Here is a 57,671-nt window from a genome sequence, read left to right as displayed (position 1 = left end):
GCGCGTGTCGGACACTTAGATTCTCTGACCGAGTCGCTTTGATGACGAATACCGCATCTCCTTGACGCGGCGCGTTCATTGCGTTTTGAGCCGTTTTCAACTGTCGGATGCGCCGAGAACAAGCGATCTCACGACAATCGAAAGGCTAGCTGTAGACGATCACTTCCATGGCGCCGGCGGTACGTCCAGATCCCAAGTCCCGTAGACCGCGGGCTCGTTAATCTCAATGACCTCGAGATCGTCGGAGCGCCACATCACGTTGTGCGGAACGCCGGTCGGCTGTGACAATCCGTCACCCGCGTTAAGCGTCACGTCGCCCTCGACACCGGCGAAACGGAACGTCACGGATCCGCGCAGCACATACAGGTAGTGCCCGGTCATGTCGTGCCAATGCCAGCCAGTAGGCTCGGTGAACGGCTTCAGCGCGCGAATGTGCTTTGCCCCGATGCGCCCGTTGGTCATCGCGGCGAGTCCGAGGTCGCGGTACTCGGAATCGGCGCGCAAACCTTCCTGGTTCCAGGGCGCTTCGGCCGCGCTGATGCGCGCAAACGCGCTTAGAGATTGCGCGAGCTCACGTGGGCCGTCGTAGCGGGGTATGTCTTCGTTGTGCATTTGCATTTCCTTTGTGCGGCGTCAAGATATTCGCTAATGCCGCGGTTACATGATTCCTGTTCGGCTCAAGCCGAGTGGCACCGACGCACTACTAGCGAGCAGTGGGACCGGCCAAAGCAGTTACGAGTGAGCCTGATTTGCAACGTTTTGTGCATCGGCTGTTCCGATTCGTCCGGCCACAGCCTCGGCGCGCACCCGGTCGTAGTCGGCTTTGGATACGGGTACCGCATCGCGGTCGCCAAGGTCGGCAAGGCGGATCCGATACGTCTCCCGCGTGCTGAAGGCGGCGAACGCGGCGACAAGACAGATGCCGAACGTCAGGAAGCCGATCTTCAGCGGAATGTTAGCGGTGCCGGGGGGCGCGACCGCCACAAAGAGTGATGGCGTCATTGCAGCAAGCGTCGTCCCAACATTTTGTCCGATGGCCATTCCCGTTACGCGCACCCGCGTGCGGAATAGTTCGGGGAAGAGGCTCGGGAATACACCGTTGAAGCCCTGGTAGGCAATGCCCCACATGAGCACCGAAAAAATCAGCGAGAGCCCGAGGTTGTGGATGCTGATGGCGTAGAGGTAGGCAAACGAGAGCAGCCCGGCGCTGAGCACGCCAGCAAGAACGGGCGGCCTGCGGCCAATTTTGTCTGAGAGATTGCCCACGAAGGGAATCAGGATGACCGAGCAGATGTTGCCAAGAACCGGAATCCAAAGAAAGATGCCCACAGGAAAGCCGATACCGTAGGCCGGCTGGACGGCATACGCGGCACCGAAGACCGTAGCGAGAAGCGCGATCACGGCGGTGAGCGCCATGCAGATTACGCGCAAGACATCGTCCCAACTGTGCCGCAGGACCTCGATGACCGGTGAGGCAGGAACCTCGCCATGGGCTTGCTCCTCGGAGAAAGCCGGAGTTTCCTCGACCTGGCGGCGAATGATGTAGCCCATGACGATCACGACAAAACTGAGCAGGAACGGGATTCGCCATCCCCAGGAAGCGAACTGGTCCTTCGGCATGAAATGCGCGATCGGCAGGAAAACCGCTGCCGCCAGAAGCTGCCCGGCTTGGACCCCTTGGAGCGTGAAGCTCGCAAAGTAGCCACGCCGGCCGAACGGCGCATGCTCAAGAATCATGGAACTGGCGCCGGAGACCTCTCCTGCCACCGCGAACCCCTGAATGAGCCGGAGGGTGACGAGCATCACAGGCGCCCAGATGCCGGCTTGCTTATACGTAGGCAAGAGCCCCACGCCCATCGTCGAGACACCCATTAAGAACATGCAGAATATCAGCACCGTCTTGCGGCCGTGCCGGTCGCCGACGTGGCCGAGTACCATCGCGCCTATCGGTCGGGCGACGTAGCCAACACCGAAGGTCGCCAGTGATGCGATGATGGCAACGGTCGGATTGTCCGAGGGGAAGAACAGCTGCGGAAAGAGCAACGACGCTGCGGTCGCATATATGAAGAAGTCGTAGTACTCAAGTGCTGAGCCAATCCAGCCGCTCGCGGCGGCTATTTTCGACTGGCGCTGACGATGGGCCTCAACCTGGGTGCTTCCACTCATGACTTGTCTCCGTCTTCGATTGACTTTTCGATGCCATTCTTTATAATTGTAACATCGTTCCATTAAGAACCATATTACCTACATCATGAGAGTTGTCAAGGGAGCAGTTGACCGATCACTTCAGGCGATCGAGTTGCTCGCACGTGAGGCGCGCTGGATGCGAATGTCCGATATCGCCGCCGAACTCGAGCTGGAGAAAGGGCCCGCCCATCGAGTGCTTGCGCAGCTTTGCGAGCAGGGTTGGGCCGAGCAGGATGAACAGACTTCCCAGTACCGCTTGACCTTGAAGCTTTCTTTGCTCGGTCAGCGGTATCTGCACGGGCTTGGGTTGCCGGGCCTGGTGCAGCCTATTCTCGATGAACTCGCAGCGCAGTGCCATGAGCTCGTGCGGCTGACAGTCGTGAATGAAGGGACACTTGCGTGGTTCGCTGCGTCTCAAGGCGCAGCGCCCGGGCTGATGTATTCGCCGTCCATGCATAGTCCCATCGCCTTGCATGCCACATCGGTCGGAAAGGTGTGGCTGGCGGCAATGTCAAACGACGAAGCAGTCGGGCTGGCACTGCGTGGCAGGCTCGGCCAGCCAAACGGCGCAGGGACATCGAAGGCGATTAAAAGCGTCGACCGATTGATACCGGAGCTCGAACTGACGAGGCAACGTGGCTATGGTCTCGTCGTCGAGGAAGCCGAGCCAGGTGTGGTCGCGATGGCCGTGACCGTGCGTTCGCTGGTTGACAGCGTGGTCGTCGGGACAGTGAGTATCGCTGGGCCGGTCTTGCGCATACCGCCGGAGCGTTACGACTCCTTTCATGCGTTACTGCGCGAAGCCGCAGCGAAACTGGGGGCCGTCTGGCCGCGACAGAGCGTCGATAAAGACGTCAACGAGGCGGCTTGAGATGACGAATTCATCTCATGGGTCTCAGCAAGTGGCCTTGTGGCATGAGGCAGCAAACCTCCTCGTCGCAGCGCGGCGTCAAGGGAAGCAACTGGAGCGCCTCCCCATCGAACGACGACCTTCGACGGGTGACGAAGGCTTCGCAAGCACTACAACACTACAACCTCAAACGCGTCATCCGGATTCTCGGGTTCGCCAAGACAGTGCGTGCAGTGAGGCAAGTGAGGCTGACAGGCGCGTGAATCCGCGCCGACGCTGTTTGCAAGTCAAACCCGATCACGTCCTCTGCCTGCATCTCGGTTAACGGAACTACGCGCCGAGCCGTGCGTCACGGCCGGACGTCCTGCGCGTTCCTACGTGGCGTCGGCCACTTCGAGGCGCTGGCTACGGCGCCGAGTGGTCGTTGGCGGCGGCCGTTCTCTCGTACACAGCGGGCGTTCGCGACGGTCAACGGCAGTCCGAACTCAGGGTTGCGTAGGCGTCGGACTGTTCGTGGTCCATCTGCTGCTTGCATCCGAGCGGCCGTTGTATACGAACGTGATGCCACCCGAGCCGTCAAAGATCACGACGTACTCAACATTGTGCGCGGCAGAGATCTCACCGAGTTGTTGGCTGGGTACTCCGAGAGTGGGGCTTCCGAGTCGCTCATCATTGAAGCGAATCATTGGTCTCGTCCCGACATCGAAGTCGTGGCGACGATTTCACGTTTTCCGTGGGAACCCATGCCGGGTCTGAGCTGTAGAGCTCGGGCAATGAGGGAGAAGCCCGCAGCATGCTTCCGGCGGGTTGCCGGATTGCAGATATCCGGACGGTTAGCTCGCGGTTGCACGGTGGACCACCGGTCGGTGGCCTCACCGTACACCGTCGCAAGTAAGGAAAGGGCCTCTGCCGGTGCTTAGAAGCGATGGACGATGCCTACGCCTGCTGCGAACATACTGCGCGAGGACGACGGAGTCGACTGGAAGCCGTCGCCGATTGATGCTGTTGCATCGATCTGCCGGTTCGTCGCGCCTGCCGCCGTGAACGTCGGCGTGCCGAGCGTTCGGCCGTTCGCGCGCTGGAACGCTTCCAGGGCGTAGAATCCGGTCCGCTTGGACAGCGCGTAGTACTGGGACAAACTGAACTGGTGGTACGACGCTGCGTCGTCGATACCGTTCGCCTTGCTCGCCCACGTGTAGCTGTAGCCCGCAGCGAAGTCCCATGCTGTCGTGGCCTTCCAGTGCAGTACGGTCCCAGCGGTATTGAAAACTTGCTCATCGGTGAACTTGGACAGCACGCCCGGGATGTACTGAACGTTTGTGTACGTCGCCGAGAGATCCCACGCGCTGTTGAATACGTAGCCGAGGCCGACCGCGAAGCGATTCTGCGCCTGCGCGCCTTGATACCCGTTCGTCACCGCTGACACGCCCGACTGGCCTGCCGTGTTCATCGTCGAATCCGCGCCGTAGACGCCGCCGCCGACGGTCGAGTTGTTGATTCGCATGAAGGCAACCGTACCGCCGATCGGGCCTTGCTGATACTGGATCGCAGCCGACCACGTCGAGCCGCGGTATACGCTGTCAGGCACGCCTGCGAGCGAGTACGAGCCGCTGACCGTCACACCGTAGAGCTGCGGCGACGTATAAACGATCGAGTTATTCGCGCGGTAGATCGTGTCCAATGCGTCCAGATCGCCCGGATGCGCGCCGAAGTAGCCGGTTAGCCAGTTCGTCGGGCTGTACGGCGACATCAGCGTGTAGTACGACGTGTACTGGCGACCCAATGTGAACGTTCCGAACGTCTGATTCGTCAGACCGACCCAGGCTTGACGGCCGAACATCGCGTTCGCGTATTGCTGCGCGCCGTTGTTGACGTTGAAGCCGGATTCCAACTGGAAAATGGCCTTGGTGCCGCTGCCCAGATCCTCGCCACCCTTCAGGCCGAAGCGGCTGCCCGCCCAGATGCCTGACGCCGTCTTGATGTTCGAACGGCCGCCGCTTGTAGAACCCAGCGAGGTCTGGCTGCTTTGATAGACGATCGAATCATCGACGATGCCGTACAGCGTGACGCTGCTTTGTGCGAACGCCGGCGCAGCGGCTCCGAATGCCGTTGCCGCGACGACGGTGGCCTTGGTCACGTCAAAAGTCCTCATTGCGTCTCCTATTGTGGATAAAGCGAGTTACGTCTGTTTTAACGACGTCAGCACCGACGCCGTATGTGCGCTCATAATCGTCGCCGGTTACGTCTCAATTACATGGAAACCGCATTCGCCAGCCTGTACGTCCCCGGATATGGACTGCGAATTAACTCGGGCACGCGATACATCAGCAGACCGACTAACCTGCGGCGTTAGGATTCCTACGTCCATGCGATGGACTGGCGTGAATGCGTGCGTGAGCCAAGCTGCGCCGATCGATGACTATCCTTCGGCGCACGACGAGGCGATGAACTCGTGCATATTCGAACCGGCGCCCGGCGCTGAGGTACACGTTTGCACGGACGTCCGACTTGCGTTGTGCCCAAGGAGCGATTACGCCGAGTCGGCTGCCGGCGGCGGCTTAAGACCGCACGTTGTGGACAAACTCCGACTCAGCGGCATTCTTGCTCGTCGCGACCATCGATTCACTGCGCAGGCGTTCATATTCGGCCTTGGGTACAGGAATAGCTTTGCGGTCGCCGAGATCGTCAAGGCGGATACGGTACGTTTCTCGAGTGGTGAACGCGGCAAACGCGGCAACTAGACAAATGCCGAATGTCAGAAAGCCGATCTTCAATGGGATGTTGTTGGTGCCAGGGGGCGCGACTGCGACGAAAAATGCGGGAATCAAGGCTGACAAAGTCGTCCCGACATTCTGCCCGATGGCCATTCCCGTCACGCGCACCCGCGGTCGGAAAAGTTCTGGGAACAGGCTCGGAAACACACCGTTGAAGCCCTGGTAGGCGATGCCCCACATGAGCGCCGAAAAAATCAGCGAGAGCCAGAGGTTGTGAATGCTAATCGCGTAGAGGAAGCCGAAGGAAAGCAGGCCGGCGCTCAAGGCCCCGACAAGTACGGGCGGCCTGCGGCCAATCTTGTCTGAGAGATTGCCGACGAAGGGAATCAGTATGACGGAGCAGATGTTACCGAGAACCGGAATCCAGAGATAGACTCCGGCAGGAAAGCCGATACCGTACGCCGGCTGTACCGCGTACGCAGTGCCGAACACTGTAGCGAGAAACACGACGACGGCGGTGAGCGCCATGCAGACGACGCGCAAAACATCGCCCCAATTCTGCCGCAGGACTTCGGCGACCGGTGAGGCGGGAACCTGACCGTGAGCTCGCTCCTGGGCAAAAGTCGGGGTTTCGCGAACCTGGCGGCGGATGATGTAACCAACAATGATCACCACAACGCTGAACAGGAAAGGAATCCGCCATCCCCAGGAAGCGAACTGGTCCTTCGGCATGAAATGCGCGAGAGGCAGGAAAACCCCAAACGCCAAGAGCTGCCCGGCCTGAGACCCTTGGATGGTGAAGCTTGTGAAGTAGCCGCGCCGACCAAACGGTGCATGCTCAAGAATCATGGAACTGGCACCGGAGAGCTCGCCTGCAACGGCGAACCCTTGAACGAGCCGGAGAATGACGAGCATCACCGGAGCCCAGATGCCAACCTGCTCATACGTGGGCAAAAGTCCCACACACATCGTTGAGATGCCCATCAGGAACATGCAGAAAATCAGTACCGTCTTTCGGCCGTGCCGATCGCCGATGTGGCCCAGCACCATAGCGCCTAGTGGACGGGCGACATAGCCAACACCGAAAGTCGCCAGTGATGCAATTATCGCGACCGTCGGATTGCCAGAGGGGAAGAAAAGCTGCGGAAAGACCAATGACGCTGCGGTCGCGTAAATGAGGAAGTCGTAGTACTCGAGTGCTGATCCGACCCAGCCGCTGGCCGCTGCTATTTTCGACTGGTGCTGGCGATACGGATCAGCTGGGTTGCTTCCATTCATAACTTGTCTCCGTCTCCGATTGACTTTTCTGGGCGCGCTCTCTATTGTAGTAACCATGTTCCATCAAGAACAATGTTACCAATGCTATGAGACTTGTCAAGGGAGCAGTTGACCGTTCGCTGCAAGCGATCGAGTTGCTCGCACGCGAGGCGCGCTGGACGCGAATGTCCGACGTTGCCGCCGAGCTCGAGCTGGAGAAAGGTCCAGCCCATCGAGTGCTTCTGCAGTCGTGCGAGCAGGGCTGGTCTGAGCGGGACGAACACACGTCCCAATACCGTCTGACGCTGAAGCTGTCCTTGCTTGGTCAGCGGTACTTGCATGCGCTTGGCTTACCGGGCCTCGTGCAGCCGATCCTCGATGAGGTGGCCGCGCAATGCCGGGAATTGGTTCGCCTGACCGTCGTAAGCGAAGGGACGCTCGCATGGCTGGCGTCCTCTCAAGGCGCGGCACCGGGTCTCATGTATTCGCCGTCAATGGATAGCCCGATTACCTTGCATGCAACGGCGAACGGCAAGGTGTGGCTGGCGTCGATGCCAAACGACCGCGCGATGGAATGCACATTGGGTGGCGGACTCGGAAAAGCTGCCACCAGCGCATGCGGGCCGAAGGCGATCACCAGCATCGAGCAGTTGATTCCCGAGTTGGAAGTGACCAGACAGCGCGGCTATGGGCTTGTCGTGGAAGAAGCCGAACCCGGCGTTACCGTTTTGGCGGTGTCCGTGCAGTCGCTGATCGACGGTACGGTGGTCGGCACGATGAGCATTGCTGGACCCGTCATGCGCGTTCAGCCCGAGCGTTATGACGACTTCTACGCGTTGTTGAAAGAAGCGGCTTCGAAGCTAGGTGCGGTATGGCCGCGTCGGAGCGTTGGGGCTAACGTAAGTGAGGCGGCTTGAAGATGACAGCCGCAACACAGGCCGCCGAGGCTATCGTCAGCCCGCGTGAACAGGCAGCACGCCTTCTTGTGACAGCGCGCCAAAAAGGCGCGCTCGTCGAGAGACTGCCCGTCGAACTGCTGCCTGCGAATCTGGACGACGGTTTCGCGATCCAGCAAGAGGTCAGCCGACAACTAGGGCGGCAAATCGGCGCATGGAAATGCGCGCTTCCGCAGCCGGGCAAAGTGATCGCCGCTCCGATCTACGACGCTGATATTCATCGAGCCGATGTCTGTCGCATGCGCGGGTCTCCGCGTGTCTCTGTAAAGGCAGAGCCAGAACTGGCCTGCCTACTGAACCGCGATCTGCCGCCACGGCGTGAAGCCTATGGCGAAGACGAAGTGCTCGACGCTCTGGGGAACACGCACCTCGCGCTCGAATTGCTGGGCAGTCGCTATGCGCATCCCGAAGAGCTGACGTTCCCTGAACTACTGGCAGACGGCCTCTTTAACGCCGGCCTAGTCCTCGGACCGCGCGTTAGGCTCCTCGATGGCGCCACGCCGGCTGACCTTCCTGTGGAACTCGACCTCGGTCTGACTCGCGGCGGGGAAGAAGCAGTCACGTTCGCGGGACGCCACCCCGATCGGGGCGTGCTCGCGCCGATCGTATGGCTCGCCAATTTCCTTCGAGTCCGCGGCCTCGGACTGAACGGAGGTCAAGCCGTGATCACCGGGTCTTATGCGGGCGTTCTAGAGTTGCCAGTCGGTCTTGAGTTGCTTATCCGCTTCGGCGAACTCGGCACATTGCCCATCAGTTTTTTGTCTTGACAGGAGTACTACATGCGTCTCGTCCGTTTCGGCCAGCCTGGTCATGAGCATCCCGGTATTATCGATTCCAGCGGCGCGATCCGCGATCTGACTGACATCGTGAACGACATTGATGGAACGACCATCACGCCAGTCGCGCTTGCAAAGCTGCGCGCACTCGATTTAGATCGTTTGCCCGTCGTTGAGGCAGGCACGCGTCTCGGCGCGTGCGTCGGCAATGTCCGTAATCTCGTGTGCATCGGTCTGAACTACTCCGATCATGCTGCTGAAACCGACACGCCGATCCCACGCGAACCTGTGGTGTTCAACAAGCACACGGGCTCCATCAGCGGCCCGAATGACCCGGTCGTCTTGCCCGTAGACGCGCAAAAGCTCGATTGGGAGGTGGAGCTCGGCGTGGTAATCGGCAAACCAGCGTGGCAAATCGACGAAGCGGACGCGCTGGACCATGTGGCGGGTTACTGCCTTGCGAATGATGTTTCCGAACGCGCGTATCAGCTCGAACGCGAAGGCCAGTGGACCAAAGGTAAAAGCGGGTTTTCGTTCGCTCCACTTGGCCCGTGGCTCGTGACACGCGACGAAGTTCCCGATCCGCAGGTGCTCGACCTTTGGCTGGATGTGAACGGTACGCGCCGTCAGACCGGCAACACACGCACCATGATCTTCAACGTCGGGCACATTGTGGCGTATCTCAGCCGCTTCATGCCTTTGATGGCGGGCGACGTGATCGTTACGGGCACGCCTCCCGGCGTGGGTCTCGGTCAAAAGCCGCCTGTCTTCCTAAAAGCAGGCGACGCCATGACGCTCGGTGGCAGCGGGCTCGGCGAGCAGACACAGAAGGTTGTCCAGTACACGGACACGCTCGGCGCAGCCTGGGGCCGCGGCGAATACCCATCGGCAGTTTAAGACGATTCGATTTGTCAAACGGAGGAGATATGAGCCTTGCTGGAACGGGCGTCGTCGCAATCTGGCATGACCTGCTGCCAGAAGCCAAAGATGAATTTTACGAGTGGCACAACCGCGAACACATGCCAGAACGCGCCGGCATCCCCGGGTTCAGGCGCGGTCGACGCTTCATAGCACTGAATGCAGGGCCGGAGTACTTCAATCTGTACGAAGCCGACACCGTCGAGGTGCTTGGCGCGCAAGACTACCTTACTCGGCTAAATACGCCGACGCCGTGGACCAAGCAGGTTGTCGCTTCTTTCCGGAGCGTCGCGCGCTCAATCTGCCACGTCGCCTATTCGGACGGCGTTGGGCAGGGTGCCTATCTCATGAGCGTGCGCTTCGACGTGCCTTCGGATGCACGGGCAGACGTCGTGAAGAGTTTGCGTCAGCGCGTGCTGCCGCCCCTCGTGGATTTGCCGGGGATCACGGGCGTGCACCTGTGCCTCGCTGACGAAGCAATCAGCAAGGTAGAAACGGCGGAAAAGAAGGCGCGTTCAGAGGGCACGCAGATTCCCACATGGATCGTGCTAGTCGAAGGGTGCCGGGCAGACTATGTCACATCGGCGGTGGACCGTTTCGTTTCGGGACTTGCGGCATTGCCTGAGGCTGGCGCGACGGCGCCCGACACGACCCTCTATCGACTCGAGTACACGCGCTGCAAAACACCCTGGAGCGCTGGCTAAGCGGCTAAGCGGCTAAGCGCCGTCTCATCACCGCTTCACGGCCCCGTCGCGCGAGTGCTACATGGCTAAGCGCGAGAGGCCTTCACCCTGAGAAACGTAGGAGCAGTGCCATATCGCGGGGCAGCATGTACACACCCACAACCTTGCTATGGGGTATTCGTTCGATCCGAGCAAAATCTGGCGGTAGCGGCGTAAGAAAACCGCTTGTAGCAAGGCTCCGCGGCCTCACAGGCTTTTGCAACTTGACGGATTTTCAACTCGTTGATCTGAATGTGATTTTTCGTGCAAACCGCCAGAAAATGCACGGAAAGTACGAATACCCCGGGATGGCGTCAACCAGCGCGTGAAGCTGGGTGACATCGTGTCGATTGGCGCCAGTGAGGATTACTGCGAGTGGGATGCCCTGCGCTTCGGTAATGAGGTGGTGCTTTGAACCAGGTCGCGCGCGGTCGGTGGGATTCGGTCCCGTTTTTGACCCGCACCCACCGCGCGGATGGAGGAGGAATCGACAACGACACGGAACCAGTCAATCCGGTCGGCCTCGCGAAGCTTCGCAAGCAGGACTTCGTGCAGCCGGTCCCAGACGCCAGCGGCCTGCCAATCTCGTAGACGGCGCCAGCAGCTCATGCCGCTGCCGCAGCCCATCTCGCGTGGCAGCAGGTCCCAGCGCAGGCCCGTCTGCAGGATGAACAGGATGCCCGTGAACACGGCCCGGTCATCCAGCGGTTTGCGTCCCGGATACCGCGAACGGCGGGGTTTGGGTGGAGGCAACAATGGTTCAATGAGTACCCACAACTCATCATCGAGTATCGGTTTGGCCATATGCTGTTCGTCACCGAGACAATGATGAAGTTAACAGCAATCGTTGGAAGTTAACAGCCTCCAGAACTCATTTTGTTAACGCTTCTTAGTATCAGTTGAGCCGGCAACCTAGCTGTCCAATGACAACGAGTCCAACAAGTCCTGAACTTTGGTATGCGCGCTGCGCAGGGCGTCTTCGTGCGAGGTCAATCCACATAGCGCATTGTGGATCTCGACGCCAAGAATCTCCTCAATACGTGTGTATACAGGCGTGAGAGGCCGCATGGAATTGCAAATCAAGCCGTTCCGAGCGAGATTGTCGACGAAACTGACGATCGGCGAGACGACGTTAAGGTCAGGGTCTGAACTCACGCTGAAACGAGGCGCCACGGGCAATTCATTCTGAACGCTCGACCTCATCGCCTCCGACGAGGTCATCCATCTGATAGCTTGTTGAGCAAGCGCTGCCCGTTCCGGGGGCAAGTTGCTCGGTACCGCAAGAAAGAATCCGCCAAGCGGGACCGAGCGACGAACTCCATGCACATTTGGATGCGGCAGAAATTCGACTTTCCCTTTAACTTTCGACCGGAAATCTAGCTCCAGACGTGCCGCACGCATCGACCACGCGTAACACAGTGCTGCCCGCCCCGACATAAATTCGTTGAAACTGTCTTCCCAGTTGAAGGCAAGAGTGTCGGGTGGTGAAACCGACAGAAGCTGTTGCATGAACGCAAGCGTCGCGTGCGCCGCCTTGCTATCAAGACGGGCGCGAGTTCCTTTCCGGCCAGAAGACTTAGAGCGGATCTGCGCCTCTAACACCTCATCAGCGATAACTGTGCCACCGTGTGCGTTCAGAAAAAACATGAACGCGCTTGCAACCGGCATTCCTCTCGCAGCATTCCATACGAGGCCGTACTGCGCTCGCTTCGGCTTATGCAGTCGGCGAGCTACAGAGAGCAGGTCCTTCAGCGTCGTGGGATAAGGTAACGCGTTGTCTTCGAACACGTCGCGTCGTGCTAGCAGTGACTCGACGGTCACGTACAACGGCATCCCATAGAAACGGTCCTCATAACGCACGCACTCTAACGCCACCGGGTGAAAATCGCCCAGATTCGCAGACGGTGCACTTATGTCGATGTTCAAGGGAGAAATCAGCTCCTTTCGGGCAAATTCCGCCAGCCAAGGGTAGTTGAGCGTGACAATGTCGAACTGCGATTCGCTGCGGGCTCCGTTTGCCAGCGCAGCCTCGTAGAGTTCCTGCAGCTTTGCGAGCTCGAAATCCTCGCTGCGCCCCGCGTTCGCGCGAAAATCGATCCACAGGTTTCGCAGCGCAACAAGGTAGTTGTCGTCGTGGAACAGGAACCTGAGCCGCTTGCCGGTGCCGCCCCGCGACGTCAGCAAATCGGTTGGCGGCAATAACCCATCTATAGATCCCCGTGGCTCGCCGAAGTAGTACTGATCCGAGCTCTGGCTGTCGTCGCGATGCCCGACGAGCGTCGCAACCAGCGACTTGACGTGAATCGCAAGGCTCTCGAAACCCTCTAGCAACGTCTGGCTGGGCAACAACAAATGTGACTTGCCGGTTGGCGAAGCTGGAACGATGTCAATTAGCCCTTGGTCGATCAAACAGTTGACGCGGCGGTGGGCAGTTCCGTAGGTCAGACCCGACGCTTTGATGAGGTCTGAAATCGAGACGTCCTGCTGTTGCAACTTTGCCTTCACCAGGTAGCTTGTAAGTGCCCAGTCGGAATCTGGCGACATGCCTCGAATCCGCAGGGTGAACGGAGCCCTCGTGCTCTCGATGAACTCAATAATCCTCAGAAACTCTTGGTCATTCATCGCTGGAGCGCTGGTGTTTTCCCTGAGTTTGGGCGGTTTTTGCATGAACTGGGCGCATTGCGCACCTCAAATGTCCATTTTGGATGAGCCGCAGATTGGTGTCCAGAGCGACAGCAACTAACCTAACGCCAAGGGTCACGAATTAAAAGCCCAACCAGTCGCGGATCGCGTAACCCACGTGATGTCGCAAGGACTGTACAGGAGACGGAAATGCATTTCATCGTCCACTGTCTCGATCATGAGGATGCGCTGCAGCGCCGCCTCGTAAATTACGAGGCACATCGGGAATATCTCGCCAGCGCGAAAGTGCAATCGGTCATTTCCGGACCGCTGGTGTCTGATGATGGGCAAACGATGATCGGCAGTTGCTTCATATTTGAAGCTGAAAGCAAAGAGGACGTGGTCAATTTCAATCGGAATGATCCGTTCACTGTAGCTGGAGTGTGGCAGCAGGTAAGCATCCACGGTTTTCTGATGCGCATTGACAATCGCGACGAGTGAACTGGATCGGAGATCCGCTACAGAGAAATTGGTAAGGAAATCATGGAAAACGCTATCGCTTTTATCGGCCTAGGCAAGATGGGCCTACCGATGGCCCTGCATCTTGCAAATGCTGGGCACGCAGTCGTCGGTTTTGATCCTTCAGCCGAACGTCGGACTCTTGCAGACCATGCGGCGTTGCCAGTTACGTCCGCGGTCGACGAGTTGATAAAGAGCAGTTCCATAATGATTTCGTCGCTACCCAACGACGAAGCGCTCGAACAGGTGAGCGCTCAACTCTGCCGTTCTGCGAACGCCGGCTCTATCTACATCGACGCCAGTACTGTGTCGCTGGAAGCTTCCGCTAGAGTTGCGCAAGTATTGGCGCATGCGGGCATCACCTATCTGCGCAGCACAGTATCGGGAAACAATGTCATGGCAGAGGCTGCCACGCTGACCATCATGGTGTCGGGTGATCAGGCAGCATTCGAAGCATGTAAGAAGCTCTTCCAATGTTGGGGTGAGAAGAGCTTTTACCTCGGCGACGGCGAACAAGCCAGGTTAATGAAGTTGGCAATCAACCTCATGATCACGCTGACCTCCGGAATGCTGGCGGAAGCGCTGTCTCTCGGCAGAAAGGGTGGATTGGAATGGTCCGATATGTGGCAAGTCATCGACGCAAGTGCCGTTGGCTCACCGATAGTGAAAGCAAAGGCTAGCGCGCTGTCGAAGCGAGACTTCACCGCGACGTTCACAGTCGAGCAGATGCGGAAAGACGTCGGTCTCATCCTGGATGCCGGAAAGATGCTTAACGTGCCGTTGGGACTGACAGCTCTGACCGCTCAACTGTTATCGAGTGCATCGGCGCAAGGTTACGCCGGAGAGGATTATGCAGCAATTATTAAGGTAGTTGAGCAAGCAGCGAACTTGAGTGAAGCAGCTCTGTGAGATCGTAATCAGCGCTCGCAGTCTTCACTCAAAGTAGTAAAAGGGGTCGAAGAACAAGCCGGACCTGATAGTCAAATTAATTATCCGCGCATTTAGGATGACGAAGTGAAAAAACGACCGGTGAAAGTAGCGATGATCGGTCTCGGATGGTGGGGCCGGAAGATGGTGGCTGTCGCGAAAGGTGCGGCCGACGATCTTGAAGTCGTATCCGCAGTGGAGCCATACGGCGATACGGCAGCCGCATTCTGCAAAGAGAACGACATCCGATTTTTCTCGGATTACTCGGCAGCTCTAGCTGATCTCGAAGTCGAGGCGGTTATCCTCGCTACTCCGCACGATTTGCATGAGGAGCAGATCGATCTGGCGGTTAAGGCGGGCAAGCACATCTTCTGCGAGAAACCTCTCGCGTTGACTCGCGAAGGTGCTGTTCGCGCCGTCAAGGCGTGCGAATCGCACGGCCTTGTGTTAGGGATGGGGCATGAGCGGCGGTTTGAGCCGCCGGTTGCCCAGATGCTCGCGGCCGCCGCCGACGGATCACTCGGCAGAGTTTTGCAGATCGAAGCGAATTTTAGTCATGACAAGTTTCTGAGTCTCGATCCCTCCAACTGGCGGCTGAATGCAAGTCATGCGCCGGCAGCTGGCATGACCGCGACGGGTATTCACCTCACTGACCTTGCAATCAAGCTGCTTGGTCCGGCACGCGACGTCCGCGTCGTCTGTGAAAACCTAGCCTCGTCCTTTCCGCAAGGCGACACGCTGAGCGCTCACGTCCGCTTCAAGGACGGTGGGACCGCATATGTGAGCGCCACGCTTGTTACACCGTTTGTGTCGCGATTCGCTGTTTTCGGCACGAAGGGCTGGATCGACATCCGGGATAAGGCGCATGTGGAGTCACCCGACGGATGGGTTGTTACCAAGACCTCGACAGGCATGCCCATTGAGGTTAGCCACGTGCCTCCCGCTGAGCCGGTTCGCGACAACCTCGTCGCGTTCGCCCGCGCAGTACGCGGCGAAACCGAGTATCCGATCAAGGGCTCGGAGATGGTTGAAAACATCGCGCTTCTGGAAGCAATCATCGCATCGGCCCAAAACGGGCAAGTAGTGACCGTTGCTTGACGGCGTCCTCAAAACATCTTGGAGACTGAAATGAAAGCTCTTGTATTCGAAGCTCCCGAAAAACCCGTTGTCAAAGACGTGCCTGTTCCGCAGATGAAAGACACCGAAGTAATGATCCGCACTCGCGCGGTCGGAATCTGCCATTCTGACTATGAGTTGCTTGGCGGTCGATACATCATCCCGATCTCCTATCCGGTCACACCTGGACACGAATGGTGTGGTGAGGTCATTGAGGTGGGCAAGCTTGTGTCGAGACTGGCGGTAGGAGATCGTGTCGTGGGCGAATGTGTCGTTGAAACCCCGGAGCGCCTCCACCACTTCGGCTTCTCGATGGATGGTGCCGATCGTGAATTCTTCGCAGTCTCACCGGAATGGCTCCACAAGCTTCCGCCCAACCTCGATGACACGACCGGCTCCCTTATCGAGCCTTTCACCTGCGGCTACTACGCGGTAATGCGCTCTGGAGGCACCAATGCCAGCGAAACCGTGGTGGTGTCAGGTGGTGGAACGATCGGACTGTGTTCGGCTGCGGCCGCTATAGGCATGGGAGCGCGCGTCATCGTAATCGACCCGGTTGCACGTCGTAGAGAAGCTGCTCTGAAGCTCGGTGCCGAGGCCGTCCTCGACCCCGCGGATGATGTGATTGAGCAGGTCAAGGCGCTCACGGGCGGCAAAGGCGCAGAATTGGTTATCGAAGCCTCGGGACATGACGCGTCGGTTAGCAAAGTGTTCGAGCTTGCGGCCGAAGAGGGACGGGTGTCGATGGTCGGTATCAGTATTGACCGGATGGTGACGTCCAACCTTGGTCAGATCCAGATGCGCAACCTGACGGTTCGCGGTTGTATCGGATCTCCGGGCGTTTGGCCTGCAGCGATTCGATTCCTCGAAAAAACCGGGATCGATCTGTCGCCCATCCAGACCCATCGTTTCGATCTCAAGGACGCGGTGGAAGCCTTGAACATTAAGCCGAGCGAATGCATCAAGGTGACGCTCACGAACGACTGAGCTTGCCCATGGTGATGGTCGGTCGTACGGCCGGACCTCGCACACCGGGCATCGGGACTCACACGGCACGACACCGCCGCAGTAACTGAATGAACGGCACTTTTCTGGGCCTCGCAGGCGCTGACGTTTGTGGAAGCCCTAAAGTCATCCGGCAGCGATTGTGACCCGGTCTTTGAAATACTCATCAAGCGCGGAGACGACCCATGCGCAACATTAACGAGAATACGATTACCCAAGCGGTAGTCGAATCGATGCGTGACTCGGGAAATGCAAGACTCCGCACGGTCATGAACAGTCTTGTCCATCACCTGCATTCGTTTGCTCGCGAAGTCAAACTCACGGAAGACGAATGGTTTCACGCGATTCGCTTTCTGACCGAGGTCGGACATATCACTGACGAAAAGAGGCAGGAATTTATTCTCCTGTCGGATACCTTGGGACTGTCAATGCTCGTGACTGCCCAGAACAACAAGAAGCCTCCGGAATGTACAGAGGCGACCGTCTTCGGTCCTTTCTTCGTTGATGGCGCGCCAGAGTACAAAAACGGAGACGACATCTCCAACGGTGCGTCTGGTGAGCCATGCTTTGTAAGTGGCCGAGTTCTCGGGTTGGACGGGTTGCCGATTTCGGCAGCCAAAATCGACGTGTGGCAGTCGGACGACGAAGGTTTCTACGATGTCCAGAAGCCTCCGGAACCTAATTTCGAGCCTGAACATCAAGCGCGTGGCAGGCTGAGGAGTGCGGCCGACGGTAGTTTCAATTTTCGCTCTATTTTGGCCGTCGCATACCCAATCCCGCACGATGGTCCTGTGGGACGGATGCTGGAAGCATTGGGCCGGCATCCGTGGCGGCCTGCCCACCTCCACTTCATGATTGAGGCGCCCGGCTACGAAACTCTGGTGACGCACGTCTTCCGTGACGGCGACAAATACCTCGATTCGGATGCAGTCTTCGGCGTGCGATCGTCATTGATCGCCGACTGGGTCCGGCACGACGCCGGCGTCGCTCCAGACGGCACCCAAATGCATTGCGCCTTTTACACGCTTCAATACGATTTCGTACTCAACCCCGCAGCAAACTAGGTGCAACAGAAGTGCCGGCTGCTTGCGCATTCGACAGCGCGTCGCCGGCAGAGTTGTAGAGGCGGAAGACGGGGACGAGTCTGTTGAGCGTGCTTTGGCATCCCCGAACCCGACGCTGACGTTCTACGAAAACAGATGAAGCCGGGCGAAATTTTTCTATAGAGATTGGTCATGGAATCGCTTGAGTTCGTATACCAGGCACGCGCATCGAGAGTGGTCTTCGGCGAGGGTTCATTGAATGACCTCGAGAGAGAAGTTCTCGCCTTAAACGCCGAACGGGCACTTGTTATTTGTAGCCCCGAGCAGAAAGATACCGGGGCGCATATAGCACAGCGCCTTGGGCAACGATGTGCCGGCCTGTTTGATCGTGCTGTCATGCATGTTCCCATCGAGCTTGCGCGTGAGGCCCTCGAGGTCGCGCGTCATCTCAATGCGGATTGCGCCGTTGTCGTGGGTGGCGGATCGGCGATAGGGCTTGGAAAAGCAATCGCACTCGAATCCGAATTACCGATTCTCGCCATACCGACGACCTACTCGGGAAGCGAGATGACGCCTATCTTCGGCATTACAGAAGCTTCCTTGAAGCGCACCGGCACCGACATCAAGGTGCTCCCAAGAACGGTCATTTACGATCCCGACATTGACTACGACGTTGCCAGTCGGCCTGTCGGTCACCAGCGGTATCAATGCGATCGCCCATGCTGCCGAAGGGTTGTATGCACGCGATAGCAATCCCGTGACGAGCATGATGGCAGAAGAAGGCATCAGTGCACTGGCGGAAGCGCTACCGGCTATCGTCGCTGCCCCTTCGGACGTCGCAGCCCGGTCGAAGGCGCTCTATGGCTCCTGGTTGTGCGGCACTGTTCTTGGAAGTGTCGGAATGGCTCTCCACCATAAGCTGTGCCATACCGTGGGCGGGAGCTTCAATCTACCGCACGCGCAAACTCATACGATCATCTTGCCGCACGCTTTGGCCTACAACAGGAATGCCTCACCAAAGGCAATGAAAAGGATCGCGCGTGCACTCAAAGCCGTGGACGCGGCAACTGGCATGCACGAGTTTGCGAAGAAGGTTGGCGCGCCGCTGTCACTGAAGGACATCGGAATGCGTCAAGACGACCTAGATCGCGCGGCTGACATAGCGGCATCCAATCCATACTGGAATCCACAGCCTGTTGATAGGGAAAAGATCAGAAGCCTACTGCAGGATGCCTTTGATGGCGTTCAACCGCGCATATGGGATTTATGAAAAGGCGATAACAACAAGTAGCGAGAATTCGGCAACCAAGGGCGAGGCAGATGGCTCAACCATCGCTTTACCAACTTACGTTCCACTGATGGAGGAGATGTATGAAAGCAGTTCGATTTCATGGCAAGCGCGACATTCGTGTCGAAGAAGTGGCCGCGCCCGAAAAACCGCTCGCTGACGACGATGTCCTGGTGCGCCCACTGGTATGCGGAATTTGTGGCACGGACTTACACGAATATATCGGCGGACCGATCGTTACACCGAAAACCCCGCACGTATACAGCGGCGCTACGCTTCCGCAGATTCTCGGACACGAGTTCTCTGCAGAAGTGATGGACGTGGGCCGCGGAATAAAGCACGTCGCGCCAGGCGACAGAATCTCTGTGCAGCCGCTCGTCGCGCCTCGTGATGACTATTTTGGGCGTCGAGGACTGTTTCATCTGAGCCCCTGTCAGGCCTGCATTGGCCTTTCGTGGAAATGGGGTGGGATGGGCCAGCAGGCGGTAGTAAAGGGATACAACGCAATCCCGGTTCCCAAGAAACTTACTGACGCGCAGGCAGCAATGCTGGAGCCGTCCGCGGTTTCCCTGTACGCGCTGGATCGTGGCCGCGTCACGACCGGATCGACGGTGCTCATTTCCGGGCTCGGTCCAATCGGCGCGTTGGCTTTGCTCGGAGCCAAGGCAGCTGGCGCGTCGAAGATTTTTGTCGCGGAAGTTAATCCGAACCGACTGAGGAAGGCCGTTGAGCTCGTGCCCGATTGCATCACGATCGATCCATCAACGACGGATCTGTATGAGGCAATTCGCGACCAGACTGAGGAAGGTGTAGGTGTCGATGCTGCGATTGAATGCGTTGGACTTGAGAAATCCCTTAATACCTGTGTAGACGTGGTTCGTCCGCAAGGCGTCGTGGTTCAAGCTGGGTTGCATTCGAAACCTGCGACCGTCGACGCGATGAAATGGGCGTTGAAGGATATTACGGTTGAAGCCACATGGTGCTTCCCGACGTACAGCTTCCCTAGAGTCGCGGCGATGATCGAGAGCGGCGTCCTGCCGGTGGAGAAAGTTGCGACCGCTCAAATCGACATGGACAACGTTGTCCGCGACGGCTTTGAAGCCCTGCTTGATCCAGCCGGTCATCACCTGAAAATTCTGGTCAACGTTGGCGAATGACGGGCGAAGGCACGTTGAACGGCCTTCAATTCTGACAAATCGGAGAGAGTACAAATGAACTATATTGTTTACTGCCTTGACCATGACGGAATGGTCGAGAAGCGGCTTGCAAACTATGATGCGCACAAGGCTTACCTAGCGACGTCACCAGTAAAGACCCTCGTATCCGGTCCCGTCGTCGCTGAGGATAATCAAACGATGATTGGCAGCTTTTTCCTGTACGAATCCGATTCGATCGAGGAGGTGCGTAGCTTCAATCAAGCCGATCCGTTTAACAAGGCCGGCATCTGGAAGACCGTTGATATTCGGCCGTTTCTGAAGCGGGTCGACAACCGTTGACATCGCGGCCACGGCAGCGAACACATGTAGACCAACTGGCGCAGTGCGCGTAAACCTACGTCGTTGTTTGCTGTCGGTCCATGGACGGACAATTTGAGACCTGGTTCGATAGAAAAATCCCGTGATGGAAAAGATGGGAGGAGACTCATGGATCGATGGACAGAACTCGAGCTGCTCGCAAAAACAGCCGAACTGGGAAGCTTGAGCCGCGCCGCAGAGGCGCTTGGGATGTCGAATCCTGCAGCTACCCGCTATCTGTCGAGTCTGGAAGATCGACTGGGTGTGAGGCTCGTCGAGCGCAGTACGCGCAGACTCTATTTCACGGAAATCGGCCGTGAATATGTTGAACGTACCAAAGCTATTCTTCAGGATGCCAAGGAATCTGACTCGGCGGCGCAGGCAAGTAACGTCAAGCCGACCGGGACATTGCGGATCACGGCATCCCTATCTTTTAGCATCTTGCATATCGCACCGTTGATACCCGAATATACGCGGCTGTACCCTGACGTATCGGTGCATGTCGAGACCGCAAATCGGTATCTTGACATCATCGACAACAGCATCGACCTGGCGATCCGTACGCGTGAATATGAGAATGATTCCTCAATCACAATCCGTCGCCTTGCGGAGACACGCCGGATACTCACGGCATCACCCGAATATCTCCGACTGAACGGCGCGCCGGAATGCCCTGAGCAGCTTCTGGAGCACAAGATCCTCAACTACACGCTGTCCAAAAACTATCGAGAGTTGAAGTTCACGCGCTGCGACGAGACATCGACAGTTGCCGTAGATGGCCTTATGGAGTCGAACGACGGTCAGGTTCTGCGTACTGCTGCGCTTTCCGGCCTAGGGATTCTCGTGCAGCCGAAGTACATCGTATATGACGACGTTAAAGCAGGGAGACTCATTCCTGTCCTGGATCAATGGGATCTGCCACGACTGACGATCAACCTCGCTTATCCAAGCAGAAAGCATCTATCGGCAAAAGTACGGACATTCATTGACTTGCTAACTGGAACATTTCGCGAGAAAGACTATGAACGCCTTTGGACAAATTGAGGCGGACTGCATGCGCCGCTAAAGGCTCACGGAGCTTTTGGGGAACGGGCGGCATCCTGGCAGATGTGTGAGTGTCTCAGACCACGCAACTATATGGCCAATCCGTAGGACGCAGATAGCGCCGCAATCGCTCATCTGCCTCGCTTATTGACCTCGAAAGCGAACGTTCTACGAGGCTCGACCGTGTTGCGACGTCAGCGAATAGCGACGCGCCAACGCCACATATCGCTACGTCGGGCTAGGCATGACAGGCCCTATGACTGTCGCCCGCACATTGGCTCTGGAATTTTCAACGCGATTTATTTATGCGGCACGGATCTCGATGTAGGTTGAGCTATCCTTGCGACCATGAAAAAAGAAAATCGCTCAGAACAAGAGGTTTTCGCCGACTTGACGGCCCTCTGCTCCCGCCCTGGCTACATTCATGCCGTAGCACACCTCTCCTTGCGCGACAACGTGATTCCTTATACGGGAAGCATGAAGGAGGCCGATATTAGCAAGATGTCGTCTCCCTCTAGGCTTTGCCGAACAGAAATAAATACCCTGGTCGGCCTGATGGTAAAGGCCGAAATCGACTGGAATCTGCCCACACCTGCCCTGATGCAGGAGAACGTCGACACAAGCGAGCGGCTTTTGGAAGAGTTGCATCACTGCGTGTCTGGAGAGGTCTTTGCGGGGCTAACAAAGGAAGCGGTAGAAAATGGTACGTTCAATCCGTTTGCAACGGGCAATGTACTGAGAGAGCCGATCTTTTACTGCGGGGACGCTGCTTACAACTTCCAATACCTCGACTTGCCCGCGGAAGTATGCTGCCGATGCGCCTTGGCTTCTGGCGAATCGGGGGTTCACGGTAGACTAGGCATCGCGCATTGCCAAGGTGATCGAGGAGGTTCTTGCCGACCATTTCGACTCAATCCGCGAGTACACGCGACTACTGTGCCCTGACAGTTGGACCATGCTCCCGTTCCTCGTCTTTACAGCAGAAGAGGTCGCGACGAAGGCGAACCTTCCCGCCGAGGAAGTCGCGCGAGTGCTTGGTGCATTTCAACTGGCCCCTACCGAGCGCAATGCGACGTTCAATGCGCTGCATGATTTCAACGCTATCACGGCTGCGCCCTTGCTGCGGACGCCGACCGGCGAGTTTGTGCTGCTGCAGGCCTACTCGCTAGCCGCGGCTATCTACGAAGTCCCGTTCTATTGGATAACCCAAGACAAGGCCTATCTCCCGACACTGACCAAGAACCGCGGTGACTTCACAGAGACCTTCGTGGCAGAGCGTCTCGGATTGGTGTTCGGAACCGAGCAAGTCCATTTGAACGTCGAGATTTTTGAGACCAAGGCTGCAAGGGTCTCCGACATTGATGTGCTAGTCGTTTGGGGTAATCGGATCATCGTGGTACGGGCAAAATCGAAGCGCCTGACGCAGGAAGCACGGAAGGGAAACGACCAAGTTATCCGCGACGACTTCAAAAAGGCGGTTCAGGCAGCGTACGACCAAGGGGCGACCTGCGCCAAGTGTTTGCTCGACAATCGATATAAGATTGCGACACCTGATGGTATGGAAGTCGCGCTGCCGCAGGATATTCAAGAAATCTACCTATTTTGCGTCGTAAGCGATCACTATCCAGCCTTGAGCTTCCAGGTGCGGCAGTTCCTTAAGACAGTAAGCAATGATCGCGTGCAGGCACCACTGGCCATGGACGTATTTGCCATTGATGCCATGACGGAAATGCTGCAATCGCCGTTGCAGTTTCTCAGCTACGTCAATCGACGTGCCAACTATGCCGAGCAGCTCTTAGCCTCCCAAGAGTTGACGATCCTTGGCTATCACCTCAAGAAGAACCTCTGGGTAGATCCTGAAGTCGGTCTTATGCACCTCGCCGACGATTTTTCAGCAGGACTTGACCTTGCCATGGCGGTTCGCCGTAACGGCGTTCAGGGTGCCGCTACGCCGGACGGCGTCTTGACGCGCTTCGCCGACACGACAATTGGTCGCGTGGTTAAGCAGGTCGAGGTGCGGCCGGAATCAGCAACAATCGACCTGGGTTTCAGGCTCCTTGCGATCAGCGAGGAGGCCGTTATCGAGATGAGTAGCGCAATAAACCGACAGGCAGCACGTACTCGAGCAGATGGCCAGATACATGACGCGACGTTCGCTTTCAAGGAAGGCTTTGGCATCACGTTCCACTGCACGGACGAGCCCTTCCATGTGGCTGGACCTCGTCTGAAATCTCACTGCAAACTGCTTAAATACAAGGAGAAAGCAGAAAGGTGGTTTGGCCTGTGTATGAGTCCGACGGGACCGGATGTGCGGTTCGGGGTTTCGCTGACACATCCATGGACTGAAGACCGAGACATGAATAACAGAACTCGAGACATGGCAGCCCCGATACCGATCGAACAGGCACTGAGCGTGTTACTGAGTGCGCGCAGCCGAGAAAAAAAGCCGGCCGAAATGACCCGTGCCCGTGCGGTAGCGGGGGCAAATACAAGAAATGCTGCCTTAGCTAGGCCGGTCATTTGCCGACGAGAATCTTCCGCCATCGTACGAGAGAGTCGGCTGTTAAAGGCGCCAGCGATCCAGATTGCAGGTCGCTGGCGGACAGTCCGGGCATAAGTCTCATGAGAATATGACGCCACCATTGACGTTAAGCGCCTCGCCCGTCACGTATTCACCTTCGGTCGAGGCCAGATAGACAATGGCTGCAGCGATGTCTTCTGGACGACCGAGGCGCCCCAAGGGAATGCTGTCCTTCACATGCTGTACCTGTTCCTCGTAGGTGATGTTCCGGAGTACAGCCTCTTCCCTCATGGCTTTCTTCAGCATCTCGGTCTCCGTGTTACCCGGGCAAACTGTGTTCGCCCTTACACCGAAGGGAGCCATCTCAAGGGCCAAGGCCTCAGTCATGCGCATTACAGCGGCCTTAGTCGCGCAATAGACTGCAAAATTGGCGAACCCCTGCTTTGCATACCACGACCCGATGTTGAGGATGCAACCGCTCTTCTGCTCACGCATGACTCGTGCAGCGGCACGGCTTCCGTTAAATACACCACGGAAGTTGACGTTATAGATACGATCAAATTCGGTGTCGGGGGTGTCAGCCATCGGCATCATCGTTTGTACGACGGCTGCGTTATTGACGATGAGGTCGAGTCGCCCGAGCCTGCTAACCGTGGAGTTTATAAGCGCATCTACCGACTCGCCTTGAACCACGTTCACCGATGCCGCCATTACGTCACACTCAGGGACGGCCTTCTGCACCTCTGCAATCGTTTCGTCGCATGAAGCGAGGTCCGCCGCAACGACTTTTGCGCCTTCCTGCGCAAGCCGAAGCACGATTCCCCGCCCGACCCCACGCGCGGCACCCGTCACGATTGCTACTTGTCCTTCCAATCTCCGCGAACTCACTATCTACCTCCACTTTCATTCAGTTGGTTTAATTTCCGTTCAAGAACCTTCCTGGATGGGGTGAACCGCTGTTACCACTCGTCATCAACGTACACACACTCGCCACGCGTTCGCAGGTAGACAGCACGCCAAAGATACCGTTTGAACCGGATAACAAACTGAGCGCGTGCTGCTCTGAAATAGTCGAGAATTGCCACGATATGTCTCCTCTACCTGGCGCCAATGTTTGTCAGAATTGTGCGCTGCAGGGGCTTCTGCGCGACGTCCAAGACAGTTCGGGAACCGTCTCTTCGAGGGTGGTAGGAGGCGCAGTGGCGAGAGAGCCGCAGGATGGTCGTCAGGCCAAAATCCTCATGGTCGGGGGACGCCAGACCTCTTTCGCTCGCAATTTCTACGGCTAGCTCGAATGCGCGAGATCGCTCATTCAGAAAAAGCGCTAGTGCCTTCGCAATGATGCTCATTTCGTACGCGTCAAATTGCACGGTTTCTTCGATCTTGCTCATGGGACACTCATATCAAGAACGGTTGCCACAACACCCGGCAAGGCAAGACGGATCAACTCGTAGGCAACCCGAGTGAAATCCGTCCGACTCTTATTTGACGATGCCGATCTTTGCTCTATCCGTAGTGAGCATCACAGCGATGAGTGCCATGACACCGAACACGATGTTCTGGGTTGTCGGTGCGACGCCAACCATGACGGTAATCACGCGCAACCACGAGGTAATTACTCCGCCAACCAGAGCTGAACCGAGGCCGCCTACGCCCCCAGAGATCGCGGTCCCGCCCAAGACGACACCAACGATAGAAAGGAGCAGGAGATTGCCGGCGATACCGGGTGAACTGAAGCCGGTAATCGAGCTCAGGAGCACGCCCCCGATCCCTGCGCAAAGTGCCGACAACGCGAAAACGACGCAGCGAACTTTGATCGTGTTCACGCCAGACATAATCGCTGTCCGTTCGCCTGCACCCAGCGCGTACAGATCTCGACCGAATCTTGTGTACCGCAACACGACAGCGAGAATGATGGTGACGGCCACCACAACAATGATTGAGTTTGGTATCGGACCCAAGCTCCCTGAGATCCAACCAACGATCGAGTCGTCGTCTGGAATCGGCAAGGCGGTGGCGTTAGAGAGCAGCAACGCGAGACCGGTCACGATACTGAGCGTCGCCAATGTCGTAATGAACGAGGGAAGCTGCAACTTCGCGTGAACGTACCCCTGCAGTGCTCCGAACAGAGCCGCGCCGCAGAGAACAACCGGCGTCGCCCACACCCCGAAAATCGGATGGAGTTGGACGATCAGCACGCCGACTAACGCAGCGATCCCGGCAACGGAGAGATCGATGCTGCCTGCAAGAATCGGCAAGGTACTACCGACAACAAGAATCAGAAGCGGCGCCGCATCTGTGAAAAAGCTTGAAAGACCACCCGTCGAAAGCATCCCCGGTGCGAAGAGAGAGCTGCCAGCTACGAGCAAGATGAGTACAAGCAGCGGAATTAGTCCGCGCGCCTGGTTGGCGTAGGCTCCAAAATTGGAGCCAAGAGGTTTCGTGGCATTCATTTGCGAGACTCCTACATTGATTCAGATCATTGCCCTGAGGATGTCCTCTTGGCTCGGGATGACACCTTGCTGGAGATCGTAGGACGCGGTTATCTGTCCATCTCTGAGTACGATCACCCTGTCAGCCAATTCGAGGGCTTCTTCGCTCGTATCCGCAACGAAGACAATAGACAGACCCTGTCTCGCTTGCTCCTTGATCGCCTCAAAAAGGTCGTCACGTGCGCCAGGATCAAGTCCGCGGCTCGGATGGTCGAGGAGTAGAAGCTTCAGCTTTTTCGACATCAGCCACTTTCCGAGCACAACCTTTTGCTGGTTGCCACCGCTGAGACGATTAATCCGATCCTTTCCGGACGTTGCTTTCACCTTCAGCCGCGACATCCATTGGGTCGCAGCAGTCTCTTCAGCCTTGTAGTCGACAAGGAAGCGGCTACGGCCGTACTCGAGACCATAGGTGATAACCATGTTCTGGACGAGCGTCCGACCTGCCAACATGCCTTCCAGACGTCGGTTGGAAGGGAGGTAGGCGATCCCATTGCTCACGGCCTGGCGCGGGCCTTGGGAAAGCGCCGGAACGTCATCGAGCAGGATTTCTCCAGTGACCGAGTCTTCTGCGCCGAAGATGGTCCGGCACAGCTCTTCCGCGCCAGATCCCTGTACACCGACGAGTCCGACGATTTCGCCCTTGGCAACGTCAAGATCAAGATTCTTGAACTTGTTGCCATCCGTAAGCTTCCGGATGCTGAGACGCGGATTGGGGCGCGAACTCTGCACAGTCTGAGTATGTTCTCGCTCCTTCGTCTCGCGCTCATGACCAACCATCAACGTGTACAACTCGTCTCTATCGATGGTATCTACTTGTTTGTCGGCCACTTTCACGCCGTTTGTCATAACGAGGACACGATCCGAAATCTCCAGAATCTCATCCAGGCGGTGCGAGATTAAGACAATCGATGCACGGGTCCTCAGACGTTGAATTTCCCGGAAAAGAATCTTGATTTCGTCGGGATTCAGAACTGACGTTGGCTCGTCGAAAAGGATGATTGGCGGGTGGTCCACCAATTCTTCGATAGCAAGAACCTTGGCTAACTCTACCTGCTGACGCTCAGCGAAACTAAGCTCTTCCACCAGAGCCTCTGGACGGATGTCGACACCGATCTTGTCCAATTGAGCGCGTGCCGCCTTGAACAGCGCGCCCCAACGATATAGGCCGCCTCGAGTCGCATCGTTGGGTTTGTCGATAAAGATGTTCTCGGCCACTGTCAGGTTCGGAACCAGCGACTGCTCCTGATGGACCATCCCGATCCCGAGGGAGGTGGCCATTGCTGCTGACCGAATTCGTACCGGCTCGCCGCGTAAGAGGATCTCTCCAGAGTCGGGGCCTTGAAGACCGGCAAGCATCTTCATGAGTGTGGACTTGCCGGAACCGTTTTGACCAACCAGTCCCAGCACTTCCCCGGCTCGCAGTTCCAGATTGAAGTTGTCGAGCGCCACAACTTTGCCGAACCGCTTGTTCACGTTTTTCAACTCAAGGACGGTACTCATTTCACGACCCTCAACTTACGACGCATGTGATAGCTGCTGATGCCAACAGCGATCAGGATGACGGCACCGCTGATGATGTTTCGCGAGTACGGTCCCGCACCAATCTGGATCAGCCCGTTGCTCAACACTTCGAGCATCAGCGCACCCAAAGCCGATTGCAAAGCACCACCACGACCACCACTGAGCAAGGTTCCGCCTACCACTGCGGCGCTGATGGCCGGAAACAATTGACCTGCTCCAATATCAGCGTTGCCGTTACCAAGCTGGGCGGAAAGAAGGACACCGCCGAACGCCGCGATTGCGCCTGAAATCACGAATGCGATGAACTTGTAGCGCTTCACCGGCAGACCCGACGCGACGATGATTGCTTCGTCGCCGCCAATTGCGTAGATCATCCGTCCAACCCTGGTGTACTTGAGTACGACGTATGCAACGGCGATCACTGCACAAGCCAGATAGACGATGAGGCCCAGGCCGGCAACATGAACAGATGACAATCCAAGGACCAGAGGCTCGTGGATTGCAGGGACGCGATCTGGAAACAAAACTGCTGCAACCCCCAATCCAATGAACCAGGTACCGAGGGTGACGATCAGCGACGGTGTCTTCCCGACGACATGCAATACACCATTGAATGCGCCGAATCCCACGCCAACCATGATTGCGATGATGATTCCGCCGAATCCGAAGTTATTGCCATTGATGCCATTGGCAACCAGGAGTGAGAGCGTCATGCTCGTAGCCGCGATCACGCCTTGCATGGAGAGATCGATTGCGCCAAGCAGGATCACGAAGCTGAGCCCCACTGCCAGGATCGATGGAACTGCCGCCGCTTCGAGAATGGATCTGAAATTCCCGATGCTAACGAAGCTTCCAGTGATCACCTGGAATACGACAACCATCAAGACAAGGGCGATAAGCGGACCCATGTTGTAAAGGGTTTTTTTCAAGGATAGGGGTCGACTTCTTCCGAAGTGGATGCCTTCGTGTCTAACGCTATTTGAGTTCGCCATGATCTCTCCGACAACTGTTCTGAAGCTATTTAGCGGCGTTCACGCCGGCCGGGATCTCGCCTTGCGAGTATTTCCAGAAGTCTTTCTTGATGTCGGCATAGGTGTACTTCGGTGCGTTTGCCTTCTGCGCGAGGAACTGATCGACGTTGTCCTTTGTTACCAACTGCTGCTTCAGATAGAAGTCGCGTTGTGCCTTCGTCAGCTTGTCCGGCTGGATGTCTCCCACAGCCGCCGCGCGCGCCAACGCCATGCTGATGGCACCCTGCAGTACGGCGTCATTCATCACCGTCGCCAACATGTCGCCGCTCTTGACCATATCCAGTCCGACCTTTGAGCCATCGGAACCGGTAACGAACACCTTTCCGTTCAGTTGCTTTTCGCGAAGCGCTGCGACGGCGCCTCGCGCCATCGCATCGTTAGACGCGAAGATCCCGTTGAGCGAATCACCGTAGCGCGCAAGCCAGGTGCGTGAGATGGTCTGCGCCTTCGTTTCTTGCCATTCGCCGACCTGTGTATCGACAAGCTTCATCCCGGGGCACTCCGCGAGCGCTTTTTTTAGCCCCTCCATCCGTTGGAAGGCCGGCGGCGTTGACGGTACGCCTTCGATGGCGGCGATCTGCCCTTTGCCTTTCAGTGCCTTGCAAAGTGCCATCCCCTGCAGGTAGCCAGATTCAACGCCGTCAAACGACGTGTGGGCGACCCACTTGTTGTTCCCCGTATCCCACGGGTGCAGATTTTCCGGACGATTCCACACGGTCACTACATAAACGCCAGACCGAGCCGATCGCTCAACGACAGCTTTCACATACGCATTTGAAGTGGAGTTTGTAACCAGCGAACAGCCTGTACAGCCGCCGGCGTAAATTGCGCCGAGTTGGGCAAGCAACTGGTCGCCCTGATAGTTGTCGGCTATAACAGTCGATTTGGTACCGACCGATTGGGCGATGGCCTCAACGCCGCGCAGATATTCAGCCCAATATTCCGATGCGGTTTCATCGATGCCGGCGATGAGCTTCGGCGAGTCGGCGGCGATTGCCGTGGACGGGTTAACCAGAATTCCACCGATGAATGCGGTGGCTGAAAGGATTCCTGCGAGCAGTTTCAGACCTGCCTTAGCGTTAGATGCCATTTCCGTCTCCAAATGATTATGTCTGTGAGTTCGCGGCTCGACTGCGAATGATTTTCGACCGAAGCTTTGGAAGCTTTCGTTGCGCTGCAACGTTCGATTCGCAGTGGCCTTGTACAAACGATAGTTTCGCAGCCTGAAAATGAGAAGGGGCCAGGCATAAATGACATTTCCGGTGCGCGGAAAAATCATGAGGGTTACCCTGGGTTCGCGGCAATGGATCTTCGGCGAGTGTTGCTGACTATGCGTTTCGCGAATTCTTCCGCGAGGAGGAAATTACATTTTTGCTGCGGCAGCTTTCGGGTGTCGGAAACGACACTTATAGTCATCCACACTAGATGCGTGGCGGAGGCAGGTGCACGTAGCTGCCTAAATTCCGCGTGTCATATCGAAATGCAGAATAGATGCAAAAGGCAAAACATGATCAAACATATCGTCATGTGGCAGATTGCGGGTTCCTCGTCAGAGGAAAAAATGAAAGCGATGAATGTCGTTAAGCGCGCCTTCGAGTCGCTTAATGGAAAAATTCCTGGGATGCGAATGCTCGAGGTTGGGATAGATATGAGCCAGGTCGATTACGCCTTTGATGTTGTGCTGTATTCGGAGTTTGATTCGCACGATGCCCTAATAGGCTACGCGGATCATCCTGAGCACTTGCGAGTAAAAGAGCAGATCGGCAGTGTTCGCACCGCGAGGCATCAGGTTGACTATCAAACATCGGCTTGAATTTTACAAACAAATCCAGCTCAAATTCGGGCGACGATTTAGTCGTGGGAATCACGACAACGCTTACCAATCCAGGAGACGCAAATGGACATCGGCAACAAATATGGACACCTTTCGTACTCGACCCTAGTCCATCCGGGTGACACATGGGAGCAGATGCGTGAGAGTCTTCACAAGTATCTGCCCCAGGTGAAGAAGCGTGTCTCTCCGCATGCTCCGTTCGGCGTGTCAATCCGCCTGTCCGCTGCGACAGCTGCGGAACTCGTCGAGAACAGAGAGGAGCGCGACGACATCAAACGCTTCTTTAAAGAGAACGATCTCTACGTGTACACGGCGAACGCCTTCGTGTACGGAAGTTTCAAGAACACTCTTGTGAAGGAGCAGGTGTACGAACCGGACTGGCACTCGGAAGAACGCCTGCAGTACACGAAGAATGTTGCAGACATCCTTGCGGATATATCACCGGCGGGTGTTGCTCCATCGATTCAGACGGCGCCCCTTGCATTTCGACCCAAGGTCAATAGCCCCGAATATCTGGCGACTATGACGCGCAACGTGCTACGTATGATCGCGCACCTTGCGGATCTCGAAAGCCGCACTGGACGTCGTGTGACGCTCGCGATTGAACCAGAGCCTGCATGCTATCTGGAAACGACCGACGATGTCGTGACGTACTTCCGCGATCACCTGCATACAGGTGCCGCTGCGCGGCAGCTGGCCGAGATCGGTGGAATGCCAGTGTCTGAAGCGATCGGTTCTTTGCGTCGATATGTCGGCATCGTCTATGACATTTGTCACCAAGCTGTTGAGTGTGAGGACATTGAAGCGTCGTTGAATCGACTCGTCGACGCCGGCATCCCCATCTTCAAGTTGCAGGAAGCGTCTGCTGTTCGGGTGCCGGAAGTCAAGCAGGCTAACGTCGACTTACTCAAGAAGTTCGCAGACACGATCTATCTGACGCAAACCACGGAGCAAAAGGACGGGAAAATTCGTCAGTATCTGAACCTCGAAGAAGCGTTTGATGCGTGGGAACGTGACCCCGGTCCCCGTGAGTGGCGAATTCATTTTCACGTCCCCGTATTTCTGGATGCGTTGGGTAGCCTCGGGACAACCCGGTTCGCCATCGAAGAGGCACTTCGTGTTCACAAGGCTCTGCCGCTTTCGACCCATCTGGAAATCGAGACTTACACGTGGGATGTTCTGCCAGATCATTTGAAGACTGGCGACATTGTGGACTATGTGTCGCGCGAACTCGACTGGGTCCGCGGACAGCTGATCGACTAATGCCATCACAGTCGCGAGAACGGCTGTGTAGGAGCCAGGCAAATGAATTCCCTATGCATCGTAAATACGTCGATCCCTTATTTTCGGGATGGTGATTCCGATAGTAAGCAAAGCAGTACGGCCGAATTTGTAGAGATTCTGAAGGCGTCGATCGAACACGGTGCGAGCGTTTTGGACATTGGGGCGGTCGCGCAGGCTCTGCAGAACAGCGGAGGCGTTGAGGAACTGAGGTTAGTTATCAATGAAATCAGGGCCAGCTTTCCCGAAGTGATTTTTCAGGTCGCTAGCCGCAACCTGTTTGAGTTGAATCGACTACTTACACATTTTGACGCACTCGATCCCGACATCGTTTCGGTTCCGGTCGCCATCTTTTGCAACAGCGAGGCGATTGGTCTGCTTCGGTCATGCGAGGACCACCTTCGAAAGCTCAGAGGGAAACTCTCATTAGACATTGAAGATCTCTCGATGGTCTTCCGAGCTGTGAAGTTGCAGCACGACGGTCTTCTCGATGGTCGCCTTCGCGTGAATTTCTGCTTGGGCCGCGAGTTCGGCGTGCCATCCGATCGTGATGCCTTTCTGTTTTTTGTGGAAACACTCAGGAGGCTCGCTCCGGAAGCAACATGGACCGGTGTCGGCCGAGGAAAGAGCGAACTGGAACTCGCTCGCTGGTCGATCGAAATGGGCGGCCACGGCAAGGCCACGGTCACACAAGCACAGGGCTCGATTAGCACAAGCGGAAAGCGTGACAACGCAACGCTCTACAAGGTCATTCATCTGTGCAAGGAAAACGGTCGAAGGCCCGCGTCGTTTGCCGAGGCAAGACACATATTGTCGCTGAGAACGGCATTCCAAAGATCCTTTGCCTGACGGCCGCGTAAGTTCCGCTCAGGATGCCAGAAGCAAATATCAGCTATCAGATCACTCTCAGGAAGGAGACCTCGTATGAAGAGGCTTGAACAGAAGGTTGCCATTATCACTGGCGCCGGGACGGGTATCGGGGAAGCAACAGCTCGGCGTTTCGCTGAAGAAAACGCAAAGGTCGCTGTGTTCGACGTCGTGAAAGCAGCCGGCGAAGCGACAGCGGCCCGCATCAGGGAGGCGGGTGGCAATGCGATCTTCGTATCTGTCGATGTGACGGATGAGGCTCAGATTCGCGCGGGCGTCGAGGAGGTAGTCGGCCGACTTGGTTCGCCTGACATTCTGGTGAACAACGCCGCCATCACGGGAGTCAACAAGCTCGCTCACGACGTAAGCATCGATGAGTGGGATAAGGTTTTCGCGGTGAATGTGCGCGGCTCGTTTTTGTGCACCAAACATGTCGTTCCGCACATGATGCAAAAGCGCGCAGGTGCCATCGTCAACTTCTCTTCGATCTACGCGCTCATCGGAAACAACGATATTCCTCCGTACCACGCAACGAAAGGCGCGATCCTGGCGATGACCAAAACTGACGCGCTGTGTTACGCAGAATACGGCATTCGCGTCAACGCAGTGCATCCTGGCTCGACGAAAACACCGCTTTTCATGAAAGCAGGTGAAACATATCCGGGAGGGCTGGAAGTGTATCTCGACATGATGAAGAGGCTGCATCCGTTGCGCCTTGGCGAACCGATTGACGTCGCTAACTGCGTTCTGTTCCTGGCGTCAGATGAAGCGGGCTTTGTGACCGGCACGAGCCTCGTCTGTGACGGCGGCTACACGGCGCAATGAGTTTAATTCTACGGGTCGCTTGACAACGCGGATTCACATCTACATCAGGTGGAGAACTGGAGGCAGAAATGAGGCTCAAGGATAAGGTTGTGCTGATCACAGGCGGCGCCCAAGGGATTGGATTCGGCATCGCGTCGAGACTTGCACGTGAGGGTGCGCGTTTGAGCATCGTCGACATTCATCTGGAACAGGCGCAAATGGCCGCCGACGAACTCACTAAGAGCGGTGCGCAAGCGATTGCCATTCGGGCTGACGTAGCGGAGCGCAGCCAGATTCAGGCTGCTATCAAGCAGACGGTCGAGACGTTCGGCCGGTTGGACGTGATGTTCAATAACGCGGGTTTCAATAAGCCGATGCCGTTCCTTGAGATCACGGAAGACAACTGGAACGCGATCATGCGCGTCAACGGGCTCGGCGTGCTTATCGGTACGCAAGAGGCGGCTAAACAGATGATCAAGCAGGGGAACGGCGGCAAGATTATCAATACTGCATCGATCGCTGCCCGGCAGGGGTATCCCGATTTCACCCCTTACTGCGCAAGTAAGTTCGCAGTGGTCGCGATCATCCAGGCTGCCGCTAGAGCATTCGCGCAGTACAAGATTACCGTCAACGGATTCTCCCCGGGGGTCGTCGCGACGCCTCTCTGGAAGACGTTGGACAAGGATCTTATGGAGATGGGGGCCAGCTCGAAGCCTGGCGAAGCGATTGACGAGTTTTCCAAGGGAATCCTACTGGGGCGGACCGCGACACCCGATGATCTTGGTGGTACCGGCGCATTTCTTGCGTCGTCAGATTCTGATTACATGACCGGCCAGATAGTTGCGATTGATGGCGGAATGATACTTGTCTAATTGGGGCAACAGAAATGAGAGCTCTCTTGACGGACCAGGAAATCCAGACAGGCGCCAACGGTAATTCAAACGCCTACGAGATACCGGCCTCGACCTACCGCCTCAGTACACCGTATCAGCTGTTGAAGGCCGGTCCTGCTCTTTCACTGGCAGGCGAATCCTCCGAAAGACCCGAGATCCGTTCTGTAGCTATCCTTGGCTATAACTAGGGTAGCTGGAAATTCGCTTTTCTTTCCAGGGTTGAGTGGATTGCTGTAGCACCCTGGCGGCCACTCTTTTTTAACCCGTGTCTCCGGATGGTGGACGCGATTGGGCTTGTAACTCCGCGTCGCCAGGCATGCCAGTTGGGAAGTAATGAACAACAAAGAGATTTTTGCAAGCGAAGACAGGTACGAATTTACGCATCGCGGTTTCGGACAGTCATCGAGACTTCCTCTCCGGTGTCCTTCAGCGAACGTGAAGCGCATTTAGACGGGCCAAGGTATTGGCGATTCTTGTAGTTTGTCCGGGTGCGCGAAACACGACCGCATTCATCCAATTTTGAGGAATTTCGAAATGTCCGATTTAAAGATTGCTATGTTGGGGACTGGCGCGCAGGGGGCTTCCATCGGTGCAGATCTGGCACTCGCTGGACTTGACGTCACGTTCATCGAGCAGTGGCCTGATCATGTTGAAGCGATACGAAGGGATGGCATCACGGTGAACCTCCCTACCCGAACCATCAATGCAAATGTGAAGGCATTGCATCTCTGTCAGTTGGCCGAGCTTCGCGAGAAATTCGACGTTGTGTTCATTGTGACTAAAGCGTACGACACCAAGTGGTCTTGCCAATTGATTGAGCCGTACGTCAAACCGGACGGACTCGTGGTGGGTCTGCAAAATGGGATGTCAATTGATGACATCGCGAGCGTCGTTGGCCCAAATCGAACGATCGGTGCCGTCATCGAGATTGCATCGAACATGTTCATTCCCGGCATCACGAACCGGCAGAACGATCACGACACGTCATGGTTTGCAGTTGGAGGATTCGACGAGTCGACACAGGGACGTGCCGAATCGATCGCGAACATTCTGCGACACACAGGCACCGTGGAAGTCACGTCCGACATCCGTTCCTCAAAATGGATGAAACTGGTCGTCAATGCGGCTGAACTTGTTCCATCCGCGATCTTGAATTTGCCGTTATCTGCAGCAGCACGCGTACCGGGCATGCTCGACTTCATGCGTCACGCAGGATATGAAGCGATCCACGCTGCCGTCGCCAGTGGAAGCCGTATTGTGCCGATCTTTGGCATGTCTGCTGTAGATCCTTCTCGTCCGGAAAAGGTTGTCGATGACCTTTTCGCGGAGGTGCTGAAGACCTTCTCCATGGAGGATACGCTGACAACCACGTTGCAAGACTGGCGGAAGGGTCGTCGCGGGGAGACGGACGATGTGAACGGCTATGTGGTGCACTGGTTGAAAAAAGTCGGCAAGTCTTCGCCTGTCAACCAACGGGTGGTTGAGGTCGCACACGAGATAGAACTAGGCAAGCTCGAAGCCGCCCCTTCGAATATCGACCGACTTCTCGACATCATGAAGTGACGATCTGTCTTGGACGCGTTTCAGGTAAATGCCGGAGCGCTCGCGCCGAAACTCACCCACCGGAGCCGAAATGACCAACCCCCGTATCGCCGTGCTTGGCACCGGCGCCAACGGCGCGACGATCGCTGCTGACCTTACGCGAGCTGGTCACGACGTTGTATTGATTGATCAGTGGCCCGCCCACGTCGAAGCGATGCGCGCCAAAGGTGTCACGCAGGTGATGCGCGAGGAGACGCTGGTCACAAAGGTTCGAGCCTTCCACCTTTGTGACGTATGCACCTTCACCGAGCAGTTCGATGTCGTCCTGCTTTCGTGCAAAGCCTATGACACGCGCTGGCACAGCCAACTAATCGAGCCCTATCTTAAGCCTGAGGGGCTGATGGCGGGTGTGCAAAACGGCATGACCATTGACGCAATAAGCGACGTCGTAGGCGTACATCGAAGCATTGGCACCGTGATCGAAATTTCTTCGACGATGTACGACCCGGGCGTGGTGCGTCGAGACTCTCCGCCGGATCGTTCTTGGTTTGCTGTTGGCGCAACCGGGGTTGACACGCAAGGCCGTGAACGGGAAATTGCATCACTATTGAGCGACGTGGGTCGGGCGGAGGTCGTGAATGATATTCGCTCAACAAAGTGGATGAAGGTCGTCAGCAATGCGACCACCTTGGTGACGACTGCGATTCTGGGGCTTCCGATGCTGGAAGCGATGCATTTTCCGGGCATGCGTGACCTCATGCTTCGATCGGGCCAGGAAGCCTTGCAAGCTGGTCTATCACAAGGATACAAGATCCTACCTATCTTCGGGTTGAAGCCGGAAGATGTGTCGGACCGCGAACACGCGGTTGAGAAGCTGCTCGATACCTTGATGTCAGGATTTGTTCTGCCCGAGACTACGACCACGGTGCTTCAGGATTGGACGAGGGGCCGGCGCAGCGAGGTCGATGATTTGAACGGGCTGGTTGTGAATCAGTTCAACCTTGCGGGGAAGGATGCTGCTGTCAATCGGGCCATCGTTCAAGTCGCGCATCAAATTGAGCGACGCCAGATTGCTCCCAGTGTTCAGAATATGCAGCGGCTCCTAGACCAAGCAAGCCGTTAAACACTTTCGCCCATTCATGACCAATGCCCCCAATGAGGGGTATTCGTACTTTCCGTGCATTTTCTGGCGGTTTGCACGAAAAATCACATTCAGATCAACGAGTTGAAAATCCGTCAAGTTGCAAAAGCCTGTGAGGCCGCGGAGCCTTGCTACAAGCGGTTTTCTTACGCCGCTACCGCCAGATTTTGCTCGGATCGAACGAATACCCCAGATCGCGTGACGAGGTTGCGCTCATTTTGCTGGAGCCGCAGGGTTGAGCGCCGCCAACCCCGCGTCCTCGTTATTCAATCGTGGGCGTCGCTGCCGAACGTCTCACGTGAACTTTGTTTCGGATCCATCATCCAGGAATGATTCGCTGCGCCTTCAATCGGTCGAACAATGCAAAGAAGGCATCTGACGTGCTCTGATAGTCGAGAAAGCCTGCCTTGCGGCTTTTTGTCATGTCCGTGAGTACTTCCATTGGGCGTCCGAGATCGGCATCGGTATGCCACCACGACACAAGCTTGCCGACGTCGGTTTCGATCAGACCAAACCTTGCCGCGATCTCGGACCATTGCGGTTGAGCGTCTTGCATTCGATTCTCCAACGGACGCATCTCGCCATCGAATGGAATCGCTTTAATGCCGAAGTAATCCGCAATGCGTGACCACATCCATTTCCAGCGGAACACGTCGCCGTTGACCACGTTGAAATCCTCGTTGCGAGCATGCGCGGACGTCGCGGCCCATTCGAGATGTCGCGCGAGCAGCCGGGCATCGGTCATGTCGGTCAGACTGTCCCATTGCGCGGCGGAACCGGGAAACAGAAACGGCTGGCCTGTCTGCTTGCAAAGCGTCGCATAGACGGCGAGCGTGACTCCCATGTTCATCGCGTTGCCGACAACAAAGCCGATGATGGTATGCGGACGATGCACGCTCCAGCTAAGGCCGTATCGTTGCGCCGCTTCGAACAGGCGGTCCTCCTGCTCGTAGTAGAAGTTGTCGACCGGCTGACGGCCCTGTTCTTCCCGGAACGGCGTGATTGGCACCGCGCCTGTCGCGTACGCTTCGAAAGGTCCCAGGTAATGCTTCAGGCCGGTGACGAGGGCGGCGTGTGACACCCCGCCTGTCGGTCCAAGTGCGTCCAGCACATGACGCACCATGCCGCCGTTCACGCGGATGTTGTCCTTCTCCGTGGCCTGGCGAGCCCATGCGGTGAAGAACACGTGACTGAAGGATCTGCCGGACAGGGCGTCACTGACCGATTCAGGTGAGGTCAGATCGGCGGTGATCGGTTCGATTGCAGGCGACACCGCAGTGCGGCCGCGCGAGAGTCCCGAAACGTTCCAGCCCGTGGAAAGCAACTGGTCGGCCAGATTGCTGCCGACGATGCCGCTTGCGCCGATGATAAGTGCCCGATTTTCCATGAGTGAGAAATTCAAAAGTAAATGAAATGTATGTCGACACAGGGAGGGTTCTTCGACCCATCATTTCCCTGTGAATTGAACGCGTCTCCAACCAAATTCGTTAGATGCCGTCGAATGAGTGCAGATTTGGCGCGGTGCCGTCGAAAGCCATTTGCAGCAACCGGCGAATCGCGCCGGAGGACAGCGGCCTCGGATTGAAGTACGGTGAGCGCATCGCGACTTCGGCCGCGTGATCGAGATCGCTCTCGGCAAGACCCAGTGCACGCAGCGACGAGGGGGCTCCAAGCCGCCGCCCAAGGTCGTATAGAGCCGCCGCCGGATCAGGGACATCTAATGCACGGCGAAGCCGCTCGGCAGCCTCTGTCGCTGCCGGCAGGTTAAACGCCATCGCATACGGCAGAACGACCGCGTGTGTTTCCGCATGCGGAAGATTGAATGTACCGCCTAGCGTGTGACAAAGCTTGTGATGCAATGCCATGCCGACATTGCCCAGCACCGTTGCGCACAGCCACGCTCCGTACTGCGCCGTTTCGCGCGCCGCTACGTCGTCGGGACGCGCGCACACTGACGGCAACGCGAGTGCCAGACTGCGAATGCCTTCCTCGGCGAACAACGACATCACGGGGTTGGCGTCCTGCGCGTACAGGCCCTCGGCGGCATGCGCAATCGCGTTTAGCCCACTGGTGGCCGAGAGGCCGACGGGCAGCGTCAATGTGAGGCTCGCGTCGTAGATCACGGTGCGCGGCAGCACGCGGTAGCTCTTGCCGGTTTTCTTTTCGTTGCCCGAGGTCATGCCATAGATCGGGGTCACTTCGGACCCCGCGTAGGTAGTCGGAATGGCGACGACTGGCAGCGACGTTTCGAGCGCAATCGCCTTGGCGAGTCCGAGCGTCGAGCCTCCCCCCGCAGCGATTAGTCCATCCGCTTCGATTGCGCGCGCTGCGTCGAGGCCTGACTGCGCGACTTCGACTGGAACGTGCATAACGGCACCGTCGAACACGTCCACACAACGCCCGCCGGCCAACTTGCGAACGCGATCGGCAAGGAAGCGCTGTTCCGGAGTCGACAGTACGAGCGCGCGCCGGATGCCCAGTTCGTCGAGTTCCTCGCCGAGCCTTTCGAGCGAGCCCGCGCCGAAGACAATGCGGGCAGGCCGGCTGGTGTAAGTGAAGGGTGTCATGTCGAGCGGCTCAGGACGAAATCGAATTCAAGCGTGCTGAACGGAATGTCCATCCGCGTGCCGTCCGGCGCCACGCCTTCCGCATGTCGTCTCCATTGGGCGACAAGCGACGACCGCACGCCGAATACGGCATCCGAATCGAGATACCTGTCACCCTCGCGAAAGACATGCGTGACGAGACGCTCGTAGCCAGGCGCCGCAATCATGAAATGCAGATGCGCCGGCCTCCACGGATGACGCCCAAGCGCCTTCAGCATCATCCCGACAGGGCCGTCGTGTGGAATTGGGTACGGCTCGGCCACGATTGAGCGAAAGTGATAACGCCCGTCGGCGAGACTATGCAGTACGCCTCTCGCCCGATGCGCATCTTCACCCGCCAGCTGTACATCATAGAAGCCGTCTGAGTCCGCTTGCCACACTTCGATCCGTGCGCCGCCCACGGGTTCTCCGTCAGGTCCCTTGACCGAACCGGATACGAAGCACGGCTCGCCCGTTGCGCCGTTCCCTACATCGTCACCGTTCTGATAGACCGGCGCATTCTCGACGAAAAACGGCCCGAATACCGTTGCTTCAGTGCAGCTCGCCGGTTTGCGGTTTGCCATCGCCGTGACGAGCATCGACAACCCGAGGGTGTCCGACAGCAGAATGAATTCCTGGCGTTTGTCGTCGGTGATGTGGCCGACTTCGGTCAAAAAACGGATGCCTTGCTGCCACTCGCTTTCCGTCAGGCTCACTTCGCGTGCGAACGCATGCAGATGCTGGACGAGGCTCGTAATGAGGGTTTTCAACCGCTCGTCGGTCGCGTGTTCATGGCGCGCCAGCACCGCTTCGGTGATGGTATTTTCGTCGAGATTTCGCATGGCCGTTATGTTCCTCTCCAGTTGGTCTAGCGATTGTCGACCCGCTTGAGGAAAGGACGAATATCGACGGCGCGCCAGATGCCGGCCTCGTTGAAGGGGTCGTGGCTGTTGAAACGCATCACGTCGGCGATATTGTCCGCTTCGTACAGGAAGAAGCTGCCGATCATGGTTTCCTGGTCGCTGGCCAGCAACGGACCGGACATCACCATCCTGATCGGCGACGTTGCCAGATAGGCCTTGTGTGCATCGTAGTGAGCGAGACGGCGTTCGACCATGTCGTCATGATCCAGGCAGTAGACAGTGAAATGCATTGCAGCTCCTGAGAGTAAGTAAATGATCGGCGTAGACGTTCAACCAGCAATACCTGCTGCCGATTCGACCGCCCGCACGATCGAAAAGAAATCGAGTTCCGCGCCATCGCCGTTCACGTATTGCGCGAACTGCTCACGTACGAGCGACGCGGCGACCATCGGCACACCGGCCGCATCACCAGCGTCGACCACGAGCGTCATGTCTTTCAGCATTTGCGTGGAGGAAAAGGCGGGTGAGAAGTCACGCTGCTTTAATGGATCGAGCTTGTATTTGATCAATGGCGACGCAGCGACGCTGTCACCGATCACGGTCAGCATCTCCGACCAGTCGAGACCGCCTTTTTTGCCGAGCGTCAACGCTTCCGCAAGCAGCACAGCCGTCGACCCAACCAGATGATTGATCGCGAGCTTCAGATAGCGCGCCTGCTGGTCCGCGCCGACGTAGTACTGGCGTGCCGAAAGCGCCTGGAAAACTGGCAGCGCGTGCTCAAATGCGGGCTTCGGACCCGATGCAAAAACCGTCAGTTGCGCCTTCTCAGCGAGTACGGTGCTGCCCGAAACGGGCGCAGCGATGAAATCGATCGCGCGTGCGCGCGCCGCATCCCGCACGGTCTCCGAAACGGTTGGCGACACGGTGCTCATGTCGATGTACACCGCGTCATCTCGTGCATGTGCAATCACCCCTTGCGGGCCGAGCGCGACCTTTTGCAAAACTGAGTCGTCGGGAATGATCGAGAAGATCAGTTGCGCTGATGCCGCGACGCCAGCGATGTCTTTCGAGAGCCGCGCGCCCCGTTGCGCGAGCTCTTCCGCACGGCGCGAGTCGACGTCGTACACCACGACGTCGAAGCCCGCCTTGAGCAGATTGCCGACAATGGGCGAGCCCATCTTGCCAAGGCCGATCCAGCCAATCGTGGTTCTGTTCTGCGTGCCTGTTCCAGTCATGCCATTCTCCAGCTGCGTTATCACATCGGCGCCTTAGCGCGATTGCGGATTGATAAGGATCTTCATCTTGTCGCTGCCTTTGTCGCTCAGTACGTCAAAGCCCTTTGCAACCACATCGTCCGCGTCAATCAGATCGTGAATCAGCTTTTCGACCGGGAACTTGCCGTTCGCGATCATGCCGATGATGCGCGGCCAGATCGTGACCGGATAACACCATGTTCCTTCGATGCGAATATCCTTGAGCGACCACTTCATCGGATCGACGCTCGCCGTACCCACGTGCAGTCCCGCCTGTACGACGGCGCCGGCCGAACGCACGGCGTCGACACAGGCATTGAGCGCATGCTGGTTGCCCGCGCATTCGATCGCGACGTCCACGCCGACGCCTTCAGTCAGGTCGCGGATCTTTTGTGGCAGCTCACCGTCGGAGGGATCGAAGATATCGGTCGCGACGCCGAAGCCAGCCATCTTTGCAGCGCGTGCCGGATTAGGATCGCTGACGAAGATTTTCGAAGCGCCGGCTGCATGGCACGCCAACGCGGCGAGTACGCCGATAGGCCCCGCGCCGGTAATGAGAACAGTCGACCCCACCGTCACGCCGCCGCGATCGACGGCATAAAGTGCGACCGCAGCCGGCTCGATCAGCGCGCCTTGCTTGTCGCTGACCGTGTCGGGCAGTTTGTTCGCGTGGTAGTCGTTCAGCACCGTGTATTCGGCCATACCGCCGCCGTCCCAGCTCAGGCCTACGCAACCCATCTTCGTGCACAGGTGACGCAAGCCACGTGCGCAGTAGTAGCACTGGCCACACGACGCCAGCGGCATCACGGAGATGCGGTCGCCAGGCTGCACGTTCTTGACGTCTTTGCCGACTTCGATCACTTCAGCGCTGAATTCATGTCCGAGCACCTGCGGCGCCTTTGCTCCCGTGAGTGCATGCGGTTCGGTGGGCACGACGATCGGACCGGCCTGATACTCGTGCAGGTCGGTACCGCATATGCCGCACCACATGGGCTTGACGATCATCTGGTTCGCGCCCATCCCGCTCGGGTCGGGCACATTCTCGACCCGGATGTCGTGTGCGCAGTGAAAACGGACTGCTCTCATGTGTCTGCTCCTGTTTGCGTTGACGTCCCTACACGGGCGTCGTTCTCCGATGTTCCTGGTTGCGTCGAAAGCGCTGCATGCGGGGTGATATGAAGCCACTGCGCTAACGCCGCCGCCGGACGACATAACACGCCGACGCACCGATGATGATTACGCCCTTGACGATGATCTGTGCCTGCACGGGCATGCCAACCAGCAGGACGATGTTGAAGACGATGACGAGGATCGCCGCGCCGGCCAGGCCACCGGGCAAGGAGCCGCGTCCACCCGAGAGCGCGAGGCCGCCCATCACGGCTGCCACGATCGAATCGAGTTCGAAGCCGCGTCCGACCCAGTTGTCGACGATGCCGACGTAACCTGACAGTGCAAGTCCGGCAAGCCCTGCGAGCAATGCGCTGATGACGTAGCAAACGATGCGCACAGCGTCCGGACTGACACCCACGAGCCGCGCCGCTTCCGGATTGCCGCCGACCATATAGACGCGTCTTCCGAACGTCGACAGATGCAAGAGCACGCCGAACACAACGGCACACGCAACCAGCATCAATACGCTGACGGGCATGCCGCCTATCGCACCTGTGCCCATTGCATGAAAGAGCGGCGGCACATTGCCCGACGGCGCGCCCTGCGTATAGGCGAAGCGCATGCCCTGCAACACGATCGCCGTCGCAAAGGTAGCGAGAAAGGGCGACACCTGCCGCTTCGTGACGAGCAGGCCGTTCAACAGTCCGGCGCATACGCACATGACAAACGTCGCGCCGAATATCGCGGGTGCCGATGCATCCGTTCCGTCGAATGCGGTCGCGATCACGGCGGCAGTGGCCATGACGGAAGCAACCGACAGATCGAGTCCACCCACCAGAATCACGAACACCTGGCCGGTCACGACAATGCCGAGTGGCGCGAACTGCACCAGCATGTTGACGACGTTGTCACTGCGCAGGAAAGTCGGCGACAGTGCACCTGAAACAACAACAAGCAGGATGAAGAACAGGAAAATGCCGTAGCGTCGCGCAATATCCATCGACAGGAAGCGGGCGAAAGGCGGGCGACGTCGGGAAGCGATCGAATTCATGCCGCCCCCCGCTTGCGTTGCAGATTCAGCGATACCGCGACAATGATTGCCGCGCCTTGAACAATCAGCTGATAGTGAGAGGGGATGCCCGCAAAGTTGATCAGGTTGTTCAGGACGCTGAGCAGATAGACGCCGATCAGCGTGCCGATCACGCCGCCGCGCCCGCCGCTGAGAACCGTCCCGCCCACCACCACCGGCGTGATCGATGCGAGCGTATAGTTCGCACCGAGGTAAGGCTGGCCCGAGCCGAATTGCGCGGCGAGATAGATACCCGTCAAGCCTGCGCAGAGCGCGGAGAACACGTAGACGAACAGGATCACGCGCGCTCGCGGAAGACCTGACAGCGTTGCCGCGTATTCGTCATCGCCGACCATGTACACGTAGCGTCCCAACCTGAAGTTGCGCATGAAGTACGAGACGGCCAGGTACAGCAGCACGACGAGCGTCGCGGCAACGGGTACGCCAGCATAGCGGCCATATGCGATCGAATCGAAACCGTCGGGCACGTTACCCGCGGGGCCGCTCGAATAATAGAGAATTGCGCCCTGCAGCACGGCGCCCATGCCGAGTGTGACGATCAGCGGATGCACGCGCAGCCAGAGAACGAGGAATCCGTTCGCCAGCCCAACGACGAGCGACAAGGCGAGAACCAGCACAATCGCGCTGGTCCAGCCGCCGTATGGGTTGTCGGAGAGCCCGGACGTGAGCGTCGCCGTTACGCTGATCAGCGAGCCCACCGACAGGTCGATGCCGCCCGTGAGAATAGCGAGGGTTTGACCGAGCGCCACGAGTGCCAGTCCGGTCGCCTGTTGGTGGACGTTCAGCAGGTTCGGCACCGTCGCGAACCGGTCGCTCACATAGGCCCCAGCCAGCAGAAGAACCAGCAGCAGGCCGGTTACGACATACGCGGCGCCGTTCGCCACCACATGATGTTTCAGCAGGCTTGCGCCGCCGTTAGTTGATGAAAGCATGTCCGCCTCCATTCGCTTGCACCTCTGAAGCGGTCGCAAGCCGCATGATGTCGTGCTCGGTCATCCGTTCGCCAGCCACTTCGCCGTTGATTCGCCCTTCGCGCATCACGAGCACGCGGTCGGACATGCCGATCACCTCCTGCAGTTCCGAACTGATCATCAGGATGCCGAGACCTCGCTCTGTCAGTTGCCGCATCACGCGATAGATCTCGGCTTTCGCGCCCACATCGACTCCGCGCGTCGGCTCGTCGAGAATCAGAACGCTCTTGCACACACGAACCCAGCGGCTAATCAGCACTTTCTGCTGGTTGCCGCCCGAGAGCGTCGCCACGCTGCCCGCAGGACGCGCACCTGCGATGCCGTATTCGCTGATGGAAGCCGCGCCGGCGTCGCGCTCGGCGCGTGAGCGCAACAGACCGAAGCGGGAGATTCTGCCGAGCGTGGCGGCCGTGACGTTCTGCGCAACGTTCAGGTACATCAGCAAACCCTGCGATTTACGATCCTCGGTGACGAAACTGAGACCCAGGCGAATCGCCGTATTCGGCGTCATGCGTGTCCGCCGGGTGCCGCGCACGTCGACCGTGCCGCGCACAATACGCATGGCGCCAAAAATTCCTGACGCCAGTTCGGTGCGTCCCGAGCCAACCATGCCGGCAAGGCCGACAATCTCGCCTGCGCGTACGGTGAGCGACGCATCGAACACGCGGTTTTCGACTTGCAAGCTATCGACTGCGAGCAATACCGCCGCGTTAGACGCGAGTGCCGGTTTGGGCGGATAGATCTCTTTCATCTCGCGGCCAACCATCATCCTGACGAGGCCGTCGCGCGTCGTCGCGCTGACATCCTGCGTCGCGATCTTGCGTCCATCTTTCATCACCGTCACGCGATCACAGAGCGCGAAGATTTCTTCCAGACGATGCGAGATATAAATGATCGCAACGCCTCTCGCGCGCAGTACGCGCAGGCGCTCGAACAGCAACTGCACTTCCTTGCCCGCGATCACGGCAGTCGGTTCGTCGAGCACGAGCACGCGCGTTTCGCCCGCCATCGCTTTCGCGATTTCAACCATTTGCTGATCCGCCACCGACAGATTGCGCAACCGGTCGCGTGGGTCCAGACGCACCCCGAGTTCGTTCAACAAGGTTTGCGCCTGACGGTTCATGCGTCGATGGTCGATCGTGCCAAGCGACGTGCGCGGCTCGGCCCCGGCATAGATGTTTTCGGCCACCGTCGATTGCGGAAACAGCACGAGTTCCTGATAGATGACGTGAATGCCGCGCGCCTTGGCATCCGCAGCGGATTTCCACTGCACCGGCTTGCCTTCGAAACGGATCTCTCCTTCGTCCGGCGTATACGCGCCCGCCATCACTTTCATCAGCGTCGACTTACCGGCGCCGTTTTCTCCTACCAGTGCGTGAATTTCTCCACTTCGCACACCAAACGACACGGCGTCCAGACTCTTCACGCCGGGGAACTGTTTGGTCACGCCGACGACTTCGATCCTGTCATGAGAAAGCTGAGCCAGGTCGACGGCGACCTTCATTGCTGGATGGCTCATTTCTCACCCGGCAGCTTGATCTTGAAGGTCGACGGGTTGTAGCCCGGCCCCATGCCGCCGTCGATGATTTCGTCCGGTGGTCCCTTCGCATCGACGATCTGGTCAACGTACTGATCCGGATGGGGGACCGAGGCCGTTTCATCGCCACGCGTCAGCGCGATTTGCGGACTGATCTCGTAGATTTTCGGCAGAGGCTGGCCATCCAGCACCTTCAGCGCAACGTCGAGCGCTGTACGGCCCATCGCAGGCGGATAGCCGATTTCAAGCATGGGAATCTTGTACTTGAGCGCGAGTTGCAGCGGGCCGTTCAGGTCCGCCGTGGTGTGCGGCGGAATCTCGCCCGCCTTGAAGCCGGCCGCGACGAACGCATCGATCGAACCGGCAACCGGCAAACCGTGCGCGCACCACACTGCGTTGATGGTGTGTCCGTACTTCGCGATCATCGCCTGCATCTGTTGCTTGGCTTTCACCGGGCTCCAGTCCGAATAGACGGTATCCAGCACCTTGATGCCCGGGTATTGCGAGAAGACCTGATGCGCGGCAGCCTCGCGGTCTGCGCTGACGCTGGAACCCGCCTGGCCCGCCAGCATGATCACGTTGCCTTTGCCGTGCAGCTTCTCGACGATCCATTGCGCCCACACACGGCCCATCATGGCATCGGAGCCTGTCACGAACGACACGAAGTTGTCCGATGAGATGCGGCGATCGACCATCACGACAGGGATGCCCTGCTTCATGGCGCGCGTGACAACAGGGTCGAGTGCTTTCTGTGTATTCGCACTCACGATCAGCAGATCGACGCCTCGCGAAATCAGGTCCTGGATGTCCGCGGCCTGCTTCGCGTCGTCCATGTTGCCGTTCGTGATGATCAGCTGCTTGATGACGTCCGCATGCTCCGATGCGGCTTTCATCAACGAATGCTGCATCACGACACGCCAACTGTCGCCCAGCCCCGCGTTTGAGAAGCCGATGACATACGGCGCCTTCTTCTTGAACTTCGCGGTGTCGGAGAAGGGAATCTGCACAGCCGGGTTGAACAGGAAGGTTCTGGGCGCACCGGTGTAGTCCGCATGTGCACTGTTCACGGGAAGAAGAAGTGCTGCTGCGAGTGTGAAAACACCGGCACGTAAGAACGGAATCAAGCGACGCATGTATGTCTCCATGAATATTTTGGTTGTCGTCGGACTGTCACCTTCCTTCGGAGCGCGATCTATAATCAGGCGCTGCCGCTGCGGATCAACGAACGTCCTGCCGACGGCTGAAATGTGGCACGGATGCATCGGGGCATCTAGCAATTGCCATTACTAGTAATGGCAGTAACAGGGAAGTGACAGGAGGCACGGAATGGAAAAGCAGCAGCGGTTGGATGAACTGGCTGATTTTTTACGCACGCGGCGAGCCCGCCTTCGCCCGGAAGACATCGATTTCCCGGCCGGCAACCGCAGAAAGACGCCGGGGCTGCGGCGCGAAGAGGTCGCTGAACGGGCGGGGATCAGCGTGACCTGGTACGCGTGGCTCGAGCAGGGCCGCGAGGTCAACGTTTCTTTCAAAACTATCGAAAGCCTTGCGAATGCGTTGAAGCTTTCTCCGCATGAACGCACGCATCTTTTTGAACTTGCCAACCACTACACGCCGCCGGGTCCTTATCCGATTGCGCAGAATGTGACCGACACGGTCCGTCGGATGCTCGATCAGTTGGGCAACATGCCGGCGTATGTCGTCGATGGAAACTGGAACTACGTGACGTGGAACGAGGCGGCGGTCAAGGTATTCACCGACTTTCGCAAGATGCCGGCCGGCCGCTGCAATCTGCTCTGGTTCACGTTTCAGCACGAAGGCGCGCGCTCATTGTTCCGGGGGTGGGATGCGTACGCGAAGTGCGTGCTGGCGCAGTTTCGGGGCGACTACATCCTTCGCCCTTCGGGGGAAGTGTTCCTTCGCGATCTGGTCGAAGAATTGACGGATACCGATGCGGACTTTTGTCGTTGGTGGGCCGAGCATGAAGTGCTCAAGCGCAGCGACTGGCGCAAGGTGATTGAGCATCCGGTCGCGGGAGTGCTTGAACTGGACGCACTTTCCCTCGAAGTGCCGGATGCGCCGGGAATGCGCATCATGGTCTACACACCCGCGCCGTCGACGGATACAGCGCAGCGTATCGAAGTCCTCATGAAGAGTTCTCTCGCCGCGACGAAGCCGCTTGAGGCTGTGGCTGTGCTGGAGACCTTCCGCAAGCCGCGAACGTCTGCGGGAAGGAAAGGCTGATAAGGGCCGGCTAATACAGGAAGCGCGTTGTCCGCCCGGAAGGAGCAACGCGGTCTGCGCGATTCGCGCTAACGAACTGGCTGGTGAACGCGATTCGTTCAGCGCAGCACCCCTGAGCACCCGTGGTCGTCCGCCGATGATCTATAAGCAGATTCATACCTGGCGCGAACACACTTCGTTTGACCGAAGTCGAATTGAGATCGGACGTTCGCATTGGCATCCAGACCCCGAAACGGTCAGCGCGCCAATCAGCAGACAAGAAGGGAGCCACACGACGTAATTTTGAAAAGCATTTGCTTTTTGGAAAGACTTTCCACTATGATGGCGCCTGTGTCGAATGGGAGCGTCATTGGGACGCACCGTAGCGAATCCGTGGATTCAGGTGACAAGCAATGAGCGCCGTAGCCGAACGCATCCTCCGTGTACTGGAAGAGCTCGCCAATGCGCCAGAGGGCAAAACGCTTTCAGAACTTTCCAGCACGCTCGACCTGCCGGTTAGCGCGACTCATCGTCTGCTCGCCGATCTCGTGGAGCAAGGTTATGTGCGAAAAGACGAACGGCGCGGCGAATTTTCCCTCACCATGAAAATGCCCTCGTTGGGTCTACGGTTTCTTAGCGCCGGCGGTGTGGTGGACGTCGCGCAGCCCATTTTGGAGCGGCTTGCCACGACATCGGGTGAATTGATCCGGCTGGCGATCGTCGATGGAGAGCAACTGATTTACGTTGCCAAGGCGCAAGGTGCACGGCAAGGCATTCGCTATGACCCCGAGATGGGCCGCGCGGTGACCCTTTCATGCAGCGCTGCGGGCATGATCTGGTTAGCTGGCAAGAGCGAAGAAGATGCGTTAAGGCTTGTGTCGAAACAGGGCTTTGGCATGCCATCTGACTTTGGTCCGCGTGCACCGACAACATTCAAAGCTCTGCTGCCAATGATTGAGCGTGCGCGCGAGAATGGTTACGCGACTACGCAAGATATGTTTCTGCCAGCCATGAGTTCTATGGCAACGCCTGTGCGTACGGCTGGGGGGGAAGTGCACGCAATCTTGATCATCGCGGGGCCGATGTCGCGCCTGACAGCAGAGCGAATGAAAGAGCTCGTTCCGGCGCTCATGTCGACCGCTACGGAATTGTCCGATGCAAGCGGCGTGTCGCCCATGCTTAAGCAGGCGCTGCAAGGCGCCTGCCGCGCGGCAGGTGCTGAGCGTTAGGCTGGGTCGTCTACTGCGAGGGCGTAGTTCATTCACGACTTGACATGGTAGAAGGCGAATTGAAATTCGCCTTCACTTTGAATTAATAATTAGTATTACGAAGCAAAGATGTCGGATTGACAAAAAGGCAAGGCAGCCTCTTTTAAACAGCAGGAGACACGCATGACCCACGTTACGAATGAGAGTACCTCGCATTCCATGGCCAACCGGGCGGTGAGCGCCGCTACGCTCGGTACGGCGCTTGAATGGTTCGATTTCACGCTCTATGGATCAGTCGCAGCCACCGTGCTGCCCAAACTGTTCTTTCCTGCGATGGATTCGAATTCCGCCATGCTCGCGTCGCTGGCAACTTTCAGTGTCGGATTGGCCGCACGCCCACTCGGTGCGATCACCTGCGGATACTTTGGCGACAAGGTTGGGCGTCGTAACCTGATGCTCGGTACGGTATCCGTAATGGGGATTACTTCGGTGCTGATGGGGCTTCTGCCGACGTATGCGCAGATTGGTGTCTATGCCCCTCTGTTGCTTGTGATTCTCCGCATCATCCAAGGCTTCGCGCTGGGCGGCGAATCAACTGGCGGTCAGCTCATGGCGCTTGAACATGCACCAGCAGACCGGCGAGGCAAATACTCGGGCCTGATAGGCATGTGTGCCCCGCTGAGCCAGATAGTCGCCAACGCGGCGCTTCTGCTGCTCTCATCGACGATGAGTGCGGGTGCTTTCATAAGCTACGGCTGGCGCATTCCCTTCGTGCTGAGCTTTGTCCTGGTGCTGGTCGGCATTTACATCCGGCTGCGCGTTGCCGAGACACCGGCGTTCGTCAAGCTGCAGCAGTCCGCCGTCGCCAAGGTCGGAAGCCCGTTACGGGATGCATTCCGTCTGCATTACAAGACAATCATTCGCATGATGCTGTTCTTCTGTGGGCCGACCGCACTTTTTTACCTCGCCGTCGTGTTCACTTTGAGCTACCTGACGAACACGCTCGGCGTGCCGAAGCAGACCGGTTTCATGTTGTTGATGATCGCCAATGCATGTGCTATCGCGGGTTCGATTGGTGGCGGCTTGCTGAGTGACCGGATTGGTCGCAAGCGCGCGTTGCTGCTTGCGTCAGCCGCGACGTTCGTGATCATGCTGTTCTATTTTCAGGTGCTCGCCACACGGAGCTTCGTACCGATGGCGATAGCAATGGGTCTTTTCATGGCATTCACGCAGGTCCAGACCGGAATTCAGCCTGTTGCTTTCGCCGAGGTGTTCCCGACCAATGTCCGGTATTCCGGTTCGGCGCTCGCCTTCACCGGTGCGAGCCTGTTCGCGGGCGGCCCAATTCCGGTGGTCGCCGCGTGGTTGCTGCACCTGGGCAATGGCTCTCCGTGGGCGCTGGTCGCACTGGTTGGAGCACTCAATATCTTGTCGTTCTGCATGATCGCCATCGGACCAGAGACCGCCGGTATCGACATGAACCGCCTCGACTCAGCAGCCGAAATTGCTGGCGAACGTGAGTCTGTCTCCGGGCAGGCGACTTACTGATCCTTCGGGGAGTGCATTCGCCCTGCGGGGCGGAGGGCATAGCCTCGGCGCACTGAAAAAGCAGACGGAGAAAAGCAAATGATCAAAGACGAAACCGGCTTGCTCGCGATCTGGAGCACGATCGCAGCCGAATCTGAAACGGACTACATGCACTGGCTGACCCGGGAGCACATCTTCGAACGTGTGAGCGTACCTGGCTTTCGATCCGGGCGCGTATTCAAACGACGCAACAGCCGGCCCTCGGAATACATGATGCTTTATGAGCTCGACAATGCGGACGTAATGTCGAGCCCTGGCTACCTGGAACGATTGAACAATCCGACACCGTGGACGCAACGGATCATGCCGACGCTGGAACAGTTTCGTCGCGGCGGCGGCTCTATTGTCGCGCGGGGCGGCAACCCGGCCGGACACGGCGGCCACATTTCCATCGCACGCTTCGAGGATACTCTGCCGGATCGTCTGGCCGCGCACGAAGGGCTGGAACTGGTGAAAGCGCTAGCGAAAGTCGATTGGGTTGTGAGCGCGCAGATCATGTCCGTCAAAAACGATGCGACAGCCATTGCCACGCAGGAAAAGTCTATGCGTCGAAGTTCGGAAGGTGAGTTCGCTGGGCTACTCCTCGTGGAGTCGCTCGATACCGGCTCTCTTGACAGGGCGATTGCGCAAGCCAGCGAATCGGCCGGCATCGAGCCCGATACGTTCGATTCATACGATCTCGTTTTCGTGTGCCATTCGCGGTAGGCGTAGATCGAAGCAAATCTGTCACTGCCTGGCATAGTGCTGTTCACGCTCGTGAGTGGGCTAGTTGAGCTCGATTGCAAGCGGATCGATATAGTCTCCATGGAGCCGGAAAATTACACGCGACGACAACCGGGAGGGGACCGGTTCGCGCTGTCCGAAACCACGCTTGGATATCAGCCGATTCCTCGCTCCGTAGTCGATCTCGTGCAGTGATGATCTTGAGGCGGGAGTGTTTATTCTCGGATTCGAATCGGAGGGGCTGGAGCGTGCGCTTGAAGAGCACCAGATGATCGCAGATAAGGAAGTCAAGATAGTCTTCGGTGTTCCAGCGTATCAGCCGGGATGGGAGCTGGATTCAATCGTTCCGCATTTGCAGACCCTGCAGACGGCGCGCCTCGAGATCGAGTACTGCTCGGCAAGCGATCCGGAGGCCGTATTCGAATGTCTTGAGCGCACGCGCCGATCGCTCGGCGTGGGGAAGCGCATGCTCGTGGCTCCGATTGGTCCGAAACCTTGCGGAATTGCTGCTGCAGTGTACGGGGTCCCCGCGCGGTCCCTTGCATGTGCAACTCACACAGATTTGAGAATGACTTTCCGAACGGTACCACCTAGCCATGCGGTGATCCCCGAACGGCTGACAATTCCAATAGTCCGGCGAGGTCCGAGGACGATGGCGCCGACGCACAACGCCAGCAGCAGCGTGACGCGCGGTGCGTCGGCCAGCGAAGCGATCAGGCCGACCGCAGGAGGCCGCGTCTGTCCGTGTACGGCCGGGACCGATGATGGAGTGCTGTTCGCCGCCAGCAACGCTGTGCGTGATTCCGCCATGCGCAGCAGGATGGCGGCCTCGGCTTCACTATTGGTCGGTACTTGGTTCATTTTAGCGCCTCCTTCAACGTATCGAGATCGCTCCGGAGCTCCCCCTGCAGAAGATGAAGCGAACGTCCAGGTTTCTGGGCGCGGACGAAGAGCAGAGAGACAACGGAAACAATTAGCCACATCGCGGCAACGCCCCAGACCACCGGAAGGAAGTAAGGCGTCCGCCACGCCGTCGCGATGATCGCAATGCACACAAACGAAAGTGTGAACAGGCCAGCGACGGCCAGGGCAACAAGTGCGCTCAACTCGCGGACCAGAGATTTCCTGGTCTCCTCAAGTTCGACGCCGAGGAGCTCACCATAGTCGGTGGCTCGCTCGACGCAGAATCTGCCGACGTTTCGCCACTTCGTGACTTTCGAACGCATGGACATTGCGGGACTCCTCGGGACTGGCTTGTTGCGGAAACGCCGGGGCGGCCCGCGCCAGGTGTTTGCCGTCTACACCTTTCAGGCCGCGTCGAAGGCAAGACGCGTGTAGCCTCACTCCCGATCGCTCGAGTCGCTTCGGCCGTTATCGGGCCTTGAGCGATTCGCTGCGCGCAACGCTCCAAGAATGAAGCCCACGCCGGCGGCAATTGCCAGCGCCGCGAACGGCCGCTCCACCGTGGACTCGCGTACGACATCCACAAAATCGGCATAGAGTTGCTGAGCCTTGCCACTCAACTCTTTCGCTGTTCCGCTAACCTGTGCGCCGGCACTGCTCAGCAGGTCCCCGGCGGCTTGCTGAACGTCGCCAGCAACCTCCCGTAGCGTTCCTTCTGCTTTCGTCGTTTCCATTGTCTGCTCCTCAAGTGAGTGCGATCAGGCCGCACGGGAAAATGCGCCGGCATGAATGTCGAGAACCACGCCTCTATGTAAAGCGCTGGTTCGGCAGCGGGACGGCGTGCCAGATGCTGCGCAAAAGTCGGGCCCAACCTGATAATTCGCTGACGCACCCATTCGCACGGCCGGCGCTCTCCAAAGTCACCTTCCATCGCAATTTTGTCGGAAGTAACGAAAATACTGGTCCCGTCGTTCAATGGACCTAACATGAAAGCACCCCACTGCAAAGCGCGTAGCAGGGCCTGCCTCGTGCAGGCCGCATCAGGGTGCAACTTCTAAATGGAGGCGACTTTCCGGTGAAGACGTGCTCAAGTGAGCGTCTTTGTGACGCCCCACGGGCTGCGTACCGCACTTCAGATTTCGTCGAGCCCTTGACGGGCGTAAGACACGGGGTGGCGTTCGCTCTGCTCACGATACCTGCCCTTTAGCCCAGTCGCGGCGATCATCAAATCAGAGCGGTGAGGATTCGGCGGACCCCGTCCGCCTTCCCGGAAGAAGCCTTCGGCGTGTCAGCAGCGATTTGTCGAGTGAACGCGCGCGCACCGACGGATGCGTGCACCTGGCGATGGAGACGAAAATGGAAGTCCTCTTTAAAAGCTTCGCAGCTGCAGCGCTGATGTCGATCTTTGCGGCGACTGGATCTGCGCAGAATACCGGCGCGGCCCGCGAGGCGGGAGCGAGTGGTGGAGGGGCGGCCCGCTCGGGGGCGGGGATGCGAGGCGCTAGCGTCGCGGAGGCGCCTCAGAGTGACGATCGATCGCGCGTGCCTGGAGCAATCCGCGCGCCCCATTCTGGGTCGGCGGCCTCCGGACGACGCGAGACGGCGCCTGATAACCGCGGGGCGAGCGCGCCGACTGATCAAGGGGTGACGCGCGGTGGACCTGAGAATCCGAGCGGACTGAAGAAGCCCGATTGACTCGCCAGTGTGTTCAGGAAGGCGTCTGGGCTTCGATCGTGAGGCGATTGACGAACAGTTCAGGAGCAGATCAGAAACGGGTCAGTCGGCGGCCGCGGACTATGCGCGCGTGCTTGCCGTTGGAGGGCACCCCGTCTGCTGGACGATAGGCGGTTATCCATCTGAGGGCGGCTTGAGGTCGAACGCTTCCCGACAGGAAGCAACGGATCACAGACCTTCAGGAAAACGGACAGGAGGCGAAGGGAAATGCAGCTGAAGCCTTTGACCTGCGAACACAGCTGAGGCAATGCCGCGGTTGCCCCGTTCGCCCTGATCCGCCAAGGACTATCGATTTCTCGATCGTTCGCAGTTCATCATTTCTTCTTCCGTGGTCGACTGTTTCCGACGTGGGCGCGTGTCGAGCGTCCTCTTCCTCAACGGAGATTGCGGGCCTGGCCCTCCAGGACGGATTCCATTAAGTCGGACATTGGAAGGGCGAATTAAGTATGAAACATAAATCCAAGGTGGTTCGCGCGCCCGCACTGCTCACGCACTCAAGGAGCGAGCATGAACCAGAACATGGCGAGCGTGGCAGCGCCCATGGCAATCGTCGCGGCCCAGCCGGTGATGCGATGGCGCACTGGAATGATGAAGCTGCACATGATGTTCGGATTCACCGCCGTGAACATGATCAGCCCCATGAACGGGACGGAAACCACGTCGTTGATCACAGCGCCCCAGTAAAGCGCCTTGATAGGATCGATCCTTGTAAAGCCGATCACAAGACCGACTAGCGTCGACAGGGCGATGATGCCGTAGAAACGTTTTACCGGTTGTGTTTCAGGCCGAGGCTGTTTCGCCAGTTAAACGCACCCGCCATTGCATAGGCTGCAGACCCCGCGAGTACTGGCAATGCGAGCAGGCCCGTGCCGATGACTCCCAGGCTGAACAGAGTGACGCGAAGTTGCCAGCGATGGGTTTCAGGGCAACAGCGGGCTGTCACGCGGCACCGCCGGAAGCCACCAACCGGACGCGCGGCCCCGCCTGTCAGCAATCGATGCTGAGCGTTGTCTCCGCTGATCCTGAATCCTCTTTTGGCCGCAGCACTTCGCCCGACCCCTGCAACTCACTGCGGCCGACGATATCGTCCGGGCCCAGACTTCGACCGCACGCCGGGCAGCCGGGCTTCATTTTTGCGAAGAGTCCGTCACCTCCGTCGTACGTCCCGGCATGGGTCAGGTTACGCAGGCACGTCCGGTACCGGTGGTCGGAAAAATCGCCGATGTCCAGGCTTTCGATGAGGGCTCCGCGATGTCCGCATGGGCATTCAACGTAAGTGAAAATGCGGGTTTTCATGATGGCCTCCTGCCGGTCTAAGCGAACGCAGCATGAACTGGGCCAAGAAACTATTCACGGGTCCGCGGCGCGCGGAACGCTCGTCCCCGGGCTCCTCTCTTCGCTCGACTGGAAACGCCCGTTGCTGTTTTCAGGCGCCGTATGTCTGCGCTGCCTGACTGCAACGGTGCGGTCATCCACCGCACTCGGCTGGCGTGCATCGTGTCCGTGGCGAGCGCAAGGGATGACTGGGCACCCTTCAATACACGACGCGCATCGATTACCGGCGCGATTGCGGCCTGTCGCGCATTCGACCGGCCAGCCTGCTGAATCAAGGTCAGGCTCGAGGCATAGACGACTCTCGGCACGGCGGTTGCTGGTTACCGGATCACGACCAGCAAAAGAGAAGAACTGCGCATGAATTTCCCCGCTTTTCCCGGCCGCCGTCTGACTTCATGACACGCGACTAGCGCCTTCGCAGCATGCGCAAGACCATGCGCGATATGTTCGGTATCGCCAGGTTGCGTGCCGGGCAGGAGGACATCATCCGCAGCGTGCTGGAACGGCGCGATGCGCTGGCCACGATGCCGACCGGCGCCGGAAAGTCGCTAGGCTATCAACTGCCCGCGCTGCAACTCGACGGCAAGACGCTGGTCTCACTGGATTGGCGGCACCACGCCCAGTTTTTCGGCCAGCATGCGCTCATACACGCCGAAGTGCAGGTCGACTTCCTCCTGACTTACTGTCGTCACGATGATGTTCATCTGCTCTAGCAGCAGGCCGAGCACCAGCGCGATCGCCGCTTCGAGTTGCGGCGCACAAACGCGGTCTTCCGCCAAGGTCGTGCCAACGGCGATATCGCATGTGTGGTCCTGCTGGAAGACGATCTCGACCAGCCGCGCGCGGGCGCTCATGTTGTTGTCGATCGCGAGGCGCACGACCTCCGCCACGCTACCCATCGATTCCGTCGGAAAGCCTCTGGCCGAGCGCAGCCGGACGCGATGTCTGCCAAGCGTGAGCCAGTCCGAATCGAATTCCATGGTGTCCTCCGGTTTCGTTGCAATGCACCGCGATAATATTATTTGGCAGGCAATTTTCAAGACCGGAGTTTCACGACCGCCCCTTGAAATTTTCACCGTAGGTTCTATCTTTGATTTCGCTCAGGCAGACGCGCCGGTCACATCCGGTGCGCTGCGTGTTTCGATTTGTTTGCCAGCGGCC

The 57,671-nt window shown here is 57.9% G+C and carries 55 protein-coding genes and 3 pseudogenes (1 of these 58 running past the window's edge); 29 read left to right on the top strand and 29 right to left on the bottom strand.

The annotated features are described in order from the left end of the window. From P0D80_RS35580 to P0D80_RS35570, 3 genes are all read right to left on the bottom strand, one after another. Positions 1-15, bottom strand: the 5' end (the start) of a protein-coding gene (locus tag P0D80_RS35580; protein WP_408290843.1) for a shikimate dehydrogenase family protein. The gene continues 906 nt to the left of window position 1, outside the view; the window shows 15 of its 921 coding nt (coding positions 1-15); it begins with the start codon at positions 13-15; its stop codon lies beyond the left edge, outside the window. 144 nt (positions 16-159) lie between these two features. Then, positions 160-612: a cupin domain-containing protein gene (locus tag P0D80_RS35575; RefSeq protein WP_408290841.1), complete on the bottom strand. Its 453-nt coding sequence runs from the start codon at positions 610-612 to the stop codon at positions 160-162. Positions 613-732: 120 nt separating this feature from the next. Next, positions 733-2,166, bottom strand: coding sequence for an MFS transporter (locus P0D80_RS35570; protein WP_408290839.1), 1,434 nt, complete (start codon positions 2,164-2,166; stop codon positions 733-735). Positions 2,167-2,251: 85 nt separating this feature from the next. Here P0D80_RS35570 and P0D80_RS35565 point away from each other — a divergent pair, with 85 nt between their 5' ends. Beyond that, positions 2,252-3,058 carry an IclR family transcriptional regulator gene (locus tag P0D80_RS35565; RefSeq protein WP_408290836.1) on the top strand — a complete coding sequence of 269 codons (807 nt, stop codon included), beginning with the start codon at positions 2,252-2,254 and terminating at the stop codon, positions 3,056-3,058. Positions 3,059-3,953: 895 nt separating this feature from the next. Here the strand turns inward: P0D80_RS35565 and P0D80_RS35560 are convergent. Beyond that, a complete protein-coding gene (locus P0D80_RS35560) occupies positions 3,954-5,189 on the bottom strand; it encodes a porin (RefSeq protein WP_408290834.1) in 1,236 nt (411 codons plus the stop codon). Positions 5,190-5,595: 406 nt separating this feature from the next. Then, complete coding sequence (locus tag P0D80_RS35555) at positions 5,596-7,029, bottom strand: MFS transporter (protein ID WP_408290831.1); 1,434 nt, start codon at positions 7,027-7,029, stop codon at positions 5,596-5,598. An 86-nt stretch (positions 7,030-7,115) separates the two neighbouring features. Here P0D80_RS35555 and P0D80_RS35550 point away from each other — a divergent pair, with 86 nt between their 5' ends. From P0D80_RS35550 to P0D80_RS35535, 4 genes are read left to right on the top strand one after another with little or no spacing between them, the layout of a single operon-like run. Then, on the top strand, positions 7,116-7,925 hold the full coding sequence (locus P0D80_RS35550; protein WP_408290829.1) for an IclR family transcriptional regulator: 810 nt from the start codon (positions 7,116-7,118) through the stop codon (positions 7,923-7,925). Positions 7,926-7,927: 2 nt separating this feature from the next. After that, positions 7,928-8,731 carry a 2-keto-4-pentenoate hydratase gene (locus P0D80_RS35545; protein WP_408290827.1) on the top strand — a complete coding sequence of 268 codons (804 nt, stop codon included), beginning with the start codon at positions 7,928-7,930 and terminating at the stop codon, positions 8,729-8,731. A gap of 12 nt (positions 8,732-8,743) precedes the next feature. Then, a complete protein-coding gene (locus P0D80_RS35540) occupies positions 8,744-9,637 on the top strand; it encodes a fumarylacetoacetate hydrolase family protein (RefSeq protein ID WP_408290825.1) in 894 nt (297 codons plus the stop codon). 29 nt (positions 9,638-9,666) lie between these two features. Further along, complete coding sequence (locus P0D80_RS35535) at positions 9,667-10,362, top strand: hypothetical protein (protein WP_408290823.1); 696 nt, start codon at positions 9,667-9,669, stop codon at positions 10,360-10,362. A gap of 322 nt (positions 10,363-10,684) precedes the next feature. On the opposite strand, the pseudogene P0D80_RS35530 reads toward P0D80_RS35535, so the two are convergent. After that, a pseudogene (locus P0D80_RS35530) lies at positions 10,685-11,184 on the bottom strand (IS5 family transposase); the annotation flags it as partial. 108 nt (positions 11,185-11,292) lie between these two features. Continuing rightward, positions 11,293-13,047, bottom strand: a complete 1,755-nt coding sequence (locus P0D80_RS35525) for an extracellular solute-binding protein (protein WP_408290821.1) — start codon at positions 13,045-13,047, stop codon at positions 11,293-11,295. 165 nt (positions 13,048-13,212) lie between these two features. On the opposite strand from P0D80_RS35525, the gene P0D80_RS35520 reads away from it, so the two are divergent. The 11 genes and pseudogenes from P0D80_RS35520 (at position 13,213) to P0D80_RS51930 (ending at position 24,075) form a co-directional block, all read left to right on the top strand. Further along, on the top strand, positions 13,213-13,503 hold the full coding sequence (locus P0D80_RS35520) for a YciI family protein (RefSeq protein ID WP_408290819.1): 291 nt from the start codon (positions 13,213-13,215) through the stop codon (positions 13,501-13,503). A 12-nt stretch (positions 13,504-13,515) separates the two neighbouring features. Then, on the top strand, positions 13,516-14,430 hold the full coding sequence (locus P0D80_RS35515) for an NAD(P)-dependent oxidoreductase (RefSeq protein ID WP_408290863.1): 915 nt from the start codon (positions 13,516-13,518) through the stop codon (positions 14,428-14,430). Between the two features lie 105 nt (positions 14,431-14,535). Further along, complete coding sequence (locus P0D80_RS35510) at positions 14,536-15,546, top strand: Gfo/Idh/MocA family protein (RefSeq protein WP_408290817.1); 1,011 nt, start codon at positions 14,536-14,538, stop codon at positions 15,544-15,546. 30 nt (positions 15,547-15,576) lie between these two features. Then, a complete protein-coding gene (locus P0D80_RS35505; protein WP_408290815.1) occupies positions 15,577-16,551 on the top strand; it encodes a zinc-dependent alcohol dehydrogenase in 975 nt (324 codons plus the stop codon). Positions 16,552-16,754: 203 nt separating this feature from the next. Continuing rightward, a complete protein-coding gene (locus P0D80_RS35500; protein ID WP_408290813.1) occupies positions 16,755-17,633 on the top strand; it encodes an intradiol ring-cleavage dioxygenase in 879 nt (292 codons plus the stop codon). Between the two features lie 171 nt (positions 17,634-17,804). Next, positions 17,805-18,882, top strand: a pseudogene (locus P0D80_RS35495) (maleylacetate reductase). 101 nt (positions 18,883-18,983) lie between these two features. Further along, positions 18,984-20,057: a zinc-binding dehydrogenase gene (locus tag P0D80_RS35490; protein ID WP_408290811.1), complete on the top strand. Its 1,074-nt coding sequence runs from the start codon at positions 18,984-18,986 to the stop codon at positions 20,055-20,057. A gap of 54 nt (positions 20,058-20,111) precedes the next feature. Further along, entirely contained in the window at positions 20,112-20,396 is a 285-nt protein-coding gene (locus tag P0D80_RS35485; RefSeq protein ID WP_408290809.1) for a YciI family protein, read from the top strand. A gap of 147 nt (positions 20,397-20,543) precedes the next feature. Continuing rightward, positions 20,544-21,458: a LysR family transcriptional regulator gene (locus P0D80_RS35480; protein ID WP_408290807.1), complete on the top strand. Its 915-nt coding sequence runs from the start codon at positions 20,544-20,546 to the stop codon at positions 21,456-21,458. Between the two features lie 348 nt (positions 21,459-21,806). Then, the gene (locus P0D80_RS35475) at positions 21,807-22,403 is read left to right on the top strand and encodes a hypothetical protein (protein ID WP_408290805.1); all 597 of its coding nucleotides are present in this window, start codon (positions 21,807-21,809) and stop codon (positions 22,401-22,403) included. Between the two features lie 10 nt (positions 22,404-22,413). Continuing rightward, complete coding sequence (locus P0D80_RS51930) at positions 22,414-24,075, top strand: nuclease-related domain-containing protein (protein ID WP_459252766.1); 1,662 nt, start codon at positions 22,414-22,416, stop codon at positions 24,073-24,075. Positions 24,076-24,078: 3 nt separating this feature from the next. On the opposite strand, the gene P0D80_RS35470 is transcribed toward P0D80_RS51930, so the two are convergent. From P0D80_RS35470 to P0D80_RS35445, 6 genes are all read right to left on the bottom strand, one after another. Next, a complete protein-coding gene (locus tag P0D80_RS35470) occupies positions 24,079-24,867 on the bottom strand; it encodes an SDR family NAD(P)-dependent oxidoreductase (protein ID WP_408290803.1) in 789 nt (262 codons plus the stop codon). A gap of 209 nt (positions 24,868-25,076) precedes the next feature. Next, positions 25,077-25,370 (bottom strand): hypothetical protein, encoded by a 294-nt coding sequence (locus P0D80_RS35465; protein WP_408290801.1) that lies wholly within the window; start codon positions 25,368-25,370, stop codon positions 25,077-25,079. 90 nt (positions 25,371-25,460) lie between these two features. After that, positions 25,461-26,432, bottom strand: coding sequence for an ABC transporter permease (locus P0D80_RS35460; protein WP_165923982.1), 972 nt, complete (start codon positions 26,430-26,432; stop codon positions 25,461-25,463). 21 nt (positions 26,433-26,453) lie between these two features. Further along, complete coding sequence (locus tag P0D80_RS35455) at positions 26,454-27,974, bottom strand: sugar ABC transporter ATP-binding protein (protein ID WP_408290798.1); 1,521 nt, start codon at positions 27,972-27,974, stop codon at positions 26,454-26,456. Then, on the bottom strand, positions 27,971-28,924 hold the full coding sequence (locus tag P0D80_RS35450) for an ABC transporter permease (protein WP_408290796.1): 954 nt from the start codon (positions 28,922-28,924) through the stop codon (positions 27,971-27,973). The genes P0D80_RS35455 and P0D80_RS35450 overlap by 4 nt, the downstream gene beginning before the upstream one ends. 88 nt (positions 28,925-29,012) lie before the next feature. Beyond that, positions 29,013-30,116, bottom strand: a complete 1,104-nt coding sequence (locus tag P0D80_RS35445) for a sugar ABC transporter substrate-binding protein (protein WP_132380598.1) — start codon at positions 30,114-30,116, stop codon at positions 29,013-29,015. A gap of 417 nt (positions 30,117-30,533) precedes the next feature. Here P0D80_RS35445 and P0D80_RS35440 point away from each other — a divergent pair, with 417 nt between their 5' ends. The 7 genes from P0D80_RS35440 (at position 30,534) to P0D80_RS35410 (ending at position 37,370) form a co-directional block, all read left to right on the top strand. Continuing rightward, the gene (locus P0D80_RS35440) at positions 30,534-30,839 is read left to right on the top strand and encodes a Dabb family protein (RefSeq protein ID WP_132380600.1); all 306 of its coding nucleotides are present in this window, start codon (positions 30,534-30,536) and stop codon (positions 30,837-30,839) included. An 84-nt stretch (positions 30,840-30,923) separates the two neighbouring features. Beyond that, positions 30,924-32,123, top strand: coding sequence for a metabolite traffic protein EboE (gene eboE, locus P0D80_RS35435; protein WP_408290793.1), 1,200 nt, complete (start codon positions 30,924-30,926; stop codon positions 32,121-32,123). A 42-nt stretch (positions 32,124-32,165) separates the two neighbouring features. Beyond that, positions 32,166-32,990, top strand: a complete 825-nt coding sequence (locus P0D80_RS35430; protein ID WP_408290791.1) for a 3-keto-5-aminohexanoate cleavage protein — start codon at positions 32,166-32,168, stop codon at positions 32,988-32,990. A gap of 75 nt (positions 32,991-33,065) precedes the next feature. Next, positions 33,066-33,833, top strand: a complete 768-nt coding sequence (locus P0D80_RS35425; RefSeq protein WP_132380604.1) for an SDR family NAD(P)-dependent oxidoreductase — start codon at positions 33,066-33,068, stop codon at positions 33,831-33,833. Positions 33,834-33,901: 68 nt separating this feature from the next. After that, positions 33,902-34,684, top strand: a complete 783-nt coding sequence (locus P0D80_RS35420) for an SDR family NAD(P)-dependent oxidoreductase (protein ID WP_132380606.1) — start codon at positions 33,902-33,904, stop codon at positions 34,682-34,684. 555 nt (positions 34,685-35,239) lie between these two features. Then, on the top strand, positions 35,240-36,268 hold the full coding sequence (locus tag P0D80_RS35415; RefSeq protein ID WP_408290788.1) for a ketopantoate reductase family protein: 1,029 nt from the start codon (positions 35,240-35,242) through the stop codon (positions 36,266-36,268). Positions 36,269-36,338: 70 nt separating this feature from the next. After that, positions 36,339-37,370: a ketopantoate reductase family protein gene (locus P0D80_RS35410; protein ID WP_408290786.1), complete on the top strand. Its 1,032-nt coding sequence runs from the start codon at positions 36,339-36,341 to the stop codon at positions 37,368-37,370. A 337-nt stretch (positions 37,371-37,707) separates the two neighbouring features. Here the strand turns inward: P0D80_RS35410 and P0D80_RS35405 are convergent, their stop codons facing one another. The 10 genes from P0D80_RS35405 to P0D80_RS35360 form a co-directional block, all read right to left on the bottom strand. Next, positions 37,708-38,775 carry an SDR family oxidoreductase gene (locus P0D80_RS35405; RefSeq protein WP_408290784.1) on the bottom strand — a complete coding sequence of 356 codons (1,068 nt, stop codon included), beginning with the start codon at positions 38,773-38,775 and terminating at the stop codon, positions 37,708-37,710. A 100-nt stretch (positions 38,776-38,875) separates the two neighbouring features. Beyond that, on the bottom strand, positions 38,876-39,955 hold the full coding sequence (locus tag P0D80_RS35400) for a maleylacetate reductase (protein ID WP_408290782.1): 1,080 nt from the start codon (positions 39,953-39,955) through the stop codon (positions 38,876-38,878). Continuing rightward, entirely contained in the window at positions 39,952-40,815 is an 864-nt protein-coding gene (locus tag P0D80_RS35395) for an intradiol ring-cleavage dioxygenase (protein ID WP_408290780.1), read from the bottom strand. The genes P0D80_RS35400 and P0D80_RS35395 overlap by 4 nt, the downstream gene beginning before the upstream one ends. 26 nt (positions 40,816-40,841) lie before the next feature. Further along, the gene (locus P0D80_RS35390) at positions 40,842-41,126 is read right to left on the bottom strand and encodes a YciI family protein (protein WP_132380615.1); all 285 of its coding nucleotides are present in this window, start codon (positions 41,124-41,126) and stop codon (positions 40,842-40,844) included. Between the two features lie 39 nt (positions 41,127-41,165). Continuing rightward, positions 41,166-42,071 carry an NAD(P)-dependent oxidoreductase gene (locus P0D80_RS35385; RefSeq protein ID WP_408290777.1) on the bottom strand — a complete coding sequence of 302 codons (906 nt, stop codon included), beginning with the start codon at positions 42,069-42,071 and terminating at the stop codon, positions 41,166-41,168. A gap of 33 nt (positions 42,072-42,104) precedes the next feature. Then, complete coding sequence (locus P0D80_RS35380; RefSeq protein ID WP_408290775.1) at positions 42,105-43,175, bottom strand: 2,3-butanediol dehydrogenase; 1,071 nt, start codon at positions 43,173-43,175, stop codon at positions 42,105-42,107. Positions 43,176-43,278: 103 nt separating this feature from the next. After that, positions 43,279-44,250, bottom strand: a complete 972-nt coding sequence (locus P0D80_RS35375; RefSeq protein WP_408290773.1) for an ABC transporter permease — start codon at positions 44,248-44,250, stop codon at positions 43,279-43,281. Continuing rightward, positions 44,247-45,221, bottom strand: coding sequence for an ABC transporter permease (locus tag P0D80_RS35370; RefSeq protein WP_408290771.1), 975 nt, complete (start codon positions 45,219-45,221; stop codon positions 44,247-44,249). The genes P0D80_RS35375 and P0D80_RS35370 overlap by 4 nt, the downstream gene beginning before the upstream one ends. Further along, the gene (locus tag P0D80_RS35365) at positions 45,205-46,779 is read right to left on the bottom strand and encodes a sugar ABC transporter ATP-binding protein (RefSeq protein WP_408290769.1); all 1,575 of its coding nucleotides are present in this window, start codon (positions 46,777-46,779) and stop codon (positions 45,205-45,207) included. Before P0D80_RS35365 ends, P0D80_RS35370 begins: the two co-directional genes overlap by 17 nt. Then, positions 46,776-47,930, bottom strand: a complete 1,155-nt coding sequence (locus tag P0D80_RS35360) for an ABC transporter substrate-binding protein (RefSeq protein WP_408290767.1) — start codon at positions 47,928-47,930, stop codon at positions 46,776-46,778. The genes P0D80_RS35365 and P0D80_RS35360 overlap by 4 nt, the downstream gene beginning before the upstream one ends. A 193-nt stretch (positions 47,931-48,123) precedes the next feature. Here P0D80_RS35360 and P0D80_RS35355 point away from each other — a divergent pair, with 193 nt between their 5' ends. From P0D80_RS35355 to P0D80_RS35340, 4 genes are all read left to right on the top strand, one after another. Next, entirely contained in the window at positions 48,124-49,041 is a 918-nt protein-coding gene (locus P0D80_RS35355; RefSeq protein ID WP_408290765.1) for a helix-turn-helix transcriptional regulator, read from the top strand. A 392-nt stretch (positions 49,042-49,433) separates the two neighbouring features. Continuing rightward, on the top strand, positions 49,434-50,249 hold the full coding sequence (locus P0D80_RS35350; RefSeq protein ID WP_408290763.1) for an IclR family transcriptional regulator: 816 nt from the start codon (positions 49,434-49,436) through the stop codon (positions 50,247-50,249). Positions 50,250-50,447: 198 nt separating this feature from the next. Then, positions 50,448-51,776, top strand: a complete 1,329-nt coding sequence (locus tag P0D80_RS35345) for an MFS transporter (protein WP_408290761.1) — start codon at positions 50,448-50,450, stop codon at positions 51,774-51,776. Positions 51,777-51,875: 99 nt separating this feature from the next. Then, positions 51,876-52,520, top strand: coding sequence for a hypothetical protein (locus tag P0D80_RS35340; RefSeq protein WP_408290759.1), 645 nt, complete (start codon positions 51,876-51,878; stop codon positions 52,518-52,520). A 570-nt stretch (positions 52,521-53,090) separates the two neighbouring features. Here P0D80_RS35340 and P0D80_RS35335 read toward each other — a convergent pair. The 5 genes from P0D80_RS35335 to P0D80_RS35315 all read right to left on the bottom strand — a co-directional run bounded on the left by P0D80_RS35335 (position 53,091) and on the right by P0D80_RS35315 (position 56,471). Next, positions 53,091-53,399, bottom strand: coding sequence for a hypothetical protein (locus tag P0D80_RS35335; RefSeq protein ID WP_408290757.1), 309 nt, complete (start codon positions 53,397-53,399; stop codon positions 53,091-53,093). Next, positions 53,396-53,770, bottom strand: a complete 375-nt coding sequence (locus P0D80_RS35330) for a phage holin family protein (RefSeq protein ID WP_408290755.1) — start codon at positions 53,768-53,770, stop codon at positions 53,396-53,398. Before P0D80_RS35330 ends, P0D80_RS35335 begins: the two co-directional genes overlap by 4 nt. 108 nt (positions 53,771-53,878) lie before the next feature. Further along, the gene (locus P0D80_RS35325; RefSeq protein ID WP_408290753.1) at positions 53,879-54,175 is read right to left on the bottom strand and encodes a CsbD family protein; all 297 of its coding nucleotides are present in this window, start codon (positions 54,173-54,175) and stop codon (positions 53,879-53,881) included. Between the two features lie 1,494 nt (positions 54,176-55,669). Next, positions 55,670-55,897, bottom strand: coding sequence for a hypothetical protein (locus P0D80_RS35320; protein ID WP_408290751.1), 228 nt, complete (start codon positions 55,895-55,897; stop codon positions 55,670-55,672). 265 nt (positions 55,898-56,162) lie between these two features. Beyond that, positions 56,163-56,471 (bottom strand): hypothetical protein, encoded by a 309-nt coding sequence (locus tag P0D80_RS35315; protein ID WP_408290749.1) that lies wholly within the window; start codon positions 56,469-56,471, stop codon positions 56,163-56,165. Between the two features lie 461 nt (positions 56,472-56,932). Here P0D80_RS35315 and P0D80_RS35310 point away from each other — a divergent pair. Further along, a pseudogene (locus tag P0D80_RS35310) lies at positions 56,933-57,106 on the top strand (DEAD/DEAH box helicase); the annotation flags it as partial. Here P0D80_RS35310 and P0D80_RS35305 read toward each other — a convergent pair. Continuing rightward, complete coding sequence (locus P0D80_RS35305) at positions 57,107-57,490, bottom strand: hypothetical protein (protein ID WP_408290747.1); 384 nt, start codon at positions 57,488-57,490, stop codon at positions 57,107-57,109. On the opposite strand from P0D80_RS35305, the gene P0D80_RS35300 reads away from it, so the two are divergent. After that, the coding region (locus tag P0D80_RS35300) for a hypothetical protein (RefSeq protein WP_408290745.1) at positions 57,489-57,671 on the top strand (183 nt) is incomplete at its 3' end. The two genes, P0D80_RS35305 and P0D80_RS35300, sit on opposite strands and share 2 nt — an antisense overlap.

The sequence above is a fragment of the Paraburkholderia sp. RL17-373-BIF-A genome (assembly GCF_046030175.1).
In the GTDB taxonomy this organism is placed as follows: Bacteria; Pseudomonadota; Gammaproteobacteria; order Burkholderiales; family Burkholderiaceae; genus Paraburkholderia.
Note: the sequence above shows the minus strand (reverse complement) of the source record. Positions and strands in the feature narration are given on the sequence as shown.

Coding starts and splice junctions, on each gene's coding strand:
- P0D80_RS35575 (WP_408290841.1), bottom strand. CDS start 612: ATGCACAACGAAGACATACCCCGCTACGACGGCCCACGTGAGCTCGCG.
- P0D80_RS35570 (WP_408290839.1), bottom strand. CDS start 2,166: ATGAGTGGAAGCACCCAGGTTGAGGCCCATCGTCAGCGCCAGTCGAAA.
- P0D80_RS35565 (WP_408290836.1), top strand. CDS start 2,252: ATGAGAGTTGTCAAGGGAGCAGTTGACCGATCACTTCAGGCGATCGAG.
- P0D80_RS35560 (WP_408290834.1), bottom strand. CDS start 5,189: ATGAGGACTTTTGACGTGACCAAGGCCACCGTCGTCGCGGCAACGGCA.
- P0D80_RS35555 (WP_408290831.1), bottom strand. CDS start 7,029: ATGAATGGAAGCAACCCAGCTGATCCGTATCGCCAGCACCAGTCGAAA.
- P0D80_RS35550 (WP_408290829.1), top strand. CDS start 7,116: ATGAGACTTGTCAAGGGAGCAGTTGACCGTTCGCTGCAAGCGATCGAG.
- P0D80_RS35545 (WP_408290827.1), top strand. CDS start 7,928: ATGACAGCCGCAACACAGGCCGCCGAGGCTATCGTCAGCCCGCGTGAA.
- P0D80_RS35540 (WP_408290825.1), top strand. CDS start 8,744: ATGCGTCTCGTCCGTTTCGGCCAGCCTGGTCATGAGCATCCCGGTATT.
- P0D80_RS35535 (WP_408290823.1), top strand. CDS start 9,667: ATGAGCCTTGCTGGAACGGGCGTCGTCGCAATCTGGCATGACCTGCTG.
- P0D80_RS35525 (WP_408290821.1), bottom strand. CDS start 13,047: ATGCAAAAACCGCCCAAACTCAGGGAAAACACCAGCGCTCCAGCGATG.
- P0D80_RS35520 (WP_408290819.1), top strand. CDS start 13,213: ATGCATTTCATCGTCCACTGTCTCGATCATGAGGATGCGCTGCAGCGC.
- P0D80_RS35505 (WP_408290815.1), top strand. CDS start 15,577: ATGAAAGCTCTTGTATTCGAAGCTCCCGAAAAACCCGTTGTCAAAGAC.
- P0D80_RS35500 (WP_408290813.1), top strand. CDS start 16,755: ATGCGCAACATTAACGAGAATACGATTACCCAAGCGGTAGTCGAATCG.
- P0D80_RS35490 (WP_408290811.1), top strand. CDS start 18,984: ATGAAAGCAGTTCGATTTCATGGCAAGCGCGACATTCGTGTCGAAGAA.
- P0D80_RS35485 (WP_408290809.1), top strand. CDS start 20,112: ATGAACTATATTGTTTACTGCCTTGACCATGACGGAATGGTCGAGAAG.
- P0D80_RS35480 (WP_408290807.1), top strand. CDS start 20,544: ATGGATCGATGGACAGAACTCGAGCTGCTCGCAAAAACAGCCGAACTG.
- P0D80_RS35475 (WP_408290805.1), top strand. CDS start 21,807: ATGAAAAAAGAAAATCGCTCAGAACAAGAGGTTTTCGCCGACTTGACG.
- P0D80_RS51930 (WP_459252766.1), top strand. CDS start 22,414: ATGCTCCCGTTCCTCGTCTTTACAGCAGAAGAGGTCGCGACGAAGGCG.
- P0D80_RS35465 (WP_408290801.1), bottom strand. CDS start 25,370: ATGAGCAAGATCGAAGAAACCGTGCAATTTGACGCGTACGAAATGAGC.
- P0D80_RS35460 (WP_165923982.1), bottom strand. CDS start 26,432: ATGAATGCCACGAAACCTCTTGGCTCCAATTTTGGAGCCTACGCCAAC.
- P0D80_RS35455 (WP_408290798.1), bottom strand. CDS start 27,974: ATGAGTACCGTCCTTGAGTTGAAAAACGTGAACAAGCGGTTCGGCAAA.
- P0D80_RS35445 (WP_132380598.1), bottom strand. CDS start 30,116: ATGGCATCTAACGCTAAGGCAGGTCTGAAACTGCTCGCAGGAATCCTT.
- P0D80_RS35440 (WP_132380600.1), top strand. CDS start 30,534: ATGATCAAACATATCGTCATGTGGCAGATTGCGGGTTCCTCGTCAGAG.
- eboE (WP_408290793.1), top strand. CDS start 30,924: ATGGACATCGGCAACAAATATGGACACCTTTCGTACTCGACCCTAGTC.
- P0D80_RS35430 (WP_408290791.1), top strand. CDS start 32,166: ATGAATTCCCTATGCATCGTAAATACGTCGATCCCTTATTTTCGGGAT.
- P0D80_RS35425 (WP_132380604.1), top strand. CDS start 33,066: ATGAAGAGGCTTGAACAGAAGGTTGCCATTATCACTGGCGCCGGGACG.
- P0D80_RS35420 (WP_132380606.1), top strand. CDS start 33,902: ATGAGGCTCAAGGATAAGGTTGTGCTGATCACAGGCGGCGCCCAAGGG.
- P0D80_RS35415 (WP_408290788.1), top strand. CDS start 35,240: ATGTCCGATTTAAAGATTGCTATGTTGGGGACTGGCGCGCAGGGGGCT.
- P0D80_RS35410 (WP_408290786.1), top strand. CDS start 36,339: ATGACCAACCCCCGTATCGCCGTGCTTGGCACCGGCGCCAACGGCGCG.
- P0D80_RS35405 (WP_408290784.1), bottom strand. CDS start 38,775: ATGGAAAATCGGGCACTTATCATCGGCGCAAGCGGCATCGTCGGCAGC.
- P0D80_RS35400 (WP_408290782.1), bottom strand. CDS start 39,955: ATGACACCCTTCACTTACACCAGCCGGCCTGCCCGCATTGTCTTCGGC.
- P0D80_RS35395 (WP_408290780.1), bottom strand. CDS start 40,815: ATGCGAAATCTCGACGAAAATACCATCACCGAAGCGGTGCTGGCGCGC.
- P0D80_RS35390 (WP_132380615.1), bottom strand. CDS start 41,126: ATGCATTTCACTGTCTACTGCCTGGATCATGACGACATGGTCGAACGC.
- P0D80_RS35385 (WP_408290777.1), bottom strand. CDS start 42,071: ATGACTGGAACAGGCACGCAGAACAGAACCACGATTGGCTGGATCGGC.
- P0D80_RS35380 (WP_408290775.1), bottom strand. CDS start 43,175: ATGAGAGCAGTCCGTTTTCACTGCGCACACGACATCCGGGTCGAGAAT.
- P0D80_RS35375 (WP_408290773.1), bottom strand. CDS start 44,250: ATGAATTCGATCGCTTCCCGACGTCGCCCGCCTTTCGCCCGCTTCCTG.
- P0D80_RS35370 (WP_408290771.1), bottom strand. CDS start 45,221: ATGCTTTCATCAACTAACGGCGGCGCAAGCCTGCTGAAACATCATGTG.
- P0D80_RS35365 (WP_408290769.1), bottom strand. CDS start 46,779: ATGAGCCATCCAGCAATGAAGGTCGCCGTCGACCTGGCTCAGCTTTCT.
- P0D80_RS35360 (WP_408290767.1), bottom strand. CDS start 47,930: ATGCGTCGCTTGATTCCGTTCTTACGTGCCGGTGTTTTCACACTCGCA.
- P0D80_RS35355 (WP_408290765.1), top strand. CDS start 48,124: ATGGAAAAGCAGCAGCGGTTGGATGAACTGGCTGATTTTTTACGCACG.
- P0D80_RS35350 (WP_408290763.1), top strand. CDS start 49,434: ATGAGCGCCGTAGCCGAACGCATCCTCCGTGTACTGGAAGAGCTCGCC.
- P0D80_RS35345 (WP_408290761.1), top strand. CDS start 50,448: ATGGCCAACCGGGCGGTGAGCGCCGCTACGCTCGGTACGGCGCTTGAA.
- P0D80_RS35335 (WP_408290757.1), bottom strand. CDS start 53,399: ATGAACCAAGTACCGACCAATAGTGAAGCCGAGGCCGCCATCCTGCTG.
- P0D80_RS35330 (WP_408290755.1), bottom strand. CDS start 53,770: ATGTCCATGCGTTCGAAAGTCACGAAGTGGCGAAACGTCGGCAGATTC.
- P0D80_RS35325 (WP_408290753.1), bottom strand. CDS start 54,175: ATGGAAACGACGAAAGCAGAAGGAACGCTACGGGAGGTTGCTGGCGAC.
- P0D80_RS35315 (WP_408290749.1), bottom strand. CDS start 56,471: ATGAAAACCCGCATTTTCACTTACGTTGAATGCCCATGCGGACATCGC.
- P0D80_RS35305 (WP_408290747.1), bottom strand. CDS start 57,490: ATGGAATTCGATTCGGACTGGCTCACGCTTGGCAGACATCGCGTCCGG.